The 56,377-nt window shown below is 54.1% G+C and carries 58 protein-coding genes (2 of these 58 cut by a window edge); 31 read left to right on the forward strand and 27 right to left on the reverse strand.

Features of this window, described 5'->3' with window-relative positions; translation table 11 throughout:
• The 3 genes from gatA to AACY82_RS08920 all read right to left on the reverse strand — a co-directional run.
• Positions 1–197: the 5' portion of an Asp-tRNA(Asn)/Glu-tRNA(Gln) amidotransferase subunit GatA gene (gene gatA, locus AACY82_RS08910; RefSeq protein WP_339616447.1), read on the reverse strand. The gene continues 1,258 nt to the left of window position 1, outside the view; 197 of the gene's 1,455 nt are visible here — the first part of the coding sequence; its start codon is at positions 195–197; the stop codon falls past the left edge of the window.
• A 79-nt stretch (positions 198–276) separates the two neighbouring features.
• Positions 277–564 (reverse strand): Asp-tRNA(Asn)/Glu-tRNA(Gln) amidotransferase subunit GatC, encoded by a 288-nt coding sequence (gene gatC / locus AACY82_RS08915; protein ID WP_339616448.1) that lies wholly within the window; start codon positions 562–564, stop codon positions 277–279.
• A 170-nt stretch (positions 565–734) separates the two neighbouring features.
• Entirely contained in the window at positions 735–1,010 is a 276-nt protein-coding gene (locus AACY82_RS08920; RefSeq protein ID WP_339616449.1) for a hypothetical protein, read from the reverse strand.
• Between AACY82_RS08920 and AACY82_RS08925 the strand changes: the two genes are divergently transcribed.
• The 6 genes from AACY82_RS08925 to AACY82_RS08950 all read left to right on the forward strand — a co-directional run bounded on the left by AACY82_RS08925 (position 1,009) and on the right by AACY82_RS08950 (position 9,703).
• On the forward strand, positions 1,009–2,043 hold the full coding sequence (locus AACY82_RS08925) for a rod shape-determining protein (protein WP_339616450.1): 1,035 nt from the start codon (positions 1,009–1,011) through the stop codon (positions 2,041–2,043). The genes AACY82_RS08920 and AACY82_RS08925 overlap by 2 nt on opposite strands.
• A gap of 101 nt (positions 2,044–2,144) precedes the next feature.
• A complete protein-coding gene (gene mreC, locus AACY82_RS08930) occupies positions 2,145–2,966 on the forward strand; it encodes a rod shape-determining protein MreC (protein ID WP_339616581.1) in 822 nt (273 codons plus the stop codon).
• A 6-nt stretch (positions 2,967–2,972) separates the two neighbouring features.
• Positions 2,973–3,470, forward strand: coding sequence for a rod shape-determining protein MreD (mreD, locus tag AACY82_RS08935; RefSeq protein ID WP_339616451.1), 498 nt, complete (start codon positions 2,973–2,975; stop codon positions 3,468–3,470).
• A gap of 18 nt (positions 3,471–3,488) precedes the next feature.
• A complete protein-coding gene (locus AACY82_RS08940; protein WP_339616452.1) occupies positions 3,489–4,118 on the forward strand; it encodes a Maf family protein in 630 nt (209 codons plus the stop codon).
• 55 nt (positions 4,119–4,173) lie between these two features.
• Positions 4,174–5,643 carry a ribonuclease G gene (rng, locus tag AACY82_RS08945; RefSeq protein WP_339616453.1) on the forward strand — a complete coding sequence of 490 codons (1,470 nt, stop codon included), beginning with the start codon at positions 4,174–4,176 and terminating at the stop codon, positions 5,641–5,643.
• Positions 5,644–5,692: 49 nt separating this feature from the next.
• Positions 5,693–9,703 (forward strand): YhdP family protein, encoded by a 4,011-nt coding sequence (locus AACY82_RS08950; protein ID WP_339616454.1) that lies wholly within the window; start codon positions 5,693–5,695, stop codon positions 9,701–9,703.
• A 24-nt stretch (positions 9,704–9,727) separates the two neighbouring features.
• Here AACY82_RS08950 and yjgA read toward each other — a convergent pair whose 3' ends face one another.
• The 12 genes from yjgA to AACY82_RS09010 all read right to left on the reverse strand — a co-directional run bounded on the left by yjgA (position 9,728) and on the right by AACY82_RS09010 (position 18,466).
• Entirely contained in the window at positions 9,728–10,246 is a 519-nt protein-coding gene (gene yjgA / locus AACY82_RS08955) for a ribosome biogenesis factor YjgA (protein WP_339616455.1), read from the reverse strand.
• Between the two features lie 72 nt (positions 10,247–10,318).
• Positions 10,319–10,591 carry an HPr family phosphocarrier protein gene (locus AACY82_RS08960; protein ID WP_339616456.1) on the reverse strand — a complete coding sequence of 91 codons (273 nt, stop codon included), beginning with the start codon at positions 10,589–10,591 and terminating at the stop codon, positions 10,319–10,321.
• Positions 10,592–11,470, reverse strand: a complete 879-nt coding sequence (gene rapZ, locus AACY82_RS08965) for an RNase adapter RapZ (RefSeq protein WP_339616457.1) — start codon at positions 11,468–11,470, stop codon at positions 10,592–10,594.
• 10 nt (positions 11,471–11,480) lie between these two features.
• Positions 11,481–11,939, reverse strand: a complete 459-nt coding sequence (gene ptsN / locus AACY82_RS08970; RefSeq protein ID WP_339616458.1) for a PTS IIA-like nitrogen regulatory protein PtsN — start codon at positions 11,937–11,939, stop codon at positions 11,481–11,483.
• A 29-nt stretch (positions 11,940–11,968) separates the two neighbouring features.
• Positions 11,969–12,259: a ribosome-associated translation inhibitor RaiA gene (raiA, locus tag AACY82_RS08975; protein WP_339616459.1), complete on the reverse strand. Its 291-nt coding sequence runs from the start codon at positions 12,257–12,259 to the stop codon at positions 11,969–11,971.
• A 130-nt stretch (positions 12,260–12,389) separates the two neighbouring features.
• Complete coding sequence (locus tag AACY82_RS08980) at positions 12,390–13,919, reverse strand: RNA polymerase factor sigma-54 (RefSeq protein ID WP_339616460.1); 1,530 nt, start codon at positions 13,917–13,919, stop codon at positions 12,390–12,392.
• Between the two features lie 143 nt (positions 13,920–14,062).
• Positions 14,063–14,788, reverse strand: coding sequence for an LPS export ABC transporter ATP-binding protein (lptB, locus tag AACY82_RS08985; protein WP_339616461.1), 726 nt, complete (start codon positions 14,786–14,788; stop codon positions 14,063–14,065).
• A 1-nt stretch (position 14,789) separates the two neighbouring features.
• The gene (lptA, locus tag AACY82_RS08990; protein WP_339616462.1) at positions 14,790–15,338 is read right to left on the reverse strand and encodes a lipopolysaccharide transport periplasmic protein LptA; all 549 of its coding nucleotides are present in this window, start codon (positions 15,336–15,338) and stop codon (positions 14,790–14,792) included.
• Positions 15,328–15,864 (reverse strand): LPS export ABC transporter periplasmic protein LptC, encoded by a 537-nt coding sequence (gene lptC, locus AACY82_RS08995; RefSeq protein ID WP_339616463.1) that lies wholly within the window; start codon positions 15,862–15,864, stop codon positions 15,328–15,330. The genes lptA and lptC overlap by 11 nt, the downstream gene beginning before the upstream one ends.
• 40 nt (positions 15,865–15,904) lie before the next feature.
• Positions 15,905–16,441, reverse strand: coding sequence for an HAD-IIIA family hydrolase (locus AACY82_RS09000; RefSeq protein WP_339616464.1), 537 nt, complete (start codon positions 16,439–16,441; stop codon positions 15,905–15,907).
• A gap of 43 nt (positions 16,442–16,484) precedes the next feature.
• A complete protein-coding gene (locus tag AACY82_RS09005; RefSeq protein WP_339616465.1) occupies positions 16,485–17,456 on the reverse strand; it encodes a KpsF/GutQ family sugar-phosphate isomerase in 972 nt (323 codons plus the stop codon).
• A gap of 47 nt (positions 17,457–17,503) precedes the next feature.
• A complete protein-coding gene (locus AACY82_RS09010; RefSeq protein ID WP_339616466.1) occupies positions 17,504–18,466 on the reverse strand; it encodes a calcium/sodium antiporter in 963 nt (320 codons plus the stop codon).
• A 269-nt stretch (positions 18,467–18,735) separates the two neighbouring features.
• Here AACY82_RS09010 and AACY82_RS09015 point away from each other — a divergent pair, with 269 nt between their 5' ends.
• From AACY82_RS09015 to hisD, 5 genes are all read left to right on the forward strand, one after another.
• Positions 18,736–19,350 carry an ABC transporter substrate-binding protein gene (locus tag AACY82_RS09015; protein ID WP_339616467.1) on the forward strand — a complete coding sequence of 205 codons (615 nt, stop codon included), beginning with the start codon at positions 18,736–18,738 and terminating at the stop codon, positions 19,348–19,350.
• A 132-nt stretch (positions 19,351–19,482) separates the two neighbouring features.
• Positions 19,483–19,725 (forward strand): BolA/IbaG family iron-sulfur metabolism protein, encoded by a 243-nt coding sequence (locus AACY82_RS09020; protein WP_339616468.1) that lies wholly within the window; start codon positions 19,483–19,485, stop codon positions 19,723–19,725.
• A gap of 12 nt (positions 19,726–19,737) precedes the next feature.
• Positions 19,738–21,000 (forward strand): UDP-N-acetylglucosamine 1-carboxyvinyltransferase, encoded by a 1,263-nt coding sequence (murA, locus tag AACY82_RS09025; RefSeq protein ID WP_339616469.1) that lies wholly within the window; start codon positions 19,738–19,740, stop codon positions 20,998–21,000.
• A gap of 17 nt (positions 21,001–21,017) precedes the next feature.
• Positions 21,018–21,650, forward strand: coding sequence for an ATP phosphoribosyltransferase (gene hisG / locus AACY82_RS09030; RefSeq protein WP_339616582.1), 633 nt, complete (start codon positions 21,018–21,020; stop codon positions 21,648–21,650).
• A gap of 9 nt (positions 21,651–21,659) precedes the next feature.
• Complete coding sequence (hisD, locus tag AACY82_RS09035; protein ID WP_339616470.1) at positions 21,660–22,967, forward strand: histidinol dehydrogenase; 1,308 nt, start codon at positions 21,660–21,662, stop codon at positions 22,965–22,967.
• A 46-nt stretch (positions 22,968–23,013) separates the two neighbouring features.
• On the opposite strand, the gene AACY82_RS09040 is transcribed toward hisD, so the two are convergent.
• Both AACY82_RS09040 and AACY82_RS09045 read right to left on the reverse strand, forming a co-directional pair.
• On the reverse strand, positions 23,014–24,171 hold the full coding sequence (locus tag AACY82_RS09040; RefSeq protein WP_339616471.1) for a trypsin-like peptidase domain-containing protein: 1,158 nt from the start codon (positions 24,169–24,171) through the stop codon (positions 23,014–23,016).
• Positions 24,172–24,203: 32 nt separating this feature from the next.
• Positions 24,204–24,695 (reverse strand): DUF1043 family protein, encoded by a 492-nt coding sequence (locus tag AACY82_RS09045; RefSeq protein WP_339616472.1) that lies wholly within the window; start codon positions 24,693–24,695, stop codon positions 24,204–24,206.
• Positions 24,696–24,847: 152 nt separating this feature from the next.
• On the opposite strand from AACY82_RS09045, the gene AACY82_RS09050 reads away from it, so the two are divergent.
• From AACY82_RS09050 to AACY82_RS09125, 16 genes are all read left to right on the forward strand, one after another.
• A complete protein-coding gene (locus AACY82_RS09050) occupies positions 24,848–25,513 on the forward strand; it encodes an alpha/beta fold hydrolase (RefSeq protein ID WP_339616473.1) in 666 nt (221 codons plus the stop codon).
• Positions 25,506–26,624, forward strand: coding sequence for a cell division protein ZapE (zapE, locus tag AACY82_RS09055; RefSeq protein ID WP_339616474.1), 1,119 nt, complete (start codon positions 25,506–25,508; stop codon positions 26,622–26,624). Before AACY82_RS09050 ends, zapE begins: the two co-directional genes overlap by 8 nt.
• Positions 26,625–26,771: 147 nt before the next feature.
• Positions 26,772–27,200, forward strand: a complete 429-nt coding sequence (gene rplM / locus AACY82_RS09060; RefSeq protein ID WP_339616475.1) for a 50S ribosomal protein L13 — start codon at positions 26,772–26,774, stop codon at positions 27,198–27,200.
• A 14-nt stretch (positions 27,201–27,214) separates the two neighbouring features.
• Positions 27,215–27,607 carry a 30S ribosomal protein S9 gene (rpsI, locus tag AACY82_RS09065; RefSeq protein WP_339616476.1) on the forward strand — a complete coding sequence of 131 codons (393 nt, stop codon included), beginning with the start codon at positions 27,215–27,217 and terminating at the stop codon, positions 27,605–27,607.
• 296 nt (positions 27,608–27,903) lie between these two features.
• The gene (gene petA, locus AACY82_RS09070; protein ID WP_339616477.1) at positions 27,904–28,497 is read left to right on the forward strand and encodes a ubiquinol-cytochrome c reductase iron-sulfur subunit; all 594 of its coding nucleotides are present in this window, start codon (positions 27,904–27,906) and stop codon (positions 28,495–28,497) included.
• 1 nt (position 28,498) lies between these two features.
• A complete protein-coding gene (locus tag AACY82_RS09075; RefSeq protein WP_339616478.1) occupies positions 28,499–30,550 on the forward strand; it encodes a ubiquinol-cytochrome c reductase in 2,052 nt (683 codons plus the stop codon).
• Between the two features lie 66 nt (positions 30,551–30,616).
• Positions 30,617–31,252 (forward strand): stringent starvation protein SspA, encoded by a 636-nt coding sequence (gene sspA, locus AACY82_RS09080; protein WP_339616479.1) that lies wholly within the window; start codon positions 30,617–30,619, stop codon positions 31,250–31,252.
• Positions 31,253–31,342: 90 nt separating this feature from the next.
• A complete protein-coding gene (locus tag AACY82_RS09085) occupies positions 31,343–31,747 on the forward strand; it encodes a ClpXP protease specificity-enhancing factor (RefSeq protein ID WP_339616480.1) in 405 nt (134 codons plus the stop codon).
• Between the two features lie 143 nt (positions 31,748–31,890).
• The gene (locus tag AACY82_RS09090) at positions 31,891–32,508 is read left to right on the forward strand and encodes a Yip1 family protein (protein WP_339616481.1); all 618 of its coding nucleotides are present in this window, start codon (positions 31,891–31,893) and stop codon (positions 32,506–32,508) included.
• Between the two features lie 202 nt (positions 32,509–32,710).
• The gene (locus AACY82_RS09095; RefSeq protein WP_339616482.1) at positions 32,711–33,679 is read left to right on the forward strand and encodes a phosphate ABC transporter substrate-binding protein PstS family protein; all 969 of its coding nucleotides are present in this window, start codon (positions 32,711–32,713) and stop codon (positions 33,677–33,679) included.
• Positions 33,680–33,843: 164 nt separating this feature from the next.
• On the forward strand, positions 33,844–36,129 hold the full coding sequence (locus AACY82_RS09100) for an ABC transporter permease subunit (protein ID WP_339616483.1): 2,286 nt from the start codon (positions 33,844–33,846) through the stop codon (positions 36,127–36,129).
• A gap of 15 nt (positions 36,130–36,144) precedes the next feature.
• Positions 36,145–37,812 (forward strand): phosphate ABC transporter permease PstA, encoded by a 1,668-nt coding sequence (pstA, locus tag AACY82_RS09105; RefSeq protein ID WP_339616484.1) that lies wholly within the window; start codon positions 36,145–36,147, stop codon positions 37,810–37,812.
• 160 nt (positions 37,813–37,972) lie between these two features.
• Positions 37,973–38,737, forward strand: a complete 765-nt coding sequence (gene pstB / locus AACY82_RS09110) for a phosphate ABC transporter ATP-binding protein PstB (RefSeq protein ID WP_339616583.1) — start codon at positions 37,973–37,975, stop codon at positions 38,735–38,737.
• A gap of 57 nt (positions 38,738–38,794) precedes the next feature.
• Positions 38,795–39,529: a phosphate signaling complex protein PhoU gene (phoU, locus tag AACY82_RS09115; protein WP_339616584.1), complete on the forward strand. Its 735-nt coding sequence runs from the start codon at positions 38,795–38,797 to the stop codon at positions 39,527–39,529.
• 146 nt (positions 39,530–39,675) lie between these two features.
• The gene (locus tag AACY82_RS09120; RefSeq protein WP_339616485.1) at positions 39,676–40,230 is read left to right on the forward strand and encodes a thioredoxin family protein; all 555 of its coding nucleotides are present in this window, start codon (positions 39,676–39,678) and stop codon (positions 40,228–40,230) included.
• A 3-nt stretch (positions 40,231–40,233) separates the two neighbouring features.
• Positions 40,234–41,823, forward strand: coding sequence for a mechanosensitive ion channel family protein (locus tag AACY82_RS09125; RefSeq protein WP_339616486.1), 1,590 nt, complete (start codon positions 40,234–40,236; stop codon positions 41,821–41,823).
• Between the two features lie 117 nt (positions 41,824–41,940).
• Here the strand turns inward: AACY82_RS09125 and purD are convergent, their stop codons facing one another.
• The 10 genes from purD to AACY82_RS09175 form a co-directional block, all read right to left on the reverse strand.
• The gene (gene purD / locus AACY82_RS09130) at positions 41,941–43,233 is read right to left on the reverse strand and encodes a phosphoribosylamine--glycine ligase (protein WP_339616487.1); all 1,293 of its coding nucleotides are present in this window, start codon (positions 43,231–43,233) and stop codon (positions 41,941–41,943) included.
• Between the two features lie 128 nt (positions 43,234–43,361).
• Entirely contained in the window at positions 43,362–44,933 is a 1,572-nt protein-coding gene (gene purH / locus AACY82_RS09135) for a bifunctional phosphoribosylaminoimidazolecarboxamide formyltransferase/IMP cyclohydrolase (protein WP_339616488.1), read from the reverse strand.
• Positions 44,934–45,044: 111 nt separating this feature from the next.
• Complete coding sequence (gene fis / locus AACY82_RS09140) at positions 45,045–45,326, reverse strand: DNA-binding transcriptional regulator Fis (protein ID WP_339616585.1); 282 nt, start codon at positions 45,324–45,326, stop codon at positions 45,045–45,047.
• Positions 45,327–45,358: 32 nt separating this feature from the next.
• Positions 45,359–46,354: a tRNA dihydrouridine synthase DusB gene (gene dusB, locus AACY82_RS09145; RefSeq protein ID WP_339616489.1), complete on the reverse strand. Its 996-nt coding sequence runs from the start codon at positions 46,352–46,354 to the stop codon at positions 45,359–45,361.
• 170 nt (positions 46,355–46,524) lie between these two features.
• Positions 46,525–48,138, reverse strand: coding sequence for a DUF3426 domain-containing protein (locus AACY82_RS09150; protein WP_339616490.1), 1,614 nt, complete (start codon positions 48,136–48,138; stop codon positions 46,525–46,527).
• Positions 48,139–48,232: 94 nt separating this feature from the next.
• Positions 48,233–49,114 carry a 50S ribosomal protein L11 methyltransferase gene (gene prmA, locus AACY82_RS09155; RefSeq protein ID WP_339616491.1) on the reverse strand — a complete coding sequence of 294 codons (882 nt, stop codon included), beginning with the start codon at positions 49,112–49,114 and terminating at the stop codon, positions 48,233–48,235.
• A 46-nt stretch (positions 49,115–49,160) separates the two neighbouring features.
• A complete protein-coding gene (gene accC, locus AACY82_RS09160; RefSeq protein WP_339616492.1) occupies positions 49,161–50,504 on the reverse strand; it encodes an acetyl-CoA carboxylase biotin carboxylase subunit in 1,344 nt (447 codons plus the stop codon).
• A 63-nt stretch (positions 50,505–50,567) separates the two neighbouring features.
• Positions 50,568–51,026, reverse strand: a complete 459-nt coding sequence (gene accB / locus AACY82_RS09165) for an acetyl-CoA carboxylase biotin carboxyl carrier protein (RefSeq protein ID WP_339616493.1) — start codon at positions 51,024–51,026, stop codon at positions 50,568–50,570.
• A 43-nt stretch (positions 51,027–51,069) separates the two neighbouring features.
• A complete protein-coding gene (aroQ, locus tag AACY82_RS09170) occupies positions 51,070–51,510 on the reverse strand; it encodes a type II 3-dehydroquinate dehydratase (protein ID WP_339616494.1) in 441 nt (146 codons plus the stop codon).
• A 289-nt stretch (positions 51,511–51,799) separates the two neighbouring features.
• Complete coding sequence (locus AACY82_RS09175) at positions 51,800–53,554, reverse strand: protein-disulfide reductase DsbD (protein ID WP_339616495.1); 1,755 nt, start codon at positions 53,552–53,554, stop codon at positions 51,800–51,802.
• A gap of 310 nt (positions 53,555–53,864) precedes the next feature.
• On the opposite strand from AACY82_RS09175, the gene AACY82_RS09180 reads away from it, so the two are divergent.
• The 4 genes from AACY82_RS09180 to AACY82_RS09195 form a co-directional block, all read left to right on the forward strand.
• Entirely contained in the window at positions 53,865–54,569 is a 705-nt protein-coding gene (locus AACY82_RS09180; protein WP_339616496.1) for a hypothetical protein, read from the forward strand.
• 94 nt (positions 54,570–54,663) lie between these two features.
• Positions 54,664–55,134, forward strand: coding sequence for a copper chaperone PCu(A)C (locus AACY82_RS09185; RefSeq protein ID WP_339616497.1), 471 nt, complete (start codon positions 54,664–54,666; stop codon positions 55,132–55,134).
• A gap of 35 nt (positions 55,135–55,169) precedes the next feature.
• The gene (locus AACY82_RS09190) at positions 55,170–56,276 is read left to right on the forward strand and encodes a DUF2333 family protein (RefSeq protein WP_339616498.1); all 1,107 of its coding nucleotides are present in this window, start codon (positions 55,170–55,172) and stop codon (positions 56,274–56,276) included.
• An 18-nt stretch (positions 56,277–56,294) separates the two neighbouring features.
• Positions 56,295–56,377, forward strand: the start of a protein-coding gene (locus AACY82_RS09195) for a DNA polymerase II (protein ID WP_339616499.1). The gene runs 2,269 nt beyond the window's last position; 83 of the gene's 2,352 nt are visible here — the first part of the coding sequence; it begins with the start codon at positions 56,295–56,297; its stop codon lies beyond the right edge, outside the window.

Here is a 56,377-nt window from a genome sequence, read left to right on the forward strand (position 1 = left end):
GAGCTGTCGCCCTCGGCCAAACGTGCGTCAGCGGCCTGTGCTTGGGCGAGCGCTTGCTCTGGGGTCACGGTAATGTAGCTGTTGTAGTTTGCATCGAGTGCGGCAATACGATCTAGGTAATGCTGGGTTAGCTCGACACTGGAAATCTCTTTACTGCGCAGCGCTTTGCCGAGCTGGGCAATGGTTTTGGTGTGCATGGAATCTGTCCTTTGGAGTAACTTGCCGGTGGCGCAATAGCGCTCGCACGTGGGTTGGGGCGGTCTCGCAACGGTGCGGTTATTCAATCACTCGCGGCACTAAGTACAGGCCATCTTCAGTGGCTGGTGCCATAGCTTGTAGGCTTTCGCGTTGATTTGGCTCGGTCACCTCGTCACGACGCAAACGCTGTACGGCGTCTAACGGGTGGGCCATTGGGCTAACGCCACTGGTATCGGCCGCTTGCAGTTGATCGACAAGCTCTAGCACCTCGGAGATGCTTTGCGCCACGTTGGCGGCGGCCTCGTCTGAAATATCGATGCGCGACAATTCGGCGAGTTTCTCGATGTCGCTTTTGTTTACAGCCATGGGCGTGCTCCGTCTGGTGCGCAGGTGCCGACAAATGCGGCGGGCGCGGGCGTACTAATCGTCTAAGTTGGGTAATTTTACGGGTAAAAGGTCGATTGCGGCCATCATTACTGAAAAAAATACCGACTTTGCCCTAAAAGGCGGTAAAGTTATCACATTTGTGCCTTGCCCTAAATCCCCGCCGTTGATAGAGTGCCAGCATCCCCCAAGGGGTCTGTGGTTAGTGGCTCTCGCAGTTGTCGCTGAGTCAGTGGTAAGCCGATTGTGCAAATGTCGGCGGCAAGGGCTATTAAGCACAGCATTTTTGGGACTCGTTGAATGTTTTCGGCGGGCGCGGCAGCGTCTACGCCGCCGTTTGCATTAGTCCGTTTATAGCAAACAGAGCCCGGCTCGCCTGCCTTGGGGCGAGTTGGCACTACCAGTATCTTAAGGCCATCAACACTCATGTTTAAATATCTTCGCGGCGCTTTCTCCAATGACCTCTCTATCGATTTAGGTACAGCTAACACCCTGATTTATGTGCGCGGGCGAGGCATTGTGCTCGACGAGCCATCAGTGGTTGCTATTCGCCACCACAATGGGCAAAAAATTGTCGAGGCGGTGGGCATGGAGGCAAAGCGTATGCTGGGCCGTACGCCGGGCAACATTACCGCGATTCGCCCGTTAAAAGACGGCGTGATTGCCGACTTTCAGGTGACCGAGAAAATGCTTCAGCATTTTATTCGCAAAGTGCACGAGAACAGCTGGTTTGCGCCGAGCCCGCGGGTACTGATTAGTGTACCTTGTTTGTCCACAGAGGTAGAGAAACGCGCGATTCGCGAATCGGCGCTAGGTGCTGGTGCACTGGAGGTTCGTTTAATTGAAGAGCCGATGGCCGCCGCAATTGGTGCGGGCTTAAAAGTTGCCGAAGCCAACGGTTCGATGGTGGTCGACATTGGTGGCGGTACGACTGAAATTGCCGTTATCTCGCTTAACGGTGTGGTGTACTCCGACTCGGTGCGTATTGGTGGTGACCGTTTTGACGAGGCGATTGTGAACTATGTGCGCCGTCACTATGGCAGTATTATTGGCGATGCCACGGCCGAGCGGATCAAGCAAGAGATTGGTTGTGCCTACGCCAGCAGCGAAGTGCGCGAGATCGATGTGCGCGGCCGCAACCTGGCCGAAGGGGTGCCTCGCAGCTTTACCTTAAATAGCGATGAAATTTTAGAGGCGCTGCAAGAGCCGTTGGCCGGTATTGTGCAGTCGGTTAAGAGCGCGCTCGAGCAATCCCCTCCTGAGTTGGCCTCCGATATTGCCGAGAGCGGCGTAGTGTTAACCGGTGGTGGCGCTTTGCTGCGCGACATTGATCGCTTGTTAGCCAACGAGACGGGTCTGCCATTTGTGGTTGCTGAAGATCCTCTTACCTGTGTTGCTCGCGGTGGTGGATTGGCGATGGAGATGAATGACAAACGCAATATTGATTTGTTGTCTTCGTAATTTTAGTTAAACATTGGTCGCGCGGCTTGTTGCAACTTTGACAGCCGGTCGCGCTTAAAACGGCATAGTGCGTTACGTCGGGAGATGCCGCCATTAAAACACTGTTCACAAAAGGCCCTGCTGTCAGCTTTCGCTTTGCCTTTTTTGGCTTAGTGGCTTTAGCGCTGGTGTTAATTAGCCTTTATACCGACTGGCTCGACCCTGCGCGGCGTGAGCTAAGCACTCTTGCCAAACCCTTCTATCAAATTACCGATATTCCCCGTCGGATCGGCGAGTGGAGCGATGAGACGTTCGTCTCGCGCGCTGAGCTCGTGCAAGAGAAAGACCGGCTCGCGTCTGAGTTGTTGATTCATCAGCGTAAGCTGCAACAAATGGCGGCGCTGGCGGCCGAGAATGTGCGTTTGCGGCAATTGCTTAATGCCACCGAGATTCTCGAAGACGATGTTTTAGTGGCCGAGTTAATCGGCGTCTCTCCCAATCCGCTTAGTCACACACTGGTGCTCAATCGTGGCAGTGATGACGGTGTCTACGTTGGCCAGCCGGTGCTGGACGCGAAAGGGCTGATGGGGCAAGTGATCGAAGTTGGCGCAGATAGCGCTCGGGTGCTGCTGCTAACCGACCCCTCTCATGCACTGCCGGTGCAAATCAATCGCAATGGCATCCGTACCATTGCCGAGGGCACGGGCTCGCTCGACAGCTTGACGCTGCGCCACGTCTCTAATACCACGGACATCCGAGTGGGTGATTTGCTGGTGAGTTCGGGTTTAGGGCAGCGCTTTCCCGCGGGCTACCCGGTGGCTGTAGTCGAGAACATCGAGCGCGACCCCGGCCAGCCGTTTGCGCAAATTACCGCCCGCCCCATGGCGCAGATGGATCGTGCGCGTAATGTTTTGCTGGTGTTTGACGCACCTCAGGTCGATTGACCCGGTATGTGGCCCGATCGTTTTCCCGTTTATGTTTTAGTGTTGCTGACGTTGTTCGTCGCCATCTTGCTCGACGTTTACCCGCTGGCACTGGAATATAGGATTTTTCGCCCTCAGTTTGTGCTGTTGGTGACCATTTACTGGATCTACATTTTGCCCCAGAGTAGCAGCATGGCGCTGCTAGTCGTTTTGGGCGTATTGCTGGACGTTACCGTGGGTTCTCCGTTGGGGCAGCACCCATTGATGCTGACGGTAGTGGGCTATTTGTGTCTGCGTAGTTATCGTCGGGTACGTCACTTTGCCCGCTGGCAAGAGTCACTTTGGGTGTTGTTGTTGGTCGCCTGCGCCCAGCTGCTGGCCTATTGGGTGCAAGCTCTGGGTGGGCGAGCAATGGACGGATTTGGTTTTCTATTGCCGGCCGTAGCCAGTGCTTGCTGTTGGCCTTTATTGGCGATGTTATTTGATGGTTTGCGTCGTCATTATCGTATTGCCCGCCAAGTCTAACGTTTACGGGGTATTGTGATGAGCTCCGCTCCCGCTCAATTGTTTCTTGCTTCCGGCTCCCCCCGACGCGCGCAACTTTTGCGTCAAATCGGCGTGGCGTTTTCCCGTGTGGTCATTGATGTGCCGGAGGTGCCCGCGAAAGATGAGTCCCCCGAGCAATATGTAACTCGCTTGGCTCGAACTAAAGCTGAGGCTGGTTGGCAATCTCTACTGGCTACTCGGCCACGCGCAACCCCTTACGCGTCTCAGCCACAAGTAGTGTTGGGTGCCGATACCCTTGGGGTGCTCGACGATCAGCTGCTGGAAAAACCCCACAACAAAGCGCACGCGGCGCAGTTGTTGCGATCGATGTCTAATCGCGCGCATACCGTGATAACGGCTGTTGCGGTTACCGATGGTAAGCAGCTTGATGTAGCGCTGGTGCGCACCGAAGTGTGCTTTCGTGAGTTGAGCGACGCCGAGATTGAAGCGTATTGGCATACCGGTGAACCGGTCGATAAGGCGGGTGGGTATGGGATTCAGGGGTTGGGTGCGGTTTTTGTGCGTGAGATTCACGGCAGCTACTCCAATGTCGTCGGTTTGCCGCTGGAGACGACAGCACCCCTGTTGAGCAAGTACAATGTCCCTTTTTGGGGTGCTCCAGAATGAGTCGATGGTTGATGACTTATGCGCGCTTCAAAATCACACGGGCGGGACACGCACAGTGAGTGAAGAGATTCTGATCAATGTATCCCCGGTTGAAACCCGGGTGGCGCTAGTAGATAACGGGGTGCTGCAAGAGTTGCACATCGAGCGCAGCCACGGTCGCGGCTTTGTGGGCAATATCTATAAAGGTAAGGTTGTGCGAGTGCTGCCGGGCATGCAGGCCGCGTTTGTCGATATTGGTTTAGAGCGCACTGGGTTTATTCACGCTCAGGAGTTGGTGCCAGAGCATGCCGAGGGTGAGCCGCGCCCGACTGAGTTGCCCGATATCCGCACATTGGTGCGTGAGGGGCAGCCTTTATTGGTACAGGTGAGTAAGGACCCGATCAGTACTAAAGGCGCTCGCTTGACGACTCATATCACCCTGTCATCTCGCTATCTCGTTTATATGCCTAACAGCGCTCATATTGGCGTGTCGATTCGTATTGATGATGACGCCGAGCGCAAGCGCTTGCGCGATGCCGTCGAGGCTAGCGTGCGCGAACACGGCTTTGACGGCGGGTTTATTGTGCGCACCGTTGCCGAGGGTATTCCGGCTGATGCCATCGTGAGCGATATTCCCTTTTTGCAAAAGCTCTGGCAAGACTTGAGCAACCGCTTGGCGACGATCAATGCCCCAGCGGTGATCTATGAAGATATGCCGCTTACACTGCGCTCGCTGCGTGACCTTGCGCGTCTTCCTATCGAAAAAATACGGGTTGATTCGCGCCAGACATGGTCGCAAATGCGCGAGTTTGCCAATGAGTACTGCCCGCAGTTAATCAATATTATTGAGTGCTATCAGGGGGAGAGGCCACTGCTGGATTTGTATGGGGTTGAAGACGAAATTGCGCGGGCGTTGGACTCGCGTGTGCCCCTTAAATCCAATGGTTATCTGATTGTCGAGCAGACCGAGGCCATGACGACGGTCGATGTTAATACCGGTGCTTTTGTCGGGCGGCGCAACCTGGAAGAGACGATTTTTAAAACCAATATGGAAGCGGCGGGTGCTATTGCCCGACAATTAAGGGTACGCAACATTGGTGGCATCATCGTGTTGGATTTTATCGATATGCAAGACCCCGAGCACCAGCGGCAAGTGTTGCGCACGCTCGAAAAAGCCTTAGATCGCGATCACTCTAAAACCAAAATTACCGGCGTGTCAGAGTTAGGTTTAGTGGAGATGACCCGCAAACGCACGCGTGAGTCGCTGGGGCAAATGTTGTGCGAGAGCTGCTCTGTGTGTGGCGGCCGGGGGCAAGTTAAATCGGCCGAAACGGTTTGCTATGAAGTGTTTCGGGAGATTTTGCGAGAGGCGCGCGCTTACGATAATGAAAAGTTTTTGGTGTTGGCCGCCTCGGTTGTGGTCGATCGCTTGCTCGATGAAGACGCCGCCTATGTTGCCGACCTCGAGGCTTTTATTGGTCGTACCATCGAGTTTCAGGTAGAGCCTTTATTTACGCAGGAGCAGTACGACATTGTGCTGGTTTAGCGGGTACTACAGCGGACAGCTTGCGACACGGAGCGCGGAGGGCTAGCCGATGTTGCGGGCACTGGGCTATGTGTTGCGAAAACTGTGCTTGATACTGGCAGTGGCGGTGATCGCTCTGGCTGTGCTGGTGCAGGCGGGCCGTAGTTTTTCGTATCTAGTGGCCGACTACCGCCAAGAGCTTGAAACCTTATTGTCAGAGCAGTCCGGTGCGCAGGTGAAATTAACTCAGGTGAGCGCAGACTGGAGCGGCTTACAGCCAGTGCTCGATGTGCAAGGCATTGAGATAGATGCTCTGACGGGCGAGCGTTTACTGGCGATGGACAGCGCTCGGCTGCGACTGGATATCGTGGGTTCGGTTCTCGCCTGGAGACCCGTATGGGGTAATGTCGAACTGGCCGGTGGCACTATGGCTGTCCGTCAGGATGAATCGGGCCATTGGCAGCTGCAGGGAATTAGTAATGACGGTGCGCGCCCCAGCGGTGATTTGCACAATAAAATACTCGACATTCTGCTTGCCTCGCGACGCATTGCCTTTAACAAAACGCATTTAGACTTTCACTTTGACAGTGGCGAGCAAATACGCCTTAACTCCCCATCTTTGTTGCTCGAAAACAGCGGTAGTTTCCATCGGCTATTGGTGCGTGTGGATGTTGCCGAGCACCCGAATACTTTGTTTTTTTTACTTGAGGGGCGAGGCGACCCGCGCGACAAACGTTTTACCGCCGATGCCTACCTGCAGCTGCGAGACTTTCCCGCCAATAAACTTATCGATGTCTTGTTAAAAAAGACTGGCCTTGAAAATCAACAGGCGGGGGGCGATGGCGATATCAGTGCTAGCCTCTGGTTTGGTCGTAAAATTGGCAATGATAGTGTCAGTGTGGTGGGTGACCTTACATTAGCGGATGTCAGTATTCCTTTGGGGGATGCCGAAGCATCGTTAACGCACCTTCGCACCGAGGTGAGCGGACAGTTCGCGAGCGTTAAGCGTTGGCACCTGGCTTTGCAGCAATCGCTGTGGGTGCTGGATGAAGATACGCACCTTGAGCTGGATTTGGTGGCGCGCCGCGCCGGCGCAGAGGCTCCTTTAAGTGCCCAGTTGTCGAGTGTGAATTTGGCTAAGGTGACGCAGTTATTGCAGCAAGGCGAGCTGTTGGCGGCGCACCCTACATTGGCGGCATTAGTGGCTAGCCTCGATGCCAAAGGAAAGATCGACTCTCTCGAGTTGTCCGCTATGCCCGGCAAGTGGGCCGATTGGCAGTTAGCCGCTAACCTGGACAAGGTTAGCGTTGGCAGTTGGAATCGAGTGCCGGCTTTTAGCGATGTATCTGGCTATGTCCAAGCGAGTGCCCGAGGGGGCTTCGTACAGATCGATTCGCGCGATGGATTTAGCATGGCGTTTCCCGGAGTTTATCAAGAGCCAATGAGGTTTGATGGCGCGCGCGGGGAGGTGGCTTGGTATCTGCATCCAGATGAAAATCGCGTGTTCGTCAACAGCGGCCCGTTATTGTTGCACGATGGTGAAGAGCGCGCGCAAGGTTATTTTCATTTAGAGTTACCTTGGCAGCGCAATACTGGCCCAATAGATTTAACGGTGTATGTCAGTGCCGAAGATATAGCGGCCAGCCAGTATCGCAAATATTTACCTGAGATCGTCCCCGATGATGTAAAGCGATACCTGGAGCGCGGTATTGGCACGGATAATCCCGCCGTTGCACCACATGCCGCGTTTATTTATCGCGGTGCACTCAATAGTCGAGATCCCGCTGATCACAATGTGGCGTTGGCGCTAGACATTGCCCAGGGCTACTTTAATTATCACCCGGATTGGCCCGCCGCCCGCAATTTAACCGGGCGCTTATTGCTGGACAATGATGATTTGTACGCGTCTTTTTCTCGCGGTCAAATTTATAATAGCGATGTGAAAAACGCCAGCGTAACGCTAAAAGATAATCCGGTTGATGCCGGTAAGGTGTTGGCGGTAACCGGGCAGCTGGATGGCATTGCCAGCGACGGGCTGCGTATTTTGCGTCAGAGTGTTTTGCGCGATTACGTCGGTGACACGATGGATACATGGTATCTGCACGGTGACCTAGATGCCGCTGTGGACTTAACCATTCCCTTAACGTCCGGCGCGGCGGGTAGTTACCACAACCTGCAAATTGATGTCGATGCATCAACCTTTGCGTTGGATAATTACGGGTTGGAGCTTGAGAACTTTAACGGGCGAATTTTTTATAACAGTGATGATGGTCTGCGCTCTGAACGGTTGCACGGTCAGCTTTTTGGCCACGAGACAGCCATTACCTTGGGCACCGAACAACTAGAGCAACAAAGCAGAACGCTGATTGAGGTAGACACTCGCGCAAGTGTTAAACAATTGGCCCGTTGGAGCAAACAGCCCGCGCTACTATTTGCCGAAGGTGAGGTGCCGCTGAATGTTCATGTTGAACTGAATCATCGCAAAGCCAACCCAGCTGGTGACCAGCAGCCAGCTGAATTTCTGGCGGACGGTCAAGGCGGGCACGAGGACGACTTAATGGCGGCCGTTGGTGTTACCGCCGACCTTGCCGGCATTAAGGTTAATTTGCCCAAGCCGCTGGGTAAAAGTGCCAGTGAGCCGGGTCAACTGGTTATTAATTATATTTTAGGAAAGCAAACGGCTTTGGCCGACGTGCATTACTTAGATCGATTGCGCGCGACCTTACATGTCGAGCCCGGCACTCAGCAATTGCTGGGTGGTGCTATTGCGTTGGGCGGCGAGCCGGAAATGCTCGCGAGCCCTACCTTGCATTTTACCGGGCAGCTTGAGCAGATCGACCTTGATCCTTGGCAGCAGGTATTGCAACGCTACGGAGATTATTCCAGGCAATTGCTCGGCGCGGCGCAATCGGGTGCTTCAGGTGCGGCGCAACTCCCCTCGCTGGGTGTGCCACTCTCGGTGGATCTCCATATCAAAGAGCAAGCGGTGGCTGGCATTAGCGTGCAAGACGTGCAGTTACAGGTGCGCCAGTTAACCGAAGCGTGGGACTTTATGGTGTCGAGCGAGGTGTTAACCGCCGAGCTGAATTGGCCGCTAGACCAGGCTGTCCCTGCGCGCCTTAATATTTCGTATTTGCGGCTTCCGGCGCTTGCCGCGAACGATAATGAATCCGCACTTTCATCCGATGATACGGCTGAGCATCACCCGTTATTAACTGCGCAGTTATTGGCTCGGTTGCGCCCGGCGGAGGTGAACATCGAGCAGTTGCAGCTAGGCGACGACCATTACGGCCGTTGGCAGTTTAATGTTCAGCCTGATCCCGATGCTTTGGTGTTGAGTGATGTCTACGGCAGCGTCAGAGGCTTATCCATCGCCGGCCATGGCGAGGGTGGTGGCGCGCTGCGTTGGCAGCTAGAGCCCGAGAGAACGCAATTAAAGGCGCAGTTAAGTGCCACTGATATGGCGGACGTCATGCGTCAGTGGGAGGCCCCACAAAGTCTGGAAAGTGAGTCGGCGGTCTATCAACTGGCGTTGAGTTGGCCTGGCGACCCGTCCGCGTTTGAGCTTGCCAAGCTTGAGGGTGATGTCGCGACGGTTATTGGGTCAGGGCGTTTTATCCGAGACTCGGCCATTGCCGGTGAAGGGTTGTTACGCCTGATGGGGTTATTTAACTTTGATTCGCTAGCGCGCCGTTTGCGGTTGGATTTCTCGGATCTATACAAAAGCGGCTTAACCTTTGATGAAATCACCGGTGCGGTGCACTTTGATGCGGGCCAAATGGTGGTTGCTGAGCCGGTGTTACTGCGCACACCCTCAAGCCGTATGCAGCTGACCGGTACAGTGGATTTAGTGGATCAAACGCTTGATACACGCTTGGTAGCGACTTTGCCGATGGGTGGTAATTTGACGGTCATTGCCGCATTGGCGGCGGGGTTACCGGCCGCCGCGGGGGTTTTTGTCATCAGCAAATTATTCGAAGAGCAGATGAATAAAGTGACCAGTTTAACCTACAGTATTACTGGCGATTGGGATGACCCGGTGACGGCGTTTGATCGTGCGGCCGAAGCCGAAGAGCAATAGTGTGATGGTGGCTAAACGACAGTTTTATTCGTGTTGCGCTAAAGTGTCCCGAATATAACGAAACAGCTTGCGTGCGTGAGTCGTCGCCTTGGTTTGCGTTGGTGCTTTACGAGCCTGACGAATAAGCTGGCGTAAGTGTTGAATCTCGATGTTGGGGTATTCGGCAATAAAGCGATTCAGTGCGTCTGCCTCATCACTGAGTAGCTCATCGCGCCAGCGCTCAATTAAGTGCTGGCGTTGAATGCTAAGAGTGCCCTGAGATTTTATCGCGGCAAGTTGTGCGGCGACTTCTTCACCATCGACCAACTGCATCAATCGCCCAATACGCTGTAATTGCCGGCGTCTGGCTTCACGCTGGCGAATGCGTTCCATCTCCAGAATGGCCTCGCGCAACTCATCTGGCAGTTCGATATTGGCCAGTTGCGACTCTTTGAGTTCGGTAAGCTCTCGTCCGATTTCTTGCAGCACGTGCATGTCGCGTTTGCGCTGAGACTTACTCGGACCTTCGAATTCTTCAGTGTCTGCTTCAAAATCTGTCGTCATGGCGTCGCGGTTGGCTCGTGTTGGGTGGGGCGCGATTATAGCAGCTCATGCTGAGCGCTGCAGTGGTACGGGTTATTCGTCTTGCTCGTCGAATCCCGCTTCAATCAGCGCACAGATGGCCTCGACCGCCGCATGATCTTGGGGGCCCTCGGCACGTACGCATACCTCGGTACCCATACCGGCGGCCAGCATCATTAATGCCATCATGCTGGCGCAGTCGGCCGATTTATCCGCGGCCTGCAGCTGTATTTGGCAGGGATACTCTTTGGCTAGCGCAACCAGTTTGGCGGCAGAGCGGGCATGTAGGCCTTTATGGTTAACGATGGTAACAAACTTTTCTGGCATTTAATGGCTCTCTTTGGTTGAGTGGCCAAGCTCGCGATGTCTGACCTGGACATTGTCCAGTTGACTGGCAAAGTGAGCCTGCAACTTCTCACACAGGTAAACCGAGCGGTGTTGGCCGCCGGTACAGCCTATAGCAATAGTAATGTAGCTGCGGTTGTTGGCTCGATAATGCGGCCACCAGCGTTCTAAAAACCCTTTTACGTCCGCCAGCATGTCTTGCACCAGCGGCTGTTCGTCAAGAAATTGCGCGACATCCTGATCGATACCGGTTTGGCTGCGCAAGTTAGGGTCCCAGTGGGGGTTGGGAAGGCAGCGTGCGTCAAAGACTAAATCGGCGTTGTTGGGTGGCCCGTGTTTAAAACCAAAAGATTCAAACAGTACCGCCATACCCTCTGCGTCGGGCTCCGCCACTCGCTCTTTAATTAGCTCCCGTAATTGATGCACGTTTAATGCGCTGGTATCAACCACTAAGTCGGCGCTATCGCGCATAGGCAATAGTAGCTGCTGCTCAGTTTCAATCGCTTCTGTTAAATTTGTGTGTTTGTTGCTTAGGGGGTGTTTGCGCCGGGTCTCGCTAAAGCGCTGGACGATTTTATCGGCATCAGCATCTAGGAAGATAACGGTAAAGGGCAGGCGAGCATCGCGCAGTGGCTTGATGGCGACTGGAAACATTGCCAGGTCTTGCCAGGCATCGCGAATATCAATCCCGATGGCAAAGTTTTGGTTGTCGGCATCTTTATGCAGCTGAATTTGATCGACTAAGGCTGGCAGTAGGCTGATCGGTAAGTTGTCGATGCAGTTATAGCCGGAGTCTTCCAGCGCATTGAGCGCGGTACTTTTACCTGAGCCGGATAATCCGCTGACAATGACAAGGTGCATACACGCCTACCTATCCGTTGTCGTGAGCGATGGCGGCCGCGTATAGAGCCTGGCCGCTGTCAGCATCGCGCAGAGTTTGCCGATAGGCGCTTTCGTTGAGCGCCCCGGCCAATGCTGCCAGCGTGTGTAGATGTTCGTCATTGGCTTGATCGGGTACCAACATGGCAAACAGAACGTCGACGGGTTCGCCGTCAATCGCATCAAAATCTATCGGCGCTTTGAGCGTAATCAGTGCGGCGATGGTCGCTTCGCAGCCCGGCAGGCGGCTGTGAGGAATGGCAATGCCGTGGCCAATGCCGGTCGAGCCGAGTTTCTCACGCGCGACCAGGCGGCGAAAGATTTCGTCGGCATCCATGCCGGGGATACTCTCGGCAATGGTGTTGGCGAGAATTTCTAAGGCACGTTTTTTACTGACGCCTTCGATTCGGCTCAGGGTACGTTCAGGCGATAAGATCTGTGCAATTTGCATAGTATTTTGCGTAACTTGTTAGTAACTAATTAGCGGTGGCTGCGAAGTTTTTCTTTGTGTTTGATTAATTGCCGGTCGAGCTTGTCGGTCATGGCATCAATCGAGGTGTAGAGATCGTCTGACTCGGCGTCAGCAAAAATGTCTTTGCCGTTAACGTGAATCTTCGCCTCGGCTTTTTGCGTTTGTTTTTCTACCGACACGGTAACATTGATTGTGGTGATCAAATCGCTGTGGTGAGTCAGTCGTTCCAGTTTGGATTCGATGTGATTATGAATCGCTTCGGTGACATCGACGTGATGGCCGCTGATGGTTACTTGCATACACTGCTCCTCGTGTCTGTCTGCTGCCTAAGTTGTTGTGCTGCACCCTTGGTATTAGCGCATTGCCTCGAGCGATTGGCAGAACTTCAACATAGCAAGGATTAGAAGTTCTGTCACATGGGCCGGTGTCTTAACCCAGCCCTTTGCGCTCATTAGAAGGCGGAATATTCAACGACTCGCGATACTTGGCGATTGTACGCCGGGCAACGCGAATCCCTTGATCGGAAAGCATCTCGGTGATTTTGCTATCGCTCAGAGGTTTTTTCGGGTTCTCTGCCGCGACCAGCTTTTTAATAATAGCTCGGATTGCGGTCGACGAGCACTCGCCGCCAGAATCGGTGCTCACATGGCTAGAGAAAAAGTATTTTAACTCGAATATGCCTTGTGGCGTGTGCATGTACTTTTGGGTGGTGACCCGCGAGATAGTCGACTCATGCATCTCCACTAGCTCGGCAATATCGTGCAGCACCAGTGGCTTCATGGCCTCGGCGCCGTACTCTAAAAAACCACGTTGCTTTTCGACGATACAGGTGGCCACCTTTAGCAGAGTTTCGTTGCGACTTTGCAGGCTCTTTAAAAACCAGCGGGCCTCTTGCAGGTTGTCTTTTAAGAAGGTGTTGTCGCGGCTGGAGTCGGCGCGTTTGACCATAGAGGCGTAGCCGGAGTTGATCCGCAGCTTTGGCGCTATGTCTGGGTTGAGCTCAACTGTCCAGCGTCCTTCCTTCTTATCCACAAACACGTCGGGTACGACATACTCGGTTTCGCTGGTGCTGATGCCATCGCCGGGGTGTGGATTAAGGGTTTTAATCAACGCCACGGCTTGAGCTAACTCAGGTTCTTTGAGGCGGGTCTTGCGCATCAGTTGGCGGTAGTCGCGGCTACCGAGCAACGGCAAGTACTGGCGCACAATCAGTTGCGCCGCCTCTAAAAAAGGGGTGCTTTTGTCGTATTGGGCCAGCTGCACCAGTAAGCAGTCGACTAAGTCGATGCTGCAAGTGCCGCAAGGGTCAAACTGTTGTAAGCGGTGTTGTACCGCCTGCACCTCGTCGAGTTCTAGGTCGTCCCAATTGGCGGTTAAACCCTCAAAAATATCCTCGATACTGCTACTGAGAAGACCCGAGGGCTCGACGGAGTCAATGATCGCCAGGGCAATGATCTCATCGCGCTCGGACATGGGCGTGAGGTTGAGCTGCCACATTAGGTGGTCGTAGAGCGATTCGGTATTGCCGCGACGGCTTTCGAAGTCGTTATCGTCGCCCTCGTAGTTACTGGCGGGTAATGTTGACGACGAACTCTCGTAGACATCATCCCAGCTGGTATCAACGGGTAGGTCTTGCGGGATCGACTCGCTCCACTCGCTGTCAGCGGTGGGTTCGTCCGCCTCGGCGGTGGTTTGGGTGCTCGCTGGGTCTGCGGGGTTCAGCTCGTCCTGGCTGTTATCGCGGCGTTCATCTTTGCCGTCGGTGTCACTATCCTTTTGGTCGCTACCAGTGTTGTCGTCGAGGTTCTCCTCAACTTCGAGCATGGGGTTGGAGTCCAGCGCCTCTTGGATCTCTTGTTGCAGATCCAGCGTCGATAGCTGCAGGAGGCGGATGGCCTGTTGCAGCTGCGGCGTCATGGTGAGCTGTTGACCCAACTTTAGCTGTAGGGACTGCTTCATAATGTTAGCAATGGCACTCAGATTGTGTTGTTGTAACTGTGGAGTTTAGTCATCAACACCAAGCCAAGCAATAGTACTAAGCAATCTTTGTGCCTGAAAGTCAAAAAATAGAAATTGTCAAGTGGTGGTGCGGCTGCTCGGCTTTACAGCATAAAGTTGTCACCGAGGTAGACTTTGCGCACTTTCTGATTGGCCAGAACCTGCTCCGAGCTGCCCTCAGCGATGATATGGCCCTCGCTGACGATATAGGCTTTTTCGCAGATGCCAAGTGTTTCTCGGACATTGTGATCGGTAATCAAAATACCAATGCCGCGATCCTTAAGGTGACGCACAATGTGCTGAATGTCGCTGACCGAGATAGGGTCAACCCCGGCGAAGGGCTCATCTAGTAGAATAAAGGCCGGGTCCGTTGCCAGGGCGCGGGCGATTTCGACCCGGCGGCGCTCGCCACCCGAGAGCGACATGCCGAGGTTGTCGCGAATGTGGGTGATGTGAAACTCCTGCAGTAGCTGCTCGAGCTGCTCTAGGCGCTGTGGTTTTTTGAGATCGCGTCGAGTCTCTAAGATGGCGAGGATGTTGTCCGCCACCGACAGCTTGCGAAACACCGAGGCCTCTTGCGGCAGGTAACCAATGCCCGCCCGGGCCCGGCCGTGGATCGGTAGGTGTGTCAGGTCTAGCTCGTCTAGGGTGACGCGGCCGTTGTCGGCTTTGACCAGCCCCGCGATCATGTAAAAGCAGGTGGTTTTACCCGCGCCGTTAGGCCCGAGTAAGCCGACAATTTCACCGCTGCTAACAGACATCGACACGTCAGCGACGACTTGGCGGCGTTTGTAGCTTTTAGCGAGGTTGTGTGCAGTAAGAGTGGCCATATTATTTTTCGGTCGCTCCGGCAGGAATCACCATTTTGATACGCTCGTTCGAGTTGTCATCGCTCTGGGCGTTGATGAGTTCGCGGGCCAAGTCATAGTGAATGCTGTGGCCTTGCATAATCGCGCCGTCTTGTTCGATTTTAGCGCTGTTGCTGAGCGTTACCGTGCGCTTGTCGTGGTCGTAGCTGATCTCGTGAGCCTCGGCAAACACTTTGCCTTTGTCGGCTTGGGGTTGCTGTTCAAAGTGTGCCGGGGAGCCAGATGCCTCGATTTTGGCGACTGAATTGTCACTTTTAAAGTGAACCACGATACGCTCGGCATCGATGATCAACGAGCCTTGTTGGAGGCGCGCTGAGCCGGTGTAGGTGACTAGCCCATTTTTTTGATCAAACAGTTGTTTGTCGGCCTGTAGCTGAAAGTCTTGCTCGCGGTCGTCGGGTAAGGCGTGAGCTGTTGTGGCAATCATTGCCATTGCGGCGGCTAAAGCCAGCGCCGGGACTCGCGGAAATAAGCCCGTCTTTAAATAGCGCTTAATATCATTAAGGGGCATAAGTGGCTTTTACCTCGGATAGCAGTTCAATACGTCCGTTGTCGAGCTCGGCATTGAGGCCAACAGCGCGAGTGGTGCCGCGCTCGCTACGCATGGTAACAGGTTTGTCGGTATGCGCGTATTGCTGGTCAGTGTCGATGGTTAGATCATCGGTGGTTAAGGTCACCCAGCCGTATTGGCCTTTTTCGTTCCATACCTGCACATTGTCGCGCAGGGTGATGGCGTTGCTGACACTGGTGCCTTGCTTGGCTGAAAGTTGCCATGGCTCAGTACTCGATTGGCGATAAAGCGTGACGTGGGGGTGATCCACTTCGCTGCGGTTAATGGTGCCATTGCTAAACGAGGTAACAGAGCGGGCAACCATTTTGTGTTTGAGGCTGCCGTTGTTGCTATAGGTGCGATCGACAATGCCCGTCATATACGATTGCGGGAATTGCTTTTGCGCCTTGGCGCTCTCGTCACTTAACAGCATGTCACGGGGCGAGTATTGCAGTGCGCCATAAATCAGCGCGCTGCATATCGACATAAGCAGTATCCAAGATTTGGGTTGCCGGGGCCGCACAGGCTTAGTCCTCAGTTGCGATAAATGGCGCCAGCATGGCGGTGTAGCTGCCTTGCGCCTGCATAATTAAATCACAGGCGTCGCGCACGGCACCGTCGCCCCCGCGGTTATGGCTAATCCAGTGGGCGCGCTCGGTAACCGCGCTGTGGCCGTTGGGAACCGACAGCGCCAGGCCCACCCGGGTCATGATGGTTAAGTCGGGCCAGTCGTCTCCCATGTGGGCAATTTCATCAAGTTCGATATTCATGTCTTCGATCATTTCACCCAGTGCCTGCCATTTGTCTTCGCGGCCCTGAATTAATAATGTAATGCCTAAGTCCCGAGCACGACGGGCCACCAGTGCACTGGTGCGGCCGGTGATGATACCCACCTTGACGCCGGATTTTTGCAATAATTTGAGGCCTTGTCCATCGAGTGTATTAAAGGCTTTTAGTTCATTGCCGGCGTTATCAAAATACAGTTTGCAGTCGGTGAGCACGCCGTCGACATCCAGTAATAGTAATTTAATGCGGCGTGCGCGGGTTAGGGTTTCTTCGGTCATAAGTTAATGGCTGTATTGGAGAGTGTGTAAGGTCGCGGTGCGATTAAATAACGCCAGCGCGCAAAAGATCGTGCATATGGACAACGCCGGTAGGGACTCGGTTGTCGCCCGTGATCACCAAGGCGGTAATTTTTCGGGTTTCCATAAGGTTAAGCGCCTCGGCGGCGAGCGTGTCGGGTGCGACGGTGGTCGGGCTGTGATTCATAATCTCGTGCATTTGCGCCGAGTGTATGTCCACGCCGCGATCAATACTGCGGCGCAAATCACCATCGGTAAAGATGCCGGCAAGCTCGCCACTGTCTTCAGCTACCGTGGTCATGCCAAAGCCTTTCGTGGTCATCTCCAGTAGCGCTCGGGCTAGGGTGTCGTGCTTTGCAACGACCGGCAGTTCATCTTTACTGTGCATGACGTCGCTGACTCGTAGCAACAGCTTGCGCCCCAGTGAGCCACCGGGGTGCGAGAAAGCAAAGTCTTCGGCGGTAAAGCCGCGGGCCTCAAGCAGGGCGATGGCGAGGGCGTCTCCTAGCACTGTGGTGACGGTCGCGCTGGATGTTGGCGCCAGTGCCAGCGGGCAGGCTTCGCGCTCGACGGCGATACTGAGGTGAGCGTCGGCCGCTTGCGCCAATACCGACTCGGGCGCACCGGTCATGCTGATCATTGGCACGCCTAGCCGTTTAATCAGCGGTAAAAGCGTCAGTAGTTCGGGGGAGTTGCCGGAGTAGGAAATGGCAATAAGCAGGTCATCGCGCGTTAGCATGCCCAGATCGCCGTGACTGGCTTCACCTGGGTGCATAAAAAACGCGGGGGTGCCGGTGCTAACCAATGTCGCCGCTATCTTTTTGCCCATATGACCAGACTTGCCCATGCCCGAGACGATGACACGACCGGTGCACTTTAAAATCTGGCGGCAGGCGCGGCTAAATTGCTCATCAATATGACCGCGCAGCTCGGCGACCGCTTGAGTCTCAAGCTCAATGGTGCGCAGCGCTGACTGGCCAAAATCGAATTCCGTCATGATATTGCGTGATTCCTAATGCTTTTGATGGGCGCTAGTATAATGCATTAAGCCAACAGCAGGACGTAATAACCGGCATACAGCGCTAGCAGCAGCAGGCCGAGTGGTTTGCCCAGCGCTGCCCCACCGCTGTTGCGGCGGGTTAAAAAGCTGATATACAAAGCGATGGCAAGTATCAGTGTTAAGGCGCCCATGGCCAGAAAGTCGCGATTAAAAACGGCGGACTCCATGTCGAGTGGGGCAATGATGCCCGGTATGGCCATTACCGCTAAAATGTTAAACAGATTAGAGCCGATTACATTGCCGATAGCGATGTCATAATGGCCTTTAAGGGCGCTGGCAACCGATGCCGCCAGCTCCGGTAGGCTAGTACCTACCGCGACCACCGTAAGACCGATAACCAGTGGGCTGACGCCAAAGGCTAGGGCCAGTTCACTGGCGCCGCGCACCAGTAAATCGGAGCTGATGATCAAGATGACCAGCCCGACAATAAACCAAGCGATTGACGCGAACCGGCTCATGACTGGAATATCGTCTTCAACCTCTTCCGGGTGGTGACGTTTGCTCCAGATGATCAACCCCATGGCGCAGGGCAACAACGCCAGCATCGCCCAGCCCTCTTGGCGAGAGAGGTGGGCGTCGCTCAGGAACCATCCAGCTAGAGCGGTGACAAACAGCAGAACCGGCAGCTCTATTTTTAGCAGGTGGTTTTGTACTGGCAGCACCGCAATTAGTGCGGTAGCGCCCAGTACGAGGCCAATGTTGGCCAGGTTTGAGCCGAGTGCATTGCCCACCGCCAGGTCTCCTGCACCGCGCAGTGCTGCGTTAAGCGAGACGACGACCTCGGGTGCCGACGTGCCAAACGCGACGATAGTGAGGCCGATGATCAGCTTGGATATGCCAAAGGTGCGCGCCATAGCGGCGCTGCCGGCAACGAACTTATCCGCGCTCCATATTAGGCCAACGAAGCCGATGAGCACCAAAAGTGCGGGAAACCAAAGCTGGGTCATAAAGTGATCTCGGTGTAATACTGGATGATTTTTGCTAAAGGACGGCACCATTTTACTGTGATGCTGTCTGTAGGCTGGTGCGGGGCTAAATGGTATAGTGTTCCGCTTCGCACAGCAATTGCGAGCGCTCCGCTCGCCGCCTGATTGGCGTATATTTTGGTGCTAGGCAATCCAGCCAGTTTAGTTGTACGTACTATATTTAACCTTACTTGCCTGTGTCGCTCGCTAGGGAAGAGTTTGTTGTAATTTACTCGTTAAGGAAAGTGAAGATGATTCGATTTTCGTTGCTGAAACCGCTACAAACGGCGGTTGTGTTTTTTATGCTTGTCGCGTCAATGGCCCGAGCCGATGGCGCGGACCCGTATCAATTAGTACAAGGGGTTACAGATAAGCTGATCAGTGCAGCACAAGTTCACAATAAAAGTGGCGATCAGGCAAGCTTTGATGACGAAGTGATGGCGGCGCTAGAGCCCGTGGTTGCGTTTGATTATATTGCCCGAGTGGTGATGGGCGATTACTACGACAAGGCGACGGACAAGCAGAAACGTGCTTTTGCCGACAAGTTTCAGGCCGATTTGGTTAGTACGTATGCCAAAGGTATTGCGACCTACGCCGATAGCAGTATTAAGCTGGTAGAGCCGTCTAAGCCGGTCGGTGATGCACGCCGGGTGACGGTAGAGCAGCAAGTCAGCCATGAAGGCTCGACTCACAAGCTGTCTTATTCCATGGGTAAAAACCGTGACGGTGAGTGGAAGCTGATTAACGTGGTGCTTAACGGCGTTAACCTGGGGCGCTCGTTTAGCAGCCAGTTCCAGCAGTTGGCGAATAAATATGGCGGCGATATCGATAAAATTATTGGCCAATGGGACGCTTCTGAAGGCTAGTTTAACGCTGCTCTGACAATCCCGCGTGCCCTTAAGGGTGCGCGGGGCGCTACAATCCGGTAATATTCCCGCCTGTTTCTAATTAGTCGACCCAGATTCTTGCTGTGGTCGTCCTAGCCCTATGGGAGAGCTATGCAAGCCCAAGAGATTCAAGCGCTCATCGAAAACCACATTGCGGACAGTCAGGCGCAAGTGACGATCGAAGGTAGTCATGTCCATTTAGTGGTGGTGAGCCCTGCCTTTGCCGGTGTTAGTCCTGTGAAAAAGCAGCAGATGGTGTATGCCCTGCTGACTGATCAGATAGCCAGCGGCGTGATTCACGCTGTTCATATGAAAACGCTGACTCCTGAAGAGTTCGCCCGCCAGTCCAGCTAACAGGTAGCCCGCATGGATAAACTGATGATTCAGAGCGCAGGCCCGCTGGCCGGCGAGATCCGTATTTCCGGGTCAAAAAACTCGGCGCTGCCTATTCTTGCCGCCACCTTGCTGGCCGATACGCCGATACAAATATCGAATTTGCCACACTTAAACGACATCACCACCATGCTGGCGCTGCTGCGTTGCATGGGCGTGGGGGTGACGGTGGACGAGCGTATGTCGGTCGAGATCGACGCCAACGCGATTAATGACTTTACCGCTCCTTACGAGCTGGTAAAAACCATGCGCGCCTCTATTTTGGTGCTGGGGCCGATGCTGGCTCGCCACGGAGTCGCCAATGTGTCGTTTCCGGGCGGGTGCGCCATCGGTTCGCGCCCGGTGGATATCCACCTGCGTGGGCTTGAGGCCATGGGCGCCACCATTGAGGTCGACGAAGGTTATATTCGTGCCCGCATGGATGGACGCCTAAAGGGCGCTCATATTTTAATGGATACGGTCACCGTCGGCGGAACCGAGAACCTGCTGATGGCCGCGGTACTGGCCGAGGGGCGCACGGTACTGGAAAACGCCGCGCGCGAACCCGAGGTGGTGGATTTGGCTCACTGCTTGGTGGCAATGGGAGCGCAGATCGAAGGCATTGGCACGGCGACACTGGTGATCAATGGCGTTGAGCGTCTGCAAGGGTGTCACTACAACGTAATGCCCGACCGTATTGAGACGGGCACTTATTTAGTGGCGGCGGCGGCAACGCGCGGCAGTATTCGCGTTAAAGATACGCGGGAAGACATTCTCGAAGGTGTGTTGCTTAAATTGGAAGAGGCTGGTGCCCACATCGCCACCGGCAGCGACTGGATTAGCCTGGATATGAAAGGCAATCGCCCGCGCGCAGTCAGCTTAAAAACTGCACCGTATCCGGCATTTCCCACGGATATGCAGGCGCAGTTTACCGCGATGAATGCAGTTGCTGAAGGCTCAAGCTCCGTTACGGAGACGATCTTTGAGAACCGCCTGATTCAGGTGCACGAGCTTAACCGCATGGGCGCTGATATTTCTTTGCAGGGTAATACGGCGATGATCCGGGGGGTCGAACGGCTTAAGGGCGCGCCGGTTATGGCGACCGACCTTCGTGCATCGGCAAGTTTGGTTATTGCAGGCCTTGTCGCGGATGGGGCGACACTGGTGGATCGAATCTACCATATTGATCGCGGCTACGAATGTATTGAAGAAAAGTTGCAAATGCTGGGCGCTAATATCCGCCGGGTTCCCAACTAGGTTGAGTTATGACTGACATGATTACCATTGCCCTCACCAAGGGGCGGATTCTGGAAGAGACGTTGCCATTGTTAGCGGCGGCCGAGATTCACCCGGAAGAAGACATCGACAAAAGCCGCAAGCTGGTGTTTGCCACCAACCAAAGTGATGTGCAATTGCTGGTGTTGCGCGGCGCCGATGTGCCCACCTACGTGCAGTTTGGTGCGGCGGATATGGGCATCTCGGGCAAAGACACACTGATGGAAAACGGCGCCGAGGGGCTGTACGAGCCGCTGGATTTACGTATTGCCCGCTGCCAGTTGATGACCGCGGCCATTAAGGGCGCGCCCGCTAAATCTGGCCGGATTCGGGTGGCCACTAAATACGTTAATATTGCCAAGCAATATTACGCCGCCCAGGGTCGGCAAAGCGACATTATTAAGCTTTACGGGGCGATGGAGTTGGCGCCTATTATGAGCTTAGCCGATGAAATTGTGGACATTGTCGACACGGGCAATACTCTTAAGGCCAACGGCTTAGAAGCGCGCGAATTTATTGCCGATATCAGTTCGCGCCTGATTGTGAATAAAGCCTCCATGAAGATGAAGCATGTGCGTATTCAGGCCATTATCGATGGCATTGCACAGGCCGTGGCTTCCGGTAACAAGTAAGAGATCACTATGACAAGCAATCCTTTGATCGCTCGCCTTGATGCTAGTGATGCTGAGTTTTCCTCGCAGCTCGATGCGCTGCTGGCATGGGACTCAGTGTCAGATACCAAGGTTGCCGATATTGTTGCGGAGATTATCGCGGCGGTAAAAGCTCGCGGTGATGCGGCTGTCGTTGAGTACACTAACCGGTTTGATCGGCGCACTGTGACGAGCATGAGCGAGCTGGTGGTGCCGGCCGAGCGAATCGCTGCGGCACTGGCGGCGATTTCTTCCGAGCAGCGCGGCGCGCTGGAAGCGGCAGCTACGCGGGTACGGACGTATCACGAGCACCAGCAACAAGAATCCTGGCGTTACACTGAGGCCGACGGCACTGTATTGGGTCAGCAGATTACAGCCATGCAGCGTGTTGGGCTTTATGTGCCGGGCGGCAAGGCGTCGTACCCGTCATCGGTGTTAATGAATGCGATACCGGCCAAAGTGGCAGGTGTCGATGAGCTGACCATGGTGGTGCCTGCGCCCGATGGTGTGCTCAATGATATGGTGCTGGCCGCCGCCGCGATCGCCGGTGTTGACCGTGTCGTGACTATGGGGGGTGCGCAGGCCGTTGCCGCGTTGGCCTACGGCACCGAGACGATTGCCCGGGTTGATAAGATCGTCGGCCCTGGCAATATTTTTGTCGCTACCGCCAAGCGTGCAGTGTTTGGCCAGGTGGCAATCGATATGATTGCCGGGCCCTCCGAAATTTTAGTGCTATGCGATGGCCAGACCGATCCCGACTGGATCGCTATGGACTTGTTTAGTCAAGCTGAGCACGATGAGCAAGCGCAGTCGATTTTAGTTTGCCCCGACGGGGACTACCTTGATCGTGTTGCGGCCGCCATGGCCCGCTTGCTGCCCACCATGAGTCGCGCGGACATTATTCGCCCCTCTTTGGCAAATCGCGGTGCGTTAATCAAAGTGGCCGACATGAATGAGGCGGTCGCCTTGTCCAACCGCATTGCGCCCGAGCACTTGGAGCTGTCGGTCGCCGATCCGGAGGCCTTGTTGCCCAGTATTCGCCATGCGGGCGCTATTTTTATGGGGCGTCACACCCCCGAGGCGTTAGGTGATTACTGCGCGGGTCCGAATCACGTGTTGCCTACCTCTGGCACGGCACGGTTTTCGTCCCCCCTGGGTGTTTACGACTTTCAAAAACGCAGTTCTATTATTTTCTGTTCGCCCGAGGGGGCGTCGGTGTTAGCCGAGACGGCCTCGACTTTGGCGCGCAGTGAAGCATTAGAGGCCCACGCGTTGTCGGCCGAATACCGCAAGCGCTAACGTTTTAATGTTGGCTCGGTAGGTTAGTGGGCCGACTTGTGGTGCGCTAGGTGCGGTTGACTTCGAGGTTATCTGGTCGCTCGCCCACCGTGACATCTATCTCCAGCTCTTCCGGCAGCGAGCCGTTGGTGTGAGGGCGCAATACCCGTACGCTGACGACGGTGCCCGGCGCCAAATCGGCCACCTCTTTTAGCCCTTGGCGCTCATTGCCAATGGGTTGATTGTTGATGTGGGTAATCACATCGTTGGGGCGAATGCCGGCGATGTGTGCGGGGTTATTTAAAAAGACATTCGTGACCCGCAGGCCGCTGACGTTTTTTAATCCCAGTGCGGTGATGGCGGCGGGCGTTAAACGCTCGGCGTCGAGGCCGAGCCAGCCGCGCACGACACGTCCGTACTTAATAATATCCTTTAGTGATTTCATGGCATCGTCCGCGGGTACGGCAAAACCAATGCCGACGGTATCGAAGATAATTGCGGCGTTAATGCCCAGTAAATTACCGTGGGTGTCGATCAGCGCGCCGCCCGAGTTGCCGGGATTGATCGCGGCATCGGTTTGGATGTAGTTCTCGTAGCTGCTGATGCCTAAGCCGTAGCGGCTAAGCGCGCTAATGATACCCTGAGTGACGGTTTGACCGACCCCGAAAGGGTTGCCAATCGCGAGCACGACATCGCCCACGCGCGCCTGATTGGGGTTGCCGATATTAATGGGGGTAAGGTTGTCTAGCTCGATTTTTAGTACTGCCAGATCGCTGCCGGGATCGTTGCCAATAAATGTAGCGCCCGCGCGGCGGCCATCGTGCAGCAGTACTAAAATCTCGTCCGCGCCTTCGATGACGTGGTTGTTGGTCAGCAAATAGCCCTCGGGGCTGACAATAACGCCAGAGCCCAGCGCCGACTTAACTCGCTCTTGCTGGCCAGAATTGCGAAACAGTTTTTCGTACAGGGGGTGGTCGGCGAGTGGGTGGCGACGAGTTTCGATGACTTTTCGCGAGTAAATGTTAACAACCGATGACGCCGCTTGGTCGACCGCGTGGGCGTAAGACAGGTTGGCAAAGGCATTATCGCTTTGGGGGGCAGCGCTGGCCGGTAGTTGCCAGCTTTGCGGGCGTAGCTCGGGCACGGTGAGTAGCAAAATTAAAGCGGCAACCAAGCCGATCATGACGGGCCAGGCAAAAAAGCTCAGCAGGCGGCTCGGGGACATGCAATCTCCTCTTGGTGGCGCACGGGCGCCTGTTAGCGCTCTGGTGCGGGGTAGGGCTCGGGAGTTTTGCTGTCGTCGGAGGTGCTGTTGCCTTGCTCATCCAAGCCGTACTCTTCGCTCAGAGTCGGTTTGCGGCCTTGGCGCTTAGGGGCCCAGTCGCGCGGCGCCTGAATTTGTTGCTCGTGCAGGGTGTGTGACTTGTTGCCCGGCAATTGGTGGTCGGCATCGGCCAGCAGTTGTCGGCTGATTTCCGGTGTGCTTAATGTTAACGCGCTGCTGGCTAGGTGCTCGTGCATGTCTCGGTAGCTTTCGTTTAAGCTTTTTACCAGCTCAGTGGTGCGGGCAAAGTGGTCGGTCACATCGCGCTGATAGTTGTTGAGTGCCTCTTCGGCATCAATTAGGCGTTTTTCCATATCGGCATTGCGCGAGCCGCCTGAGCGACCACGAGAAAAAATATAACCGCTAAAGCAGCCTACAAATAGGGCGATAAGGGCGCTAATAACGACGGTGGTGAGTGAAAACACAACAGCTCTCCTGAACTTGCCGAATAAAAGAGTCGTGGGCCTTGGCGTGCAAAACCCACCTTACAGTCGGTATTATACGGCCTTTTACGCTTCAACGTGAGGTGCACAGTGGCACCACAGCGAAAAAATTGTCTGTAGGGTGAATTGAGTTTATGACCAGCGATTTATTTGAGTTTGATCGAGGGCTGTTGCTAGCCGGCCCGGTGGGTGCCTTGGAGGTTTCCGTCAGCTTGGCGAGCGCCGCTAAGGCGGTAATGCCCGCAAATGCTGTGGCCATTGTTTGTCATCCGCACCCGCTGCATGGTGGCACTATGGATAATAAAGTGGTGACTACCCTGATGCGTACTTATCGTGACCTTGGGGCGGCCGTTGTGCGGTTTAATTTTCGCGGTGTGGGGGCGAGTGAGGGTGAGTACGCCGAAGGTGTGGGTGAGGTGGATGACTTGCTAGCGGTTATAGCGGAGGTACAGCGTCATCGTCCGGGTGCGCCTTTGTACCTGGCGGGTTTTTCGTTTGGCGCGGCGGCGGTGGCGAAGGCTTGCGCCACAGTGACGCCGGTCCGGCATGTGGCGTTAGTGGCGCCGCCAGTACCGCGTTACCAGTTGGCCGATATTAAAGGTGTTAAGGCGCCGCTGGCTGTACTTCAGGGCGCTATGGATGAGCGGGTGGTGGCCGCTGAGGTGGCACGTTGGGTGGCTGCACTTGAGGGTGATGTGAGCTATCGCGAGTTTGCCGCCGCCGGACACTTTTTTCATGGTGAGCTGGGGCCGCTAAAGCAGACGCTGACAGAAATTGTTGCGGGGTTGGAGGATGAGTGACGTAGTTGCCAGTGGGGCGCTGAGTCCGAAACAGCGCTACGACAAAGATTTGCAGCGCCCGGGCTTTGTGGCGGACGCCACGCAGGCACAAGCTGTGGCCAAGTTGCAGTCTCTGTACGAGCGCTTGCAGCAGTCGGCCAAGCCCCCCAGTTTGTGGCAGCGTTTAACGGGGAAAACACAGCGGGAGCCGGTCTGTGGTTTGTATTTTTGGGGTGGGGTCGGGCGCGGTAAAACCTACCTGATGGATAACTTTTACGAAAGCCTGCCCTTCGAGCAAAAAATGCGGGTCCACTTCCATCGTTTTATGCGTCGTGTGCACACTGATTTAAAGCGTTTGGCCGGACAAAAAAATCCGCTTGAGCAAGTGGCTGAGGGCATTGCCGCTGAGGCGCGGGTCATCTGTTTTGATGAGTTTTTTGTCAGTGATATCACCGACGCGATGATTTTGGCGGGCCTGTTGCGCGAACTGTTTGCCCGTGGGGTAACGCTAGTGACCACCTCAAATATTGAGCCGGCGGGACTCTATCGCGATGGCTTGCAGCGCGAGCGTTTTTTACCGGCTATTGCATTGCTGCAAAAATACACAGAGGTGGTCAATGTGGATGGCGGCGTCGACTACCGGTTGCGGGCCTTGAGCCAGGCCGAGCTGTATTACTCGCCGCTAGGGCCGGAGGCAGAGGTGGCCCTGGGCGCCGCGTTCGAGCGTTTGTTGCCGCCGGGAGCTCAGGTGCGCGAGAACACCACCATTGAGGTGGAGCAGCGCCGCATTAATGTTCGCAAGCAAGCTGATGATGTCGTCTGGTTTGATTTTGCGGCGGTGTGTGACGGGCCGCGCTCGCAAAACGATTACATCGAGCTAGCTCGTGAATTTCACGCGGTGTTGGTAAGCGATATTCCCCTATTAGGTGGCGACAAAGATGACCAGTCTCGCCGTTTTATTAATCTGGTCGATGAGTTCTACGATCGGGGGGTCAAGCTGGTGGTGTCGGCCGCCGCGCCGCTCGATCAACTATACAGTGGGGGTAGGCTGTCGTTTGAGTTTGCCCGCACGGAGAGTAGACTGCTCGAAATGCAGAGTCATGAATATCTCGCACGCGAACATCACCCGTAAGGGCGGGTTCCCGGGCGAATGTCGTCGATTGTTGGACGTGCCGGCGGCGCCGGTAAAAAACTTTAGAAAAGGCTTGAATTGGACGTGCGCGTTATGTAGTATTCGCGCTCTTTTTGTGGGAAGCACCACCTAGTAGGCAGGTATAACATGAAGACATATAGTGCTAAAGCAGAATCAGTCGTTCGCGATTGGTTCGTGATTGATGCAGATGGTAAGACTCTGGGCCGTATGGCTGCGGAGATCGCTACTCGTCTGCGCGGTAAGCACAAACCTGAGTACACTCCCCATGTTGACACCGGCGACTACATTGTAGTCATTAACGCAGAGAAAGTTCGCGTTACCGGCAAAAAAGCGACTGATAAGATGTATTACCATCACACCGGCTACGTCGGTGGCATCAAGTCAATTAGCTTTGAGAAGTTGATCGATAAAGCACCGGAGCGCGTGATTCAGCGTGCTGTTAAAGGCATGTTGCCCCGTGGCCCACTCGGTCGGACTATGTTCAACAAGTTGAAAGTGTACGCAGGTAGTGAGCATCCGCACACTGCTCAGCAGCCGCAAGAACTTACTCTCTAAACGGAAAGCTGATTATGGCAGTTACTCAATATTACGGTACCGGCCGTCGTAAGACCTCGACCGCTCGAGTGTTCATTACTCCCGGCACCGGTAAAGTTACGATTAATGATCGCTCGCTAGACGAGTACTTCGGTCGCGAAGTTGCACGCATGGTCGTGCGCCAGCCACTGGAGCTCGTCGAGCTGACCGATAAATTTGATATTAACGCCACTGTTGCTGGCGGCGGTAGTTTCGGCCAAGCCGGTGCTATTCGTCACGGTCTGACTCGTGCCCTGATGGAGTACGATGAGACTTTGCGCCAGTCGCTGCGTGGAGCAGGTTACGTTACCCGCGACTCGCGTGCGGTTGAGCGTAAGAAAGTTGGTCTGCGCAAAGCACGTAAGAAGCCGCAATTCTCCAAGCGTTAATTCGGTTGTGCCTTGTCTGCCGGGCAACTGGTGGCAGCTGGCTTTTAAAAGCGCTCAGGGTTACCCCTGGGCGCTTTTTCGTTTGTGGGGTATCGTTTTGTCGCCCGTTTACTGCTTTGTGTCGGTTCAGCCGGCGCTGCTGTAGCCCTTACGCCACGCGGCCTCGCGTGGTTATTCTTGTAACAGGCGCACAATTTCTTTAAGATTGGCCAATTTTTACAAGACAATAACACTATTCTAAATCGTTGAAATTCAGTGATTTACTGGCCGTTGATGCTGTTAGGGGAGAAGTCGTCATGACCAATGACGTTGTCAATAAAACGCGCCGCCGCGTGTTAACCGCTGCTACCACAGTAGTGGGTGCGGTAGGTGCGGTAGGTGCTGCGGTACCGTTTGTGGGTTCCTGGAATCCAAGTGCCAAAGCCAAAGCGGCAGGTGCACCGGTAAAAGTCAATGTAAGCAAAATTGAACCAGGCGCTATGATTACCGCTGAGTGGCGGGGTAAGCCGGTTTATATCGTGCGTCGCACAGAGCAAGTTCTGAGTACTTTGCAGGGTAACGACGAACTGCTACGCGACCCGGCTTCTGAAAAGCCACAACAACCCGCCTACGCGCAAAACCCCACCCGATCCATTAAGCCCGACTACCTGATTTTGGTAGGCCTTTGTACCCACCTAGGGTGTGCGCCGCTATTTCGCCCGGAAGTGGACTCGGTAAACCTGGATGGCGGTACGTGGCAGGGCGGCTTCTTTTGCCCGTGTCACGGTTCTAAATTCGATCTCGCTGGACGTGTATTTAAAGGTGTTCCAGCGCCAATTAACCTTCTGGTGCCACCGCATAAGTTCGATAGCGATGCTGTGGTGACCATCGGTGTGGATCAGGAGGCATAACATGAATTGGATGAAAGGTCTGTGGAATTGGGTCGATGCGCGTTTGCCGGTACAGCGTGCGTGGGATACCCATATGGGCAAGTACTACGCGCCTAAAAACTTTAACTTTTGGTACTTTTTTGGTGTTTTGTCGCTGTTGGTTTTGGTTAATCAGTTATTGACTGGTATCTGGCTGACCATGAACTACAACCCCAGCGCTGACGGTGCGTTTGCTTCGGTCGAGTACATCATGCGCGATGTCGACTACGGCTGGTTGCTGCGCTATATGCACTCTACCGGCGCCTCGGCGTTTTTTGTGGTGGTGTATCTGCATATGTTCCGCGGTTTGATGTACGGCTCTTATAAAGCGCCGCGCGAGCTGGTATGGATTTTTGGTATGACCATCTACCTAGCCCTGATGGCGGAAGCCTTTATGGGCTACGTGCTGCCTTGGGGGCAGATGTCCTACTGGGGCGCACAGGTGATTGTGTCCTTGTTTGGCGCCATACCTGTCGTCGGTGACGGCTTGGTTGAGTGGATTCGCGGTGACTACCTAATCTCGGGGATTACCCTAAACCGCTTCTTTGCGCTGCATGTGGTTGCCTTGCCGATTGTGCTGCTGGCGCTGGTGGTGTTGCACTTACTGGCGTTGCACGAAGTGGGTTCTAACAACCCCGATGGCATCGAAATTAAAAAGAACAAAGACGAAAATGGTATTCCCAAAGATGGTGTACCTTTCCATCCGTTCTACACCGTGCATGACTTGGTGGGCATCGCCGTTTTCTTGTTCGTGTTCTGTTTTGTGCTGTTCTTTATGCCAGAGATGGGTGGGTTCTTTTTGGAATACGCCAACTTTGAAGAGGCGAATAACCTTAAAACCCCAGAGCACATTGCGCCGGTGTGGTATTTCACCCCGTTTTACGCGGTACTGCGTGCAGTGACCTTTGATATAGGCCCCTTGAACTCTAAGTTCCTTGGGTTGATTGCCATGGGTGCTGCTATTGCCATTTTGTTTGTGTTGCCATGGTTGGATCGCAGTCCGGTTAAGTCGATGCGTTACAAAGGCCACATCAGCCGTATTGCGTTGATTGTGTTTGCTGCAGCCTTTGTGATTTTGGGGTACTTGGGGGTAAAAGCTCCTACACCCGGTCGCACGATTCTGGCGCAGATTTGTACGGTATTGTACTTCTTGTACTTTATTGCCATGCCGTTCTGGACCACTCGGGAAAAAACCTTTCCGGTACCTGAGCGCGTAACCAGTAAAGGCTTGCCCACCTATATGGTGATTGCAGGGTTTGTCCTGTTCGCGATCTTGGTGGTTGTACCGATTAAAGCGGTGGGCGCCGAAAGTCACTTTGCCTGTGGCGCTATTCCCTGCGACGAGATTGAAACGGACTTGTCCGATAAGGCCTCGTTGCAACGCGGCGCAAAGTACTTTGTAAACTACTGCATGGGCTGTCACTCGGCTAAGTATTCACGCTTTGAGCGCGTGGCCGATGACTTGGATATTCCTCACGATCTGATGCTGGAAAACATGGTGTTTTCCGATAAGCGCATTGGTCAGCTGATGGAAATTAGCATGAAGCCCGACTTGGCGAAAAAGTGGTTTGGGGCTTCCCCTCCGGATTTAACGCTGGTGGCACGGGCGCGCTCGCCTGAGTGGCTGTATACCTACCTGCGCAACTTTTATAAAGATGAGTCGCGTCCTCTAGGCGTTAACAATCGTGTGTTTGCCAACGTCGGTATGCCTCACGTCTTGTTAGAGCTGCAAGGTCTGCATGAGTGCGGAGCAGGCCCTAAGCTCGATCACCATGGTCACGCTGAGCGCGATAACTTGGGTAACCAAGTAATGGATGAGCACTGTGGGGCGTTGGTCGAGGGCGATATCAAAGGCAGTATGTCAGATGATGAATTTGATAAAGCCGTTTACGACTTGGTTAACTTCTTAGAGTATGTTGCTGAGCCGTCGCGTATGCACAGCGAACGTATAGGCATTTATGTACTGCTGTTTTTGTGCGTATTTTTTATCTTTGCCTATCTGCTAAACCGCGAATACTGGAAAGGTATTCACTAAGCTTTTTTAAAGTGGGTGGCATTTTGCCACCCATATTCTTTGTTGTATAACTATTGAGGTGCCCTAATGGGTGTTGTGACCAAGCGCTCATCCATGACTTTTTTCTCTGACGCCCATGACCATTACAGTCATCGGGTACGTATTGTGTTAGCAGAAAAAGGCGTGACGGTTGATTTGGTGGATGTCGATGTCGACAACAAGCCGCAAGAGTTAGCGGATTTGAATCCCTACAATTCATTGCCGACACTGGTTGATCGCGATTTGTCTTTGTATGAATCCAAAGTGATGATGGAGTATCTCGACGAGCGCTTCCCGCATCCACCGCTGTTGCCGGTGTACCCTGTGGCAAGAGCTCAGAGCCGATTATGGATGTATCGCCTAGAGCGCGACTGGGCGCCCTTGGTGGATCTCATCAAACAAAGCGATGATAAAGCCCAGGTAGAGAACGCGCGTAAAGAACTCAAAGATAGCTTGCTAACCATTGCACCTATTTTTGCCGAAATGCCATTCTTTATGAGCGATGAGTTTACCATTGTCGATTGCTGCTTAGGGCCTATCCTGTGGCGCTTGCATTCGCTGGGCATTGAGTTTCCCAATACTCGTCAAAGCCAGCCGCTTAAGCAGTATATGGAGCGTCTGTTTGCCCGTGAGTCATTTCAGCAAAGCCTGACTGAATTTGAACGGGAAATGAACCCCGCTTAAGTCGCTATAGGCGCGGTGTAAACGCGCCTATTAACTTCTTACGGTCTTTTCCGTAGGGGGTTGCCACACTCAGCGCCGAGGAGAGAAGCCATGACAATGACCTCTAGTCGCCCCTATATGATTCGCGCGCTCTATGAGTGGATCGTGGATAACAACTGTACTCCCTACCTATTGGTAAATGCACACGCTACCGGTGTAGAAGTGCCGCAAGAGCACATTAACAAAGATGGGCAGATCATTCTGAATATTGCCCCCGCTTCGGTGGTTGATTTGAACATGCTCGATGATAGTGTGTCTTTTAGCGCCCGATTTGGTGGTGTGCCACGCCAGCTGTTTATCCCCTGTTATGCTGTGTTGGGGATTTATGCCCGTGAGAATGGCCAAGGTATGGTGTTTGAAGCCGAGGCCGAACCACCAGAGCCGCCCAAGCCGCCAGCACCTTCTGGCAGTGATGACAGCGATAGTAAGCGTCCGAGTTTACGGGTGGTGAAGTAGGCCACTTTTGAGTGTATATTTCGTTGTACGTTTAGTAGTCCTTTCTATATAGCTAATACTTATTTGCGGCTGTCATCAGCCGCTTGTTATCTTTGATCCTACAGATCCACTGAATAATAAGAACTCAGACGTAGGAGAAGTATATGGCGATGTTTCAGCACACTTTGGGCATTTTCACCAACCCCGACCGCGAATGGCAGCGTATTCGCAACGAAGAACACAGCTTTTTTAAGGTCTACTGGACTCATGTGCCGCTATTGGCTCTGATTCCTGTTCTGTGTGCCTATTTTGGCGTTACCTACCAAGGCTGGAGTATTGGCAGCGGTGGGATGGTGAGGCTAACCTCTGAAAGTGCATTAATTCTATGCGCGTTTGCCTATTTGGCTGAGTTAGCGGCCGTGTACGTGCTGGGTGAATATATCAACTGGATGAGCCAGAGCTTTGGCGTGGATGACGAGGCGAGTAAGCGCCACTATGAGGGTACAGCTCTGGCGGTTTATTCCGCGACCCCCATGATGCTGGCGGGCTTGGTACTACTTTGGCCCGAGTTGTGGCTTGTGGCCGGCGTATTTATCGCCGCGGCCTGCTACTCGACGTATCTTATTTACGAAGGCATTCCCATCTTAATGAATATTCCAAAAGAGCGCGGCTTTATTTACGCCAGCTCTGTCATTACTGTCGGCTTAGTGCTGGCCGTGGTCGTCATGGTGGCGACTGTGATCGTCTGGAGCTCGGGTATGGGGCCGATTTACGTGAGCTAGTCGGTAAGCTCCTTTGGTATTGATAAAAAGCGGCTTAGGCCGCTTTTTTTGTGCTTGTAATTAGAGGTCAACAAGCGCTGCCGCTGAAATATGTCGGTTCGGTGACGGTTTTCTTACAGTCTGTCACATAACTGTCATACAGGGTCGCTAGAGTGCGCCCGAGATCAACATTTAACGGCTGTAATCAATTGAGGAGCGCTCCATGAACGTCACCACCTTTATTCGCGGCTTAGGCCTAGCCGGTGCTTTGCTTAGTACGGCGGCAGTAGCCGACCTAGATCCACAACTACCCGACTATGAGGCCGCCTCCGGCGTCTCTGGCAATGTGAATAGCATTGGCTCGGATACGTTGAATAACCTGATGACCTTGTGGGCCGAAGAGTACGCCAAATACTACCCCAACGTAAATATTCAAATTCAAGGGGCGGGTTCGTCAACTGCGCCGCCTGCGCTGACAGAAGGCACCGCTAATTTTGGCCCGATGAGCCGTGAGATGAAGGCCTCAGAGATTCAGTCATTTGAAGCGCACCATGGTTATAAGCCGACGGCGGTACCGGTTGCGATCGATGTGGTGGCTGTCTACGTAAATAAAGATAACCCTATTAAAGGCATGACAATGGCTCAAGTCGATGCCGTTTTCTCGGCTACCCGTTTATGCGGTTACGGCGAAGATATTACCCGCTGGGGTGATCTCGGCCTTGACGGGGCTTGGAGCAACCGCGACTTTACCATTTACAGTCGCAACGCAGTCTCTGGCACCTATGGCTTTTTTAAAGACGTTGCACTGTGTGGCGGTGACTATAAAGCGAGCATCAACGAGCAGCCAGGTTCTGCCTCTGTGGTGCAGGGCGTTAGTGAGTCGATTAATGGTATTGGCTACTCGGGTATCGGTTACGTAACCTCAAGCGTGCGCGCTTTGCCGCTAGCGGCAGAGGAGGGGCAGCCATTCGCCCCGGCCGATGCCGCTCACGCCGCCGATGGCAGTTATCCAATGGCTCGCTTTTTGTATGTCTACGTTAATAAGCACCCTAATCGTCCGCTTAATCCGTTGCAGTCTGAGTTTTTAAAAATGGTTTTGTCTAAACAAGGGCAAGAGGTCGTGGTGCGCGATGGTTATATCCCGCTGCCAGCCACCGTTGCCAAGCGCGTTAGTACTGAGCTTGAGCTTTAAGTCGTTGTGTTAACCGTGACGGCAAGCCGCACCGCGTTAGAGCTTGCTGTCACGGCACTGTAACAAAACTGTCATTTTTCGTTGTTAGCATGCCGGCCAATTAACATAACAAGTGCCAACTGGGTCGGCCGGCCCGCTTTCTATCAGCATCAGGATTACGGACTATGAGTGAGATAACTCCAGCTGGGGCGGGGGGCGAGAGTCTAATGCCCAATGCCGAGCAGCGGGCCAGGCTGCGTAATATTCGTCGCCTGAAAGATAAATTTTCACGCTGGGGGGTCGCGAGTGCAGGCCTCGCCGTAGTTGGTGCACTGGGATTAATTTTCTTTTACTTGTTCTCTGAAGTGGCGCCACTATTAAAAAGTGCCGATGTCGAGGTGCTTGAACGCTATGATCACTCGCAAGTGACTGCGCTGGGAGATCCCGAACACTTGGTGTTAGAGCGTTACGAGCAAATTGGCGCCAGCTTTACCGCCGGTGGTGATGTGCAATTTTTCTCGGCCGACAATGGAAGCGCACTAAGCGCTTACCAAGTGCCTCGTTCCGAGGGCGCGCAATTTTCAAGTCTGGGTTTTGGCACCCCGGTCGATGGCTTAGTCGCTTATGGCTACGACAATGGTCAGCTGGTGCTTAGTCAACTGAACTATAAACTAAGCTACCCAAACGACACGCGCAAAATCACCCCCGAGCTAGTATACCCTTTGGGCGAAGAGCCAATTGTGATGGATAGCGAAGCGCGCGCACTGGCAACGGTTGCGGTGCAAAAGACGGCACGCGGCTATGCTCTGGCGGCTGCCACCGAGGACGGCCGCTTGCTGCTCGGTCGCTACACGACGCGTGAAAATATGATCACCGGTAAGGTGACGACCAGTGGTCGCGTAGACGCCTTGCCTGCACTGCCAAATGACGCAAAAGTGCGTTTTATCCAGCTGGATAAAACCGCGAGTCACTTGGTTATTGCCGACAATCAAGAGCGCTTGCATATTTACGATGTCGCCGATGCTACAGCGATGAGTTTGACCGAAACGGTCGCAACCGAGCGCGGCCAAGTGACGGCACTGCAATATTTGGTGGGTACGGGGTCGCTGGCGGTGGGGACTAATCAAGGCTCTGTCAGTCAGTGGTTGTTGGTGCGCGATCCGCAAAACACCTATCGCTTACAACCGGTGCGCGACTTTGAACCGCTGCCGGGTGCGGTCACAACCATAAGCCCGGAATACGCACGCCGTGGTTTTTTAGTCGGCGACGATCAGGGCACGGTGGGCATTTACTATGGCACGTCGTCGCGCACCTTAATGGTTAAGCCGATGACTGATGGCGCGATCGAGCAGTTGGCAATTTCCCCCATCAACGGCAAGTTGCTAATTTACGATGCATCGGGCCAGCTTAGTGTCGCCAGTGTTTGGAATCAGCATCCCGAGGTGTCGTTCAGCTCGCTGTGGCAAAAGGTTTGGTATGAAGGGCGCTCCGAGCCCGAGTATGTATGGCAGGCGTCATCCGGTGGCGATGAGTTTGAGTCGAAAATGAGCTTGGTGCCGCTGTCATTGGGTACGCTTAAAGCCGCCTTTTTTGCCATGTTGTTTGCGATTCCCTTGGGTATCGCCGGGGCGCTTTATACCGCCTATTTTATGACCCCCAAAATGCGCGGTTTAGTAAAGCCATCCATCGAAATTATGGAGGCTTTACCGACGGTTATTTTGGGTTTTCTGGCCGGCTTGTGGCTCGCGCCATTTTTAGAAAATCACTTGCCTGCCGTCTTTAGCATCCTGATTTTTATGCCGATTATGATGGTGCTGGTGGGCTTTGCCTGGAGCCGTCTGCCGCAGAGTATTCGGGTGCGTGCCCCCGAGGGGTGGGAGGCGGCGATTTTGGTTGTGCCTATCTTGTTGACCGGCTGGTTCTGTATTGCTTTAAGCCCCCATGTTGAGGTGTGGTTTTTTAGCGGCAGCATGCGCCAGTGGTTTACCGACTACGGCATTAACTATGATCAGCGCAACGCTTTAGTTGTCGGTATGGCGATGGGCTTTGCCGTGATTCCCACGATCTTTTCGATCGCCGAAGACGCCGTGTTTAACGTTCCGCGCCATCTTACTCAGGGCTCGTTGGCCCTGGGCGCCACTCGCTGGCAAACGGTGGTTGGGGTTGTGCTGCCCACCGCGAGCCCCGGTATTTTCTCGGCGGTGATGATGGGCTTTGGTCGCGCCGTGGGCGAGACCATGATTGTGCTGATGGCGACCGGCAATAGTCCGGTGGTGAACTTTAATATTTTTGAAGGTATGCGAACTTTATCGGCCAATATTGCGGTGGAGTTGCCCGAGACAGCGGTTGCCAGTACCCACTTTAGAGTGTTGTTCTTGGCCGCACTGGTGCTCTTGGCGTTGACCTTTATCGTCAATACTTGCGCTGAAATTATCCGTCAGCGCTTGCGCAAACGCTATAGCAATCTGTAACTGGGAGTCGAGGCAATGAAACATTGGTTAAAAAGTGGCGCTCCCTGGGTTTGGCTAAACGGCGGCGCCGTCGCGGTTTGTATGGTCATGGTGGTGGGGCTGATTGGTTTAATCGCTATTCGCGGTTTTGGGCATTTTTGGCCCGCCGATGTTGTTCAGATGACGGTCGTTGAACGCGATGGTACATCGGTTGCAATTTTAGGCGAAGAAGTCCGCTCTGAGGTGGTTCCCGCCGCCTTGGTGCGGGGCGCCGGTTACAACGTGCCCGAGGCGCAAGAGCTGGTTACCCGTTACTTGGTGAAACAGGGTAATCGTGACATTAATGCCAGAGACTTTAACTGGTACCTAGATGTGGGCATGAGCGAGTGGCAGAAGCCGGAAAACGCTATGGTCATTGAGCGCCGTGAGTGGGGTAACTTTTACGGTTTTCCGGTGGCGCTGTTAGAAAACGGTGAGGTCATCGCGACTGCTCAAGATAATACCTTTTGGGATCAAGTGCAGCAGCGGGTGGCGCGCAGTGTTGCGCTGCACAATGAGATTCGCCACATAGAGAAAGTCGATATTGGCCGTATTAACCATAAGCTTGAGCGCATCCGCTTAGACCGCCGAGGACTGGAGTTGGACGGCGCTGATTCGGCGCGCATGGCCGAGGCCGACGCCGAGTTTAGTGCGCTACGCGCCGAGCTAGATGAGCAGTACCGAGTGGTTAAAGCTGAGCGCGACGAGCTTTATCGCCAATTAAAGCGCGATACCCTAAAAGCACAAGTGGTCGATGGCCAAGCGGTGAGTATTGCGCTGCAAAACATTGTCCGTTTAACCCGCCCAAACGCTATGGGTGTTTTTGCCAAAATGGGGCAATACGTCGAGCGCTTCTGGGAGTTTTTATCGGACGAGCCCCGCGAGGCAAATACTGAAGGGGGGATTTTTCCCGCGATTTTCGGCACTGTCACCATGGTCATTGTAATGTCTATTATCGTTACGCCCTTTGGTGTGCTGGCCGCGATTTATTTGCGCGAGTACGCCAAGCAGGGGCCGGTGCTGCGTGTTATCCGAATATCCGTGTATAACTTGGCCGGTGTGCCATCCATTGTTTACGGTGTATTTGGCTTGGGCTTTTTTGTGTATTTTTTAGGGGGAAGCCTCGATGAGTTGTTTTACCGAGAGTCGTTGCCCGCGCCCACCTTTGGTACGCCAGGCTTGTTTTGGGCCTCATTGACGTTGGCGTTGCTCACTTTGCCGGTGGTGATTGTCTCCACAGAAGAGGGGCTATCCCGCATCCCGACCACTATTCGCCAAGGGTCATTGGCGCTGGGTGCGACTAAGGCAGAAACCTTGTGGAAGGTGGTGGTACCGCTGGCCACACCGGCGATGATGACAGGCCTGATTTTAGCCATTGCCCGCGCCGCAGGTGAAGTGGCGCCTTTGATGTTGGTTGGCGTGGTAAAGCTGGCTCCCTCGCTACCGCTTGATGGCAATTACCCTTACTTGCACTTGGATCAGAAAATCATGCATTTGGGTTTTCATATTTACGACGTTGGCTTTCAAAGTCCAAACGTCGAGGCCGCCCGCCCGCTGGTGTACGCTACCGCGTTGACCTTGGTAATGCTGATTATTGTCTTGAACCTTGCAGCTATTCGTATTCGTAACAGTCTGCGCGAGAAGTACCGCAGCGCGTCCGATTGATAACGGGAGTGATATCATGTTAGAACCAAGCGATCTTGTCGAGCCTAACGAAGCGTCAGTTCCGGGTGCGGATGCGCAGAGTATGGAAAGAGAATTGCACGAACCTGGCGCGAGTACGCCGTCATATAAGCAGACCTTTGATCAGGCAGAACCTTCAGCTATGGAAAACGAAACAATTAAACTTGAGGTCGAAGACCTAAAGCTTTATTACGGCAACGATCAGGCGCTAAAAAATATTAGCCTGCAAATACCGGAAAAAAAAGTAACGGCTTTTATTGGTCCGTCTGGTTGTGGTAAGTCGACGTTGTTGCGCTGTTTTAACCGCATGAATGACTTGGTCGATAGCTGTCGTATCGAGGGAAAGATCTTACTGGACGGTGAAAATATTTATGATGCATCGGTGGATGTCGCCGAGCTGCGCCGCCAAGTGGGCATGGTTTTTCAAAAACCGAACCCGTTTCCCAAATCTATTTATGAAAATGTTGCCTATGGTTTGCGGTTGCAGGGTGTTAAATCCAAGCGCACACTCGATACCGTGGTTGAGAACTCGTTGCGCGGGGCGGCTTTGTGGGATGAGGTAAAAGACCGCTTGCACGACAATGCCTTTGGCTTGTCTGGCGGTCAGCAGCAGCGTTTGGTGATTGCTCGCGCTATTGCTATTGAGCCGGAGGTGATTTTGCTGGATGAGCCAGCCTCGGCCCTTGATCCTATCTCAACCCTAAAAATCGAAGAGTTGATTTACGAGTTAAAAGACAAGTACACCATTGTGATTGTCACTCATAATATGCAGCAAGCCGCTCGGGTATCCGATTACACTGCCTTTATGTACATGGGTGACTTAGTCGAGGTGGGTGATACCGATACCCTGTTTACCAACCCGACTCAGAAACAAACCGAAGACTATATTACTGGCCGATACGGCTAGTGTGGGCGCGCAAGTGCGCGTGTAAATGGCTTTATTACGGAGTAACCGGCTATGGCTATGGATATTACCAGTCATACACACCATATTTCCCAGCAGTTTAATATCGAGCTGGATGATATAAAAACCCACCTATCAGAAATGGGGGGGTTGGCCGAGCGTCAGGTCAATGACGCTATTATGGCGATGATTGATGTCGACGTCGAAAAAGCGGAGCAAGTTGTCCGTGGTGACCACAAGGTTAATTCGATGGAGGTTTCCATTGATGAAGAGTGCGTGCGTATTCTTGCCAAGCGCCAACCAGCCGCCGGCGACTTGCGCTTGGTCATTGCTGTGACCAAAGCGATTACGGATCTGGAGCGGATAGGCGACGAGGCTGCAAAGATTGCGCGACAAGCGATGGCGCTGGGCCGTGACGGTGCGGCTCCCCGTGGTTATGTCGAAATGCGCCATATCGGCGAACATGTCTCGCGTATGCTGCACGACTCTTTGGATGCGTTTGCTCGGCTGGATCTTGATGTGGCCCTGAAAGTTGTCCAGACAGATCGCACCGTTGATCTGGAATACAGCACGGCAATGCGCGAGATGATCACTTATATGATCGAAGATCCGCGCAGTATTACCCGTGTGCTGAATATTATGTGGTCGCTACGCGCGCTGGAGCGGATTGGCGATCACGCGCGCAATATTGCACAGTATGTTGTGTACTTGGTTATGGGTGCCGATGTACGTCACGGCAGTATTGAGGAGATTGAAGAACAGATTCAACTGGAGCAAGATGATTCCGGGGCTTAGCTCAGCCCTAACGCTGTAACAGGCTGTCTGGGCGGTGATCCACCATGATTGCAAGGGTGGGGTAGAGTCGTTTTTTTGCACAGGTTTTACATTGAGGGCCTCACGCGCTTTAATGGCACTGTGCAAATAACAGAAGGAAGTATTTTATGGCTCGTACCCCCTCCAATATGTTGCCACTGGGCACCGCTCTGCCCGAGGTAGAACTACCCGACGGCGCCGGTGATTTGTGCAATATCGCGGCAAATGTACGCACTAATGGCTTGCTGGTGATGTTCATCTGTAATCATTGTCCGTTTGTCCTACATATCGCGGACTTTCTTGCCCCTCTGGCCCGCCAGCTGGCGCAACAAGGTATCGGCTGTGTCGCCATTAGCTCGAACGATGTCAACAACCATCCAGAGGATGCGCCTGATAAGATGGTAGCATTCGCCGCCAAGCACAACTTCCCATTTCCCTACCTTTATGATGAGTCGCAGGCGGTGGCCAAAGCTTTTGATGCCGCTTGTACACCTGATTTTTATCTGTTTGATGGCGATAAGAAGCTCGTTTATCGCGGTCAGATAGACGACGCCCGGCCCGGTAACGATGCTCCGGTTGATGGCCATAGTTTGTTGGCGGCCGCCCACGCGCTGGCACAGCAAGAGCCCGTAGCGGCCGAACAGAAACCCAGCTTAGGGTGCAATATCAAATGGAAGGGTTAGTCATTGAGCGCGAAAGTAGCCTGGCTATTGCTGGCGGTCTATGGGTTTGCATGGGCTAGTGCCCACGCCCAAGACGTTACGCTAAAGGATTTAGTAGAGTCGAACGCTGAAGCGGCCGAAGAGGCCGCACAAGTACAGCGTGACCAGCCGATGGCAACGCCCTTGGGCGCAGTGCTATTGATTCGCGATGCCGGCCGACAGCAGCAGTGGGAGCGTATGGCCGAGTACGCGGACTTTCGCTATTTAGATCCCGCTATTATTGATGAAGGCCCCGCCGTATTGATGCGTAAGCTCGCCGTGGTGTGGGAGCAGTATCAAATACTAGACTTGCCCAACCTGAATGACACCGAACAAGGCAACCTTAACGATGGCCTGCCCCCGTACCGTGAACGCCTAGGGAGCTTACGGGAAGGCTCGACCCACTATGACATCTTGTTGCAACGCGTACCCGATGGCAAAGGCAACCAACTCTGGAAAATATCAAACGCAACGGTGGCGCAAATACCGCAGCTTTGGCAAAAGTTTGGTTACCCGCCGCAGCTAGAGCGGTTAGAGCGATGGCTGCCAGAGTTTCGCCTGTTTCACATGCATAACTGGCAAGTATTGATGCTGTTTGTATTGGTGCTGGTGGGGTGGTTGGTTAGCGGCGTTATTCGGTGGATTTTGCTGAAACTAATGACGCACCTCTCGGTTTATGGCGACACGATGCAGCAGTTGGTGCGCCAGCCGCTGCGGCGGTTTCTGTTTTTTTGTTTCCTTAACTGGGGTGTTTATCAGCTGGGGCTGCCGCTTAAAGTTCGGGTGATATTTGACTCGGGTTTTTTAGCTTTTTTAGCCGGTATGTTTTTGGTGCTTGGGATTGTGGAGTTTGTTAAGGCGGTATATATAGCGCGCTCGATCGCCAAGGATGAAAGTTACTCTGAGGGTTTTGTGCGTCCCCTGGTGACCATTGTTAAAGTGTTGGTGGTGATTTTCGCCGTTTTATTATGGCTACAAAATGCCGGTTATAACATGGCGACGATATTAACGGGGCTGGGCATTGGTTCGCTGGCGATAGCATTAGCGGCGCAAAAAACCTTAGAAAATATTTTTGGTGCATTTACGTTGTTTGTGGCCCGACCGATAAAGCTCGGTGATTTTTGTCGTTTTGGTCCGATTGTTGGCACTGTTGAAGAGATCGGCTTGCGCTCCACCATGCTGCGTAAACTCGATCGGACTTTGGTGAGTGTGCCCAACTCCATTTTCTCGGTCGAGGTATTAGAAAACCTCTCTGAGATCGATCAACGTTTATACCGGCAAAGCTTTTGTTTATCGGCCGAGGCTGAAAGCGATAAGATCGCATCACTATTGGCAGATATGAACGCCGTGTTAGAGCAGCAAGATCAGGTGCTAGAGATCTCGCGGCGGGTGCGATTTGAGCAAGTAACCCGCGAAGGGTTTGTGGTTCAGGCAAACGCCTATATTGATACCAGTGATTTTAATGTGTTTTTGGCGGTGGCCGAACAACTAAATTTGCAGCTGTTGGCAACCGTAGAGCAACATGGCATTGCACTGGCGCATTGGTTGCCGGAATTACCGCAAAACGAAAGCTAGCGTGTTACTGCCAATGTTTGATGATATAAATTATGAAGATATAAAAAAGCCCCGATAATCGGGGCTTTTTTATAATGGTGCCAAAAAGTGCAGGGAGTTTTCTCTGTGGCGGGCGAGTTATTCCCCCTGCTGCTCCCTTGCAATGGCCCGATAGGCAATGTCGCTGCGGTAGTTGACGCCGCTCCAGGTGATTTTTTCGGCGAGCTTATAAGCGCGTTCTTGTGCCTCTTTAACAGAGTCGCCCAATGCGGTTGCACACAGAACCCGACCACCGTTGGTGACTATGTCATCCCCGTTGCGCGCTGTGCCGGCATGAAACACCTTTTCGCCTGCCGTTTCAGTGGTGGGCAGGCCCGAAATCGCGTCGCCTTTAGGGTAGCTGGCAGGATAGCCGCCAGCGGCCAATACCACGCCGACGGAAGCGCGTTGGTCCCATTCGACGGTAGCTTTGTCAAGCTCACCGTTAAGGGCGGCTAGGCAGAGTGACACCAAATCAGATTGCAAGCGCAACATGATTGGCTGTGTTTCAGGGTCGCCAAAACGACAGTTGTACTCAATCACTTTAGGTGCACCGCTGGCATCGATCATTAATCCCGCGTATAAAAAACCGGTGTAGCGATTGCCCTCGGCCGCCATGCCTTGCACTGTGGGGTAAATGACTTCGTCCATAATGCGCTGGTGCACCGCATCGGTTACTACGGGGGCGGGAGAATAAGCCCCCATGCCGCCGGTGTTCGGGCCAGTGTCGCCGTCACCCGCGCGTTTGTGGTCTTGGCTGGTGGCCATCGGTAATACATTTTCGCCGTCGACCATCACAATAAAGCTGGCTTCTTCTCCGCTGAGAAACTCTTCGATCACCACCCGACAACCGGCATCGCCAAAAGCGTTGCCCGATAACATATCGCGCACAGCAGCTTCTGCTTGCTCAAGGGTCTCGGCGACAATTACACCTTTACCGGCAGCAAGGCCGTCGGCTTTAACGACAATCGGTGCGCCTTTTTCCCGTAGATAGGCGAGTGCTGGCTCGACTTCGGTAAAGTTCTGGTAAGCGCCGGTAGGAATTTTGTGACGCTCTAAAAAGTCTTTAGTGAAAGCCTTTGAGCCCTCCAGTTGCGCCGCGCCTTTGGTGGGGCCAAAGCAGGCCAGGTCGCGCTCGGTAAAATAATCTACTACGCCTTCAACCAAAGGTACTTCGGGGCCGACGATGGTTAGTGCGACTTCTTCGGTTTTAGCGAACTCCGCCAGCGCGGCAAAGTCCAGTACGTCGATATCGACGTTCTTTAGCTTATCATCCAGTGCAGTACCGGCGTTGCCTGGTGCTAGGTACACGGTTTCTACTTGTTGACTTTGCGCTGCTTTCCAAGCCAGAGCGTGCTCGCGGCCACCGCCGCCAATGATGAGAATATTCATTTTTTTACGGTAAACGGGGAGCGGTAAACGGAAAACGCCGTTACCGCTCAACCCTTCCTCCCACTCAGTTCAAAAGTTCAAAGAGTGGACGAGGGGCGTTCGCCGTACCCCGTCCACCGTTAGCCGTTTTAGTGCCGGAAATGACGCATGCCGGTAAAGACCATTGCGATTCCGGCTTCATCGGCGGCGGCGATCACTTCGTCATCGCGCATGGAGCCGCCGGGTTGAATGACCGCTGCGATGCCCGCGGCAGCCGCGTTCTCGATGCCATCGCGAAATGGAAAGAATGCGTCTGACGCCATTACCGAACCCGGCACAGCAAGGCCGGCATGTTCCGCTTTAATACCGGCGATACGAGCCGAGTTGACGCGGCTCATTTGGCCGGCACCAACGCCGACGGTGGCGCCGTCTTTACCGTAGACAATGGCGTTGGACTTAACCATTTTTGCCACTTTCCAGGTGAACAGTAAATCGCGCATTTGCGCTTCGGTAGGTACCTGTTTGGTCACGACTTTTAAGTCTGCTGCGCTGACGGTGCCGTTGTCACGATCTTGAACCAGCAGGCCACCGGAAACACGCTTGTAGTCGTAATCGGCAGGGCTTTGGCCCCACTGGCCACACTCTAGTAAACGAACATTCTTTTTCGCGCTCACGGCTTCAACGGCGGCCGGCTCAATACTCGGGGCAATAATGACTTCGACAAACTGCTTGTCGACAATAGCTTTGGCGGTAGCGGCGTCGAGCGGGCGGTTAAAAGCGATGATGCCGCCAAAAGATGATTCGGGGTCGGTCGCAAAAGCGCGCTCGTAAGCTGCCTGTAAACTATCAGCGCTGGCCACACCGCAAGGGTTGGCATGTTTTACAATGACACAGGTGGGGGCATCAAACAGTTTAACGGTTTCCAGCGCGGCATCTGTGTCGGCAATATTGTTGTAAGACAGTTCTTTGCCTTGCAGTTGTTTGGCGGTCGCAATCGTACCGGCCGCTGGATTTTTTTCGACAAAAAATGCGCTTTTTTGATGGGAGTTTTCACCGTAGCGCAAGGTTTGTACTTGGTGAAATTGGCTGTTAAACGTGCGCGGGAAGTCGTCGCTGCCGCCCTCTACCATACGGCCAAAATAGTTGGCGATGGCGCCGTCGTAGGCGGCGGTGTGCTCGTAAGCTTTTATGGCTAAATCGAAGCGAGTTTTGTAGGTGGTGGCGCCGTCGTTGGCTGACATCTCGGCTAAAATTTTTCCGTAGTCGGCAGCGTTAACTACAATGTTAACCCACGCGTTGTTTTTGGCTGCTGCCCGCACCATGGTTGGGCCGCCAATGTCGATATTCTCAATGGCATCTTCGAGGCTGCAATCGGGGTTGGCTACGGTGTTCTCAAATGGGTATAAGTTCACCACGACCATGTCGATACCGCCGATACCATGCTCGCTCATTACCGCGTCGTCTTGGCCGCGACGGGCCAGAATGCCGCCGTGAACTTTGGGGTGCAGCGTTTTCACGCGGCCGTCCATCATCTCGGGGAAACCTGTGTAATCGGACACTTCGACTGCGGGGATATCGCTGTCTTTAAGTAAGCGGTAAGTGCCGCCGGTAGAGAGAATTTCAACACCTTGCTGATGCAGGGCACGGGCAAAATCTACAATGCCCGTTTTATCGGAGACGCTGATCAGGGCGCGTTTTACAGGCGCGAGGTCGGTAGTCATGGGGACGCTTCCAGTTGTCGTTAAGCTGAGGTCTTTAAAAACAAATTGTTAAAAACAAAAAAAGGTGGCCCGTAGCCACCCTTGGGTGCCATAGGCACCAATTATCTTTGCTTACAGTAAGCCGTACTGCTTAAGCTTTTTGCGTAAAGTGCCACGGTTTAAACCCAGCGCTTGTGCTGCGCGAGTTTGGTTGTGACGGGTGTACTTTAATACCACCTCGAGTAAAGGCGCCTCGACCTCGGCCATTACCATGTCGTAGACATTGCTAACAGGCTGTCCATCTAAATGCTGGAAGTAATTTTCCATAGCTTGCTCGACACTGCCGCGCAATGACTGCGCTTGAGTCGCGGGTGCCTGTTGTGGTTGTGCGCCCAAGGACTCTTTGGGAGTCATCGATGCATCGGTGATAAAAGTTTCTACTGAATTCATGCCGCTTTTTCCTCTCTTTCTAACAGCTGTTCGAAGTAATCCCGAACACTGGCATATTGATCTTGGGCGTTTTCTAACTGGTTGAACGTAGCGCGAAACGGCCCGCTGTCGGGCAGTGTTTGCAGGTACCAGCCGAGGTGCTTGCGCGATATACGCGGCCCCATGACTGGACCGTAAAATTCGGCCAGTTCCCCCAAATGGGTACAAAGAATATCCCTGATTTCACTCAGGGGTGGTTCAGCTAACAGCTCGCCAGTACGCAGGTAGTGGTCAATCTGTTTAAAAATCCAAGGGCGCCCTTGCGCGGCACGCCCGATCATAACGGCTTGTGCGCCTGTGTGTTGCAGCACTTGCTGTGCTTTGGGCGCCGTGTCGATATCGCCGTTGCACAGCACCGGAATATTGATGTTTTGTACAACCTCGGCAATCGTGTCGTACTCGGCCTGACCGCCAAAACGGCAGGCCCGGGTGCGGCCATGTATGGCCAGCGCTTTAATACCGCAACTTTCGGCGAGCTTGGCAATGGTAACTGCATTGCGCTGGTCCGGGCTCCAGCCGGTGCGTATTTTTAGTGTTACAGGTACCGTAACGGCTGATACTACCGCTTGTAATATATTTGCTACTAAGGCTTCGTCGCGCAGCAATGCTGAGCCGGCGGCTTTTTTACAAACTTTTTTTGCCGGGCACCCCATATTGATGTCGATGATCTGGGCGCCGTTATCCACGTTAAGACGGGCGGCCTCAGCCATCATCGCCGGATCGGCGCCGGCTATTTGCACCGCAATGGGGCCTGTTTCGCCGCGATGATCGAGCCGCTGGCGGCTTTTGCGGCTATGCCAGAGCGTTGCATCAGAGGTGACCATCTCCGAGATTGCGAGCCCTGCACCCTGTTGCCGGCAAAGCTGGCGAAAGGGGCGGTCAGTAACACCCGCCATAGGCGCTAGCACTACAGGAACATCGATTTGATAAGGGCCAATCTGGAGCACTGTCAACTACCTTACCGACGGTTCTGTCTAAAGCGATACGTTAATTTCTAGCGGCAGGGCCGGTCGAAAAAGGCTGGCTATGATACCTTTTTGCAACCGGATTGGGAACGCAGAATTCACACAGATTGGCTTTTTTTTAAGCGAATTTTGCTCTTTAGCCGGCGTGGGTGAATTCTCTAAGGAATAACTAAGCTGTAATTGACTGCCTCTGGGCCGGGGTCGGAAAGCTCCAGGCTCAGGTGAACTGGTTGGTTAGACGGCATAATGGTGCGGCCTGTTAGCTCGCCCCGCAAGTACTCTTTAGGGGTGAAAACACGTGAGGCGACCGGCCTGTCGTTGATGTCGCTAAAGGTTAGCTGCAGGGCTGGGTAGGGCTGCTTAAAGTCGGCGCTGTTGAGAATAATAGCGTCTATCATCAGTGCTCGCGATTGCTCTGGGTGCTGCCGTACCACTAGGTTAAACGCGCGGACTTTGCTGGTGTCCCGTAAGGTGGGTAACTGGCATCCGATCAGGCTGCAAACGCTTTGATAGTAGCTCCGGTAGGGTTCAATACGACTGTAGCGGTCAAACTGCAACCAGGCGATTTGCGCGGCAAGGCCCAGCGCTGCCAGCAGGCACAGGCCGCCCCAGATTAAGCGCTTGCGCCACGGATGGTGGTGGGAGCCCGCCATTTCTACCGGCTCGGGGTCGATTCCCATCAGCAGCGCGCTGCGCTCGCTGTCATAAGCGCGGAGTTGCCCGCCAAACCTCGTCGCCTCTTGGCTGCTGTCTTCCTCGTCAGAGTCGTCCGCGTGCAAATAAAAACGTGGTGCGGGGGCGGCGCTGGGTGGCTTCTCAGGTGGAGGCTCGAGCGGCTCCTCTGGTGCGACTAGCTCTGTGCTTGCACTGTGCTCGTTGGCTGCGTAATTGTCGATAAACGCATCAGTATCGCGCTGCTCGTTATTTTCTTGAGGGGTGACGGTAACCGGCTGCTCGCCCCGGGTGATACTGAGGGGATTGTCAAAGCTGTCGCTGGTTTTTGTTGGTACTGGCGCGTCGTCGTCTAGTAGATTTTCGGCCCATGACTCGTCGCTGGTGTCGACAAACTCTTCGCCGCGGTGCTCAATTCTTCGCTCAAACAGTGAGTGGCTGCTGTCGCTGGGAGCGACGTATAGATCGCTGTCAGGCTCGGTGCTTGGGTTGTCCATGTCATCGCTGATCAGCACATCGTCGTCGAGCTCGCTCTCAAGGTCGATCTGTGCTTGATCGAAGCGCAGTAAGCCTTCTTGGCCGGCGCTCGGGGTCAGCTCTTGCTCGCTAACGTTGATTGTGTGCTCGGACGATGTGGGTTTTACACTTATGTCGGGCGTCTCGTCGAGAGTCTCCGTTTTGCGCGACGATGTGTCTTGCTCGAGCGGCACTGCTGTAGCCGTGGGGGCGGCGGGGCGCGGTGCGGTATCGTTATGCGGTTTAGCCTCTGACTGGGAGTCTGCCGTGATTTGGCGCGCAGAGCTTGGTGGTGTCTGTGTGGTTTCGGGGTTGGTTGCGCTCGCCGGCGGCACTTCAAGCTCCGGCTCACTGTTGATGGGCAGTTGCGCTTGGGTTGGTGGGGGCGTTTGCGGCGCGCGCTTGGCGGCTTTTTCGCGTCGCTCTGTGGGCTTGGGGTTACCGCCCTCAATCAGGTTTTGCTCAGCGTTAAAAATATGCAAGCAAGAGCCGCAGCGCACAGCGCCGCGGGCTTTTTGAATTTGCGCAGGCGTAATCCGAAACGACGTACTGCACTGCGGGCAGCGGGTAACCAGTTGGGTCATAGCTAACGCGTTTTCCTTGCTGTCGCGGGAGAGCCTCCCGAGCACACTAGAGCCAGTTTAATCGCAAAGTGTGCACGGGTAAATGCGCCACAGTTTAGCGAATTTTGGTGCCGGTAATACGAACCCATTCGTCTTTTTGGGCGACTGGGTCAAACACAAAATTGTCAGCGTAGGCTGCCATTACCGCGTCTGCCTGCGTCGCCAAAATGCCCGAGAGGCATATTTTGCCATCGCGGCGCGTTAAGGCAGATAGCTGTGGCGCAAGCTCTGCAAGGGGGCCGGCGAGTATGTTGGCCAGGACGATATCGACCGGCTCATTGGGTGCCTGAGGTGGCAAAAACACTGGCATGGCGTTTTCGGCCAGCTGGTTGCGCTGCGCGTTGTCGCTGGTGGCAAGCAGCGCCTGTGGGTCGATGTCGACCCCGACGACTTTGCGCGCGCCAAGCTTGAGCGCCGCAATGCCGAGAATCCCCGAGCCGCAGCCGTAATCCACCAAGTGTAAATCGTCTAGAGTTTGCCCATCCAGCCACTGCATACACAAAAAAGTGGTGGGGTGGGTGCCCGTGCCGAATGCCAGGCCTGGGTCGAGTAGAATGTTAACTTTATCGGGCTCTGGTGGTGCGAGCCAGCTGGGGCAGATCCATAGGCGCTTACCGCAGCAGATGGGATGGTAGTTACTCATCCATTCCCGCTCCCAGTCTTTGTCTTCTAACTGCTCCCACTGGTGTTCGGGCAGCGCTTGATTAAACCGCGTTGTGATTTGCTCGGTGGTGTTGCGGGTATCGATGTCGGCATCGAATAGTCCGGTGATGCGCACTTGATCCCACAGCGGAGTTTCACCCAGGCCAGGCTCCAAAATGGGCTGGTCGGCGTTGTCCTGCAGGGTGACGCTGACGGCGCCGGTATCGAGCAAGGCGTCTTCAAGTTTGGCTGCCTGCTCGCGCACAGTGTTGAGTTTAATTTGTAACCAGGGCATGACAGTCCAGAGGCTTGGGGTCCGGCGGGTGCCGGACCTTGCGGGTTTAACCTTCGAGCTTTTTCTCGAGGTAGTGAATGTTGACACCGCCTTCGCGGAACGCCGGATCGCGCACCAAACGCTGTTGCAACGGAATGTTGGTGCGAATACCGTCAATAACGGTTTCTTCCAACGCATTGCGCATACGGTTGAGGGCGATGGTGCGATCTTCACCGTGAGTAATGATTTTGGCGATCATTGAATCGTAGTTGGGCGGTACGCTGTAGCCACTGTAAAGGTGAGAGTCAACTCGCACCCCAAATCCGCCCGGCGCATGAAAATTATTGATGGTGCCGGGGCAGGGCATAAAAGTTTTGGGGTCTTCGGCGTTAATACGGCACTCAAAAGCATGGCCGCGGATCACCACGTCCTCTTGTTTGATTGAGAGCTTCTCGCCAGCGCAGACGCGGATTTGCTCGCGAATAATATCGATGCCGGTCACCATCTCGGTTACTGGGTGCTCGACCTGAACGCGGGTGTTCATCTCGATAAAGTAAAAGCGACCGTCTTCGTACAAAAACTCAAAGGTGCCCGCGCCTTTGTAACCGATATCGATACACGCTTGCACACATGCCGCAGCGGTAGACTCGCGAACATCCTCTGGGATGCCGGGGGCTGGAGCTTCCTCTAACACCTTTTGATGGCGGCGTTGTAGCGAGCAATCGCGGTCCCCTAAGTGTATCGCGCTGCCCTGGCCATCGGAAAGAATTTGAATCTCGACGTGACGTGGGTTTTGCAGGAATTTTTCCATGTAAACTGTATCGTCACCAAAGGCGCCTTTGGCCTCGCTTTGGGTGATATGGATAGAGCTCATGAGTGACGCTTCGGTGTGCACTACGCGCATCCCGCGCCCGCCGCCACCGGCCGCAGCCTTAATGATGATGGGGTACCCGATTCGCTTGGCGATAGCCTGACAGGTGTCGCGATCCTCGGTTGGCAGTGGGCCGTCTGAGCCGGGCACTGTAGGCACCCCGGCTTTTTTCATGGCGGCAATCGCGGCCACTTTGTCGCCCATGACACGGATAACGTCGGGATCTGGGCCAATAAACACAAAGCCGCTTTTTTGTACTTGCTCGGCAAAGTCAGCGTTTTCGGCTAAAAAGCCATAGCCTGGATGAACCGCCACTGAGTCGGTTACTTCCATCGCGCTGATAATAGCGGGGATGTTTAGATAGCTTTGCGGTGACGGGTTAGGCCCGATGCAAACAGACTCGTCGGCCAATCGCACGTGTTTTAAATCGCGGTCGACCTGCGAGTGTACCGCGACGGTTTTAATGCCCATTTCTTTACAGGCGCGCAAAATCCGCAGTGCAATTTCACCGCGGTTTGCAATTAATATTTTCTCAAACATACACCAACTCCTCGTGTTTTATCGGCACGCTAGTGCGTAAATAGCTGCGCTTCACAATCGTACTTAGACGATGGTTACCAAGGGTTGGTCAAACTCTACCGGCTCGCCGTCTTCAACCAGAATGGCTTCGATAACGCCAGCCTTGTCGGCTTCGATTTGGTTCATCATTTTCATGGCTTCGATAATGCAAATAACGTCGCCGGCTTTTACGTGTTTGCCCACTTCCGCAAAGGCTGGAGAACCCGGGCTTGGCGAACGGTAAAAGGTGCCTACCATGGGGGATTTGACTAAATGGCCCGAGGGCGCCTCTGGCTCGGCCGCAGCAGGGGCGGCGGCCGGTGCGGCTGCAGGGGCCGGTGCGGCAGGCGCAGGAGCCGGCGCGTACATTTGTGGTTGCGCAACGGCGGCGTGAGTGGAGTTGCGGCTGATGCGCACTGACTCTTCGCCTTCTTTAATTTCCAGCTCGCCGATATCAGACTCTTCCAGCAGCTCAATCAATTTTTTAATTTTACGAATATCCATGTGGCCCTCTCTTAATATACGGGATTCAATTCAAGTATTAGCGTTACTGTGAGCAGCGAGTCAGCGCCGCAGTTAGCGCAAGCTCGTAGCCCTCGGCGCCAAGGCCGCAAATAACGCCCTCGGCAATATCAGAAAAATATGACGTGTGCCTAAACTCTTCGCGTCTATACACGTTAGAAATGTGCACTTCTATAAACGGAATGCCCACCGCCAGTAGGGCGTCACGCAGGGCGACGCTGGTGTGGGTGAAAGCGGCGGGATTAAAGATAATAAAATCCACGCCTTCTGAGCGCGCTTCGTGTACGCGGTCGATTAGCTCGTACTCGGCGTTGCTTTGCAGGCTTAGCAGGTGGTGGCCCTGCTGCTGACAGATCTCACTCAGACGTTGGTTGATATCATTGAGTGTAGTGGCTCCGTAGACGCCCGGCTCACGAGTTCCCAGTAAGTTGAGATTGGGGCCGTGTAACACCAGTATGCTCGCCATGGGTAATCCTTCGCTGGCTGTGCCAAGAATGACCGAGGTTGCCCTCAGCCGCGTATAAGGCGCGAGTTTGCCGTAAAAAAGTGTATGTGTCCATGATGTGCCGGTATTTTTCTCGAATTCCCGAAAAATGTCGACACGTTTGCCGCCGTTAGTAGGTTTTTGTCGGCAGCTGGCTAATTGTTGGGCGGCAAGACGCGTCAGTTTTTGCACGATAGTGCCTTTTGCCAGCGGGTTACCCGCGATTTGACGTAAGGTTGTGCAAGTTCGTCAAATGAGCGGCTAAAGTCAGTTAAGTATTGTCTTTCGTCGGGTAGCTGCTCCTAAACTCATCCAGCAAGTGCTTTTTGCGCAATAGTTGTGGAAGAATAATGGCTTTCTCGGAGCTGCCGGGGGCAAACCATAGGTAAAGTGGCACGCCGCTGCGCTGATACTCATTTAACAGTTTGGTGATAGCCGGGTCGCCGTTGGTCCAGTCGCCTTTTAAGGTGGCAATGTTGTAATTGTTAAAGGCTTGTTTGATCTCCTCGGTGCCAAGTACCACTGCTTCGTTGGTCAGGCAGGTGACGCACCAATCAGCGGTTAAATTGACAAATACACCGCGCCCTTCGGCGCGCAACTGTGCGAGCGTCTCGGCGTTGTACGGTTGCCAGTGATCGGTGCTGACGTTACGGTAGCCGGTCGATTTAATGGCGACAAAAGGTAGCATTAGCGCGATGGCTACCAGGGATATGGCTGCCGCATTGACGGCTATGCGCGCGCCCGCGCCTGACGGGCGGTGCTGGTGGAGCCAAATGGCAAAGCCAAACAAGAGTGCGCCGAGCAGTAAAATGACAATAGCGTCGCTACCGGCTTGGTGGCCGAGCACCCACAATAGCCAAAGTGCGGTAAGGTAAATTGGAAAGGCGAGCAGCTGCTTTAATGTGTCCATCCAGGGGCCTGGCGAGGGCAGGTGACGCATTAAGGCAGGAACGTAGCACAGCACCAGTAAGGGCAACGCCATACCAAAACCCAGCGCCATAAACACCAGCAGCGCGGTGGCCGCCGGTTGAGTTAATGCGTAACCCAGTGCGACTCCCATAAATGGCGCGGTACATGGGCTGGCGACAACAGCCGCCAGCACCCCGGTAAAAAATGAACCGGTCATGCCGTTGCTTTGGGTTAAGCGTTGGCCCACGCCCATTAAGCTGTTGCCCATGTTGACTAGACCGGACAGCACCAGCCCCATGAGTACAAACAAGTACACCAGTGCGGCGATTACCAGAGGAGATTGCAACTGGAAGCCCCAGCCGGCTGCTTCGCCGCTGGCCCTAGCAATAAGCAACAGCGCGGCAAAGCCGGCAAAACTTGCCAGAATGCCCGCCGTGTAGGCCCAGCCGTGGTGGTGGGCGCGCTGGCGGTCAGCGCCGGTTAAGCTTAGTACTTTAATGGACAAAACCGGAAACACGCAGGGCATTAAGTTAAGAATAACGCCGCCGGTTAGGGCAAGCAGTAATATCGCCCAAAGGCCTGCGCTGCTGCCGGTGTCTGAGCTGGCTGCGCGATTGTCGGCATTGCTCGCGCCACTTTCGAAGGCGGCGGCATCGATGGGGTCGGCCGAACTATCGGTTGGGTCGACGTGTAAGTAGTTATCATAAGGTGGGTAGCACAATCCTGCCTCTGCGCAGCCCTGCGAGCGTATCTTTAGGTTGAATGGCGCGGTGTCGGCGCTGAGTGGCACGGTGAGTGTTGCCGAGCCAAAGTGCAACGCCATGTCTTTTTCAAAGTATTCGTCGTATTTTTTGATGCTGTCGGAGAATTCGGGAGTGAGCCGGACCCCTGTGTCGGTGGTCAGAGCAAACTGTTCTTGATAGAGGTAGTAGCCCGGCTCAACGTCCCAGTGCAATATGAGTGAGCCATCGCGCACCCAGGTGCTGAGCATATAAGCTTCGGTGACGGGCAAAAATTCGGGCTCAGCTTCATCGTCTTGTGGTCCGATGCTCAGGCCGCTGGCCGGGCTGGCGGATTTAGGCGGCACTAGTTCAATGGTGTCAGCGCCGTGAGCCATAACGGCGGTACAGAGCGTGAATAGCAGTAACAACTGGTGGGCAGTAACCAGGAGGCGGCGGAGTAAGGAGTCAGTCATTACGTTATTGTGGCTCGCAAATATGGATTGGGTGAATGTAGGCGTCTATTCTCGCGCTGGACGCGATGTTTTACAAATGTCGCCGTGTGATGTGGGTAAAAAGATGAGACCGTGTCGGCAGCATCCAGTTCCGGCGCGTTGCCGCCAAGGGGCGAGACCGGCTACACTGGTTCAGATTGATTTAGCCTGAAAAAACCAACACATTGGGCGTAGCAGCGGAGACCCGGTCGTAATGAAGTGTATTAGTACTCTGGCGGTATTGTGTGCATTGCTGATGGCGGGGTGCTCGACCACTGCCCCACCGCAACCTAAGCAGAGCCGCGAGCCGGTCGCGGTTAAGCCAACGGTTAGCCCGGCCGAGCAGCGTGCGCGGATGATTGCCCGGTTGTTATCGCGTGCCGAGCGAGCCTTGGCCCGAGACCGTTTGTTAATGCCCGCGTATGACAATGCCTATGACCGCTATGCCAGTGTGCTGCAGCTAGATCCGGATAACGAAGCGGCCGAGCTGGGGATGCAAGCGATTGTTTTACGCTATTTAGCCATGGCTCGCGACGCCGCGCAGCGCAGCCGCTATCAAGAGGCGCACCGTTATCTGGATCGGGCGGCGACGGTGTTGCCGGATAATGCCGCCGTTAGCGCTATGATTGACGAGCAGCGCGAGCAAACCGTGGAACCGCAGACGCCCGTGGTGGCCGATAACGCCGTACTCCTTAATGCCGGCGAGCTGCAGGCTCGTACCGCTACCGTTAAGGCGCAATTGTCTGATTTAGCGTTGCGCGCGCGTCGTGACGAGCAAATGGTGCTGATTGTTACCGGCACTGATGCTCAGGGACGTTGGGTGTATCAAACCATGCGCGAGGCGGTAAAAGGGTATTTGCTGCGCGCTGATATTAAAGTGGGTTCGCCCGCGCGAGTTGAGTTTTTATCGCCGCCGTAGTTTTGGTTGTTATGCCTGCGCCCACGCGGGTCGGTATCGTGCGTCAGCTTTGGCGCAACCCTTAAAAGTATCATTGTGAGCTGAGTGTCCAGAGATGCCAATAACCGTAAGATTTTTAGCTGTATTATTTGTGTTTGTTCTGTCGCCCGCCCACGCCGATCAAGCGCCACCAGCATCGGTCAAGGCAACGGAGGCCGTGGTGCAGTTGCCGATTCCCGGTACTCATAATAGTGCCGTCTTTATGCGATTGCACAATGTTGGCAAAACGCCTTTAACGCTGGTGGGGGTGAATACCACAGCGGCGGCAAAAGCGCAGCTACATTCGCACACCAGTGTTGATGGTATGATGCGGATGCGCCCCGTTGAATCGCTCGCCTTAGCCCCGGGGCAGACACAGGTGTTTGAATCGGGCGGTTATCACATCATGCTGTTTGACGTGCAGGCCGAGCTCGCCAGTGGCGATAGCGTCGATTTAATCCTCGAATTTGCCGGCGGCGCGACCAAAACTGTGCAAGCGGTTGCTAAGAGTCGATACGATAATGCCGACCATTCACATCATCACTGATGCCCCGATCGATCCCCAATAGGAGTGTGCCGATAATGGAAAGTCTAGGACGAACCTGGCGTAAGTTGACGCGCCGCAACAACTCGGTGAGTGACACATCGAGTGTCGATGAGGCGGAGACGACGAGTTCTGACAGCTCGGATGATGGCGAGCGCGGTTCAGCTCGCTGGGGCTGGTTATTGCTGCCGCTTGTGCTGCTGCTATTGGTATTGCTGGCGCTGGGGTGGTATTGGAGTTGGATGCCACCGAGCTTTAATGTTGGCGCTCGTGCCGAGGCCAAGCTGGAACAAATGAATCGCTCGCCAGTGGTAGGGGCGGCAACCACAATAACTTTAATGGAGGTCGCGGGAACTTTACTCGATAAGCCCGGTGGCTATCTTAGTAACGATGTTACCCCGCCTTCTTGGTGGTTGGATAACATGCCTAACTGGGAGTATGGCGTGTTGATTCAAGTTCGGGATATGAACAAGGCGATGCGTGAGGCATTTAGTCGCTCGCAATCACAATCGCTAGAAGATGAAGACTTGGCGCTGGCCGAATCGCGGTTTAACTTTAATAACGATAGCTGGCTGTTTCCGCCCTCGGAGAAGCAATATCGACAAGGTATTTCGCATTTGCAAGCCTATTTAGATCGGTTAACGGACCCTGCCAACCAAGATGCGCAGTTTTTTGCCCGTGCCGATAACTTACGTTATTGGTTGTCGACGGTGGAGACCCGGCTGGGTAACTTGTCGCAGCGCTTAAGCGCCAGCGTGGGGCAACAGCGGCTTAATACAGATTTGGCCGGTGACAGTGCTGCCAGTGCCGCAACCCCTAAACCACATGATAACTATGTGAAAACGCCATGGCTAGAGATAGACGACGTGTACTATGAAGCGCGGGGAGCTTCGTGGGCGCTAATGCATTTATTGCGTGCCGCGGAGAAAGACTTTTCGGATATTTTAGTTAAGAAAAACGCCTTGGTTAGTCTGCGGCAAATTATTCGTGAGCTGGAGGCCACCCAGCACACGATTTATAGTCCGATGATTTTAAATGGCAGTGGTTTTGGCATGCTGGCTAATCACTCGTTGGTGATGGCCTCGTATATTTCGCGCGCTAACGCCGCAATTATTAACTTGCGAGAGTTACTCGAGCAAGGTTAACCCTGTACTTGGCGCGCCATGTTTAACGCTTTTTTATTGACGCGCGGCTGGCGCGATACCCCCAAGGGGTTAGAGTTGGAGTTTTATTGGGTCACCGATTC

The organism is uncultured Gilvimarinus sp. (assembly GCF_963972205.1).
Lineage (GTDB): Bacteria > Pseudomonadota > Gammaproteobacteria > Pseudomonadales > Cellvibrionaceae > Gilvimarinus > Gilvimarinus japonicus.

Coding starts and splice junctions, on each gene's coding strand:
- hisD (WP_339616470.1), top strand. CDS start 21,660: ATGACAAGCAATCCTTTGATCGCTCGCCTTGATGCTAGTGATGCTGAG.
- aroQ (WP_339616494.1), bottom strand. CDS start 51,510: ATGGCGAGCATACTGGTGTTACACGGCCCCAATCTCAACTTACTGGGA.
- phoU (WP_339616584.1), top strand. CDS start 38,795: ATGGATATTACCAGTCATACACACCATATTTCCCAGCAGTTTAATATC.
- rapZ (WP_339616457.1), bottom strand. CDS start 11,470: ATGCACCTTGTCATTGTCAGCGGATTATCCGGCTCAGGTAAAAGTACC.
- AACY82_RS09120 (WP_339616485.1), top strand. CDS start 39,676: ATGGCTCGTACCCCCTCCAATATGTTGCCACTGGGCACCGCTCTGCCC.
- rplM (WP_339616475.1), top strand. CDS start 26,772: ATGAAGACATATAGTGCTAAAGCAGAATCAGTCGTTCGCGATTGGTTC.
- AACY82_RS09040 (WP_339616471.1), bottom strand. CDS start 24,171: ATGTCCCCGAGCCGCCTGCTGAGCTTTTTTGCCTGGCCCGTCATGATC.
- AACY82_RS09090 (WP_339616481.1), top strand. CDS start 31,891: ATGGCGATGTTTCAGCACACTTTGGGCATTTTCACCAACCCCGACCGC.
- rpsI (WP_339616476.1), top strand. CDS start 27,215: ATGGCAGTTACTCAATATTACGGTACCGGCCGTCGTAAGACCTCGACC.
- AACY82_RS09180 (WP_339616496.1), top strand. CDS start 53,865: ATGAAGTGTATTAGTACTCTGGCGGTATTGTGTGCATTGCTGATGGCG.
- AACY82_RS09075 (WP_339616478.1), top strand. CDS start 28,499: ATGAATTGGATGAAAGGTCTGTGGAATTGGGTCGATGCGCGTTTGCCG.
- lptB (WP_339616461.1), bottom strand. CDS start 14,788: ATGGCCACTCTTACTGCACACAACCTCGCTAAAAGCTACAAACGCCGC.
- lptA (WP_339616462.1), bottom strand. CDS start 15,338: ATGCCCCTTAATGATATTAAGCGCTATTTAAAGACGGGCTTATTTCCG.
- AACY82_RS09175 (WP_339616495.1), bottom strand. CDS start 53,554: ATGGCTCACGGCGCTGACACCATTGAACTAGTGCCGCCTAAATCCGCC.
- AACY82_RS09095 (WP_339616482.1), top strand. CDS start 32,711: ATGAACGTCACCACCTTTATTCGCGGCTTAGGCCTAGCCGGTGCTTTG.
- AACY82_RS09005 (WP_339616465.1), bottom strand. CDS start 17,456: ATGACGGAATTCGATTTTGGCCAGTCAGCGCTGCGCACCATTGAGCTT.
- AACY82_RS08920 (WP_339616449.1), bottom strand. CDS start 1,010: ATGAGTGTTGATGGCCTTAAGATACTGGTAGTGCCAACTCGCCCCAAG.
- fis (WP_339616585.1), bottom strand. CDS start 45,326: ATGACTCCCAAAGAGTCCTTGGGCGCACAACCACAACAGGCACCCGCG.
- sspA (WP_339616479.1), top strand. CDS start 30,617: ATGGGTGTTGTGACCAAGCGCTCATCCATGACTTTTTTCTCTGACGCC.
- AACY82_RS09100 (WP_339616483.1), top strand. CDS start 33,844: ATGAGTGAGATAACTCCAGCTGGGGCGGGGGGCGAGAGTCTAATGCCC.
- prmA (WP_339616491.1), bottom strand. CDS start 49,114: ATGCCCTGGTTACAAATTAAACTCAACACTGTGCGCGAGCAGGCAGCC.
- AACY82_RS08980 (WP_339616460.1), bottom strand. CDS start 13,919: ATGAAGCAGTCCCTACAGCTAAAGTTGGGTCAACAGCTCACCATGACG.
- hisG (WP_339616582.1), top strand. CDS start 21,018: ATGATTACCATTGCCCTCACCAAGGGGCGGATTCTGGAAGAGACGTTG.
- accC (WP_339616492.1), bottom strand. CDS start 50,504: ATGTTTGAGAAAATATTAATTGCAAACCGCGGTGAAATTGCACTGCGG.
- AACY82_RS08940 (WP_339616452.1), top strand. CDS start 3,489: ATGAGCTCCGCTCCCGCTCAATTGTTTCTTGCTTCCGGCTCCCCCCGA.
- yjgA (WP_339616455.1), bottom strand. CDS start 10,246: ATGACGACAGATTTTGAAGCAGACACTGAAGAATTCGAAGGTCCGAGT.
- purH (WP_339616488.1), bottom strand. CDS start 44,933: ATGACTACCGACCTCGCGCCTGTAAAACGCGCCCTGATCAGCGTCTCC.
- AACY82_RS08960 (WP_339616456.1), bottom strand. CDS start 10,591: ATGCCAGAAAAGTTTGTTACCATCGTTAACCATAAAGGCCTACATGCC.
- AACY82_RS09050 (WP_339616473.1), top strand. CDS start 24,848: ATGACCAGCGATTTATTTGAGTTTGATCGAGGGCTGTTGCTAGCCGGC.
- AACY82_RS09015 (WP_339616467.1), top strand. CDS start 18,736: ATGATTCGATTTTCGTTGCTGAAACCGCTACAAACGGCGGTTGTGTTT.
- raiA (WP_339616459.1), bottom strand. CDS start 12,259: ATGCAAGTAACCATCAGCGGCCATCACGTCGATGTCACCGAAGCGATT.
- pstB (WP_339616583.1), top strand. CDS start 37,973: ATGGAAAACGAAACAATTAAACTTGAGGTCGAAGACCTAAAGCTTTAT.
- AACY82_RS09190 (WP_339616498.1), top strand. CDS start 55,170: ATGGAAAGTCTAGGACGAACCTGGCGTAAGTTGACGCGCCGCAACAAC.
- zapE (WP_339616474.1), top strand. CDS start 25,506: ATGAGTGACGTAGTTGCCAGTGGGGCGCTGAGTCCGAAACAGCGCTAC.
- purD (WP_339616487.1), bottom strand. CDS start 43,233: ATGAATATTCTCATCATTGGCGGCGGTGGCCGCGAGCACGCTCTGGCT.
- gatC (WP_339616448.1), bottom strand. CDS start 564: ATGGCTGTAAACAAAAGCGACATCGAGAAACTCGCCGAATTGTCGCGC.
- pstA (WP_339616484.1), top strand. CDS start 36,145: ATGAAACATTGGTTAAAAAGTGGCGCTCCCTGGGTTTGGCTAAACGGC.
- murA (WP_339616469.1), top strand. CDS start 19,738: ATGGATAAACTGATGATTCAGAGCGCAGGCCCGCTGGCCGGCGAGATC.
- ptsN (WP_339616458.1), bottom strand. CDS start 11,939: ATGCAAATTGCACAGATCTTATCGCCTGAACGTACCCTGAGCCGAATC.
- mreD (WP_339616451.1), top strand. CDS start 2,973: ATGTGGCCCGATCGTTTTCCCGTTTATGTTTTAGTGTTGCTGACGTTG.
- AACY82_RS08925 (WP_339616450.1), top strand. CDS start 1,009: ATGTTTAAATATCTTCGCGGCGCTTTCTCCAATGACCTCTCTATCGAT.
- AACY82_RS09010 (WP_339616466.1), bottom strand. CDS start 18,466: ATGACCCAGCTTTGGTTTCCCGCACTTTTGGTGCTCATCGGCTTCGTT.
- AACY82_RS09150 (WP_339616490.1), bottom strand. CDS start 48,138: ATGACCCAACTGGTTACCCGCTGCCCGCAGTGCAGTACGTCGTTTCGG.
- AACY82_RS09000 (WP_339616464.1), bottom strand. CDS start 16,441: ATGACCGAAGAAACCCTAACCCGCGCACGCCGCATTAAATTACTATTA.
- lptC (WP_339616463.1), bottom strand. CDS start 15,864: ATGTCGATATGCAGCGCGCTGATTTATGGCGCACTGCAATACTCGCCC.
- AACY82_RS09185 (WP_339616497.1), top strand. CDS start 54,664: ATGCCAATAACCGTAAGATTTTTAGCTGTATTATTTGTGTTTGTTCTG.
- petA (WP_339616477.1), top strand. CDS start 27,904: ATGACCAATGACGTTGTCAATAAAACGCGCCGCCGCGTGTTAACCGCT.
- AACY82_RS08950 (WP_339616454.1), top strand. CDS start 5,693: ATGTTGCGGGCACTGGGCTATGTGTTGCGAAAACTGTGCTTGATACTG.
- AACY82_RS09085 (WP_339616480.1), top strand. CDS start 31,343: ATGACAATGACCTCTAGTCGCCCCTATATGATTCGCGCGCTCTATGAG.
- AACY82_RS09020 (WP_339616468.1), top strand. CDS start 19,483: ATGCAAGCCCAAGAGATTCAAGCGCTCATCGAAAACCACATTGCGGAC.
- accB (WP_339616493.1), bottom strand. CDS start 51,026: ATGGATATTCGTAAAATTAAAAAATTGATTGAGCTGCTGGAAGAGTCT.